At 68.8% G+C, this 54,840-nt stretch carries 59 protein-coding genes (2 of these 59 cut by a window edge); 26 read left to right on the top strand and 33 right to left on the bottom strand.

The window, feature by feature from the left end; all coding sequences use genetic code 11:
* Positions 1-797, bottom strand: the 5' portion of a protein-coding gene (locus ACP699_RS13520) for an ABC transporter substrate-binding protein (RefSeq protein WP_426171790.1). 514 nt of this gene lie to the left of the window's left edge; 797 of the gene's 1,311 nt are visible here — the first part of the coding sequence; the start codon lies at positions 795-797; the stop codon falls past the left edge of the window.
* Positions 798-932: 135 nt separating this feature from the next.
* Between ACP699_RS13520 and ACP699_RS13515 the strand changes: the two genes are divergently transcribed.
* The 3 genes from ACP699_RS13515 (at position 933) to purQ (ending at position 2,521) form a co-directional block, all read left to right on the top strand.
* A complete protein-coding gene (locus ACP699_RS13515; protein ID WP_017831296.1) occupies positions 933-1,466 on the top strand; it encodes an adenine phosphoribosyltransferase in 534 nt (177 codons plus the stop codon).
* A gap of 102 nt (positions 1,467-1,568) precedes the next feature.
* Entirely contained in the window at positions 1,569-1,817 is a 249-nt protein-coding gene (purS, locus tag ACP699_RS13510; protein WP_017831295.1) for a phosphoribosylformylglycinamidine synthase subunit PurS, read from the top strand.
* Positions 1,814-2,521 carry a phosphoribosylformylglycinamidine synthase subunit PurQ gene (purQ, locus tag ACP699_RS13505; protein ID WP_055869328.1) on the top strand — a complete coding sequence of 236 codons (708 nt, stop codon included), beginning with the start codon at positions 1,814-1,816 and terminating at the stop codon, positions 2,519-2,521. Before purS ends, purQ begins: the two co-directional genes overlap by 4 nt.
* Positions 2,522-2,528: 7 nt before the next feature.
* On the opposite strand, the gene ACP699_RS13500 is transcribed toward purQ, so the two are convergent.
* Entirely contained in the window at positions 2,529-3,794 is a 1,266-nt protein-coding gene (locus ACP699_RS13500) for a hypothetical protein (RefSeq protein ID WP_426171787.1), read from the bottom strand.
* Between the two features lie 187 nt (positions 3,795-3,981).
* Positions 3,982-4,410 (bottom strand): DUF1761 domain-containing protein, encoded by a 429-nt coding sequence (locus ACP699_RS13495; RefSeq protein ID WP_426171785.1) that lies wholly within the window; start codon positions 4,408-4,410, stop codon positions 3,982-3,984.
* A gap of 226 nt (positions 4,411-4,636) precedes the next feature.
* On the opposite strand from ACP699_RS13495, the gene ACP699_RS13490 reads away from it, so the two are divergent.
* Together ACP699_RS13490 and ACP699_RS13485 are read left to right on the top strand one after the other, a co-directional pair.
* Positions 4,637-6,307 carry a glycoside hydrolase family 13 protein gene (locus tag ACP699_RS13490; RefSeq protein WP_055869325.1) on the top strand — a complete coding sequence of 557 codons (1,671 nt, stop codon included), beginning with the start codon at positions 4,637-4,639 and terminating at the stop codon, positions 6,305-6,307.
* An 86-nt stretch (positions 6,308-6,393) separates the two neighbouring features.
* Complete coding sequence (locus ACP699_RS13485; protein ID WP_017831290.1) at positions 6,394-7,401, top strand: LacI family DNA-binding transcriptional regulator; 1,008 nt, start codon at positions 6,394-6,396, stop codon at positions 7,399-7,401.
* Here the strand turns inward: ACP699_RS13485 and ACP699_RS13480 are convergent.
* Positions 7,398-9,044 carry an FAD-dependent oxidoreductase gene (locus ACP699_RS13480; RefSeq protein WP_426171782.1) on the bottom strand — a complete coding sequence of 549 codons (1,647 nt, stop codon included), beginning with the start codon at positions 9,042-9,044 and terminating at the stop codon, positions 7,398-7,400. The genes ACP699_RS13485 and ACP699_RS13480 overlap by 4 nt on opposite strands.
* A 258-nt stretch (positions 9,045-9,302) precedes the next feature.
* Between ACP699_RS13480 and ACP699_RS13475 the strand changes: the two genes are divergently transcribed.
* On the top strand, positions 9,303-9,596 hold the full coding sequence (locus ACP699_RS13475) for a metal-sensitive transcriptional regulator (protein WP_055869323.1): 294 nt from the start codon (positions 9,303-9,305) through the stop codon (positions 9,594-9,596).
* Positions 9,597-9,647: 51 nt separating this feature from the next.
* Here ACP699_RS13475 and ACP699_RS13470 read toward each other — a convergent pair whose 3' ends face one another.
* From ACP699_RS13470 to fdxA, 4 genes are read right to left on the bottom strand one after another with little or no spacing between them, the layout of a single operon-like run.
* Entirely contained in the window at positions 9,648-10,277 is a 630-nt protein-coding gene (locus tag ACP699_RS13470) for a superoxide dismutase (protein WP_055876472.1), read from the bottom strand.
* Positions 10,278-10,289: 12 nt separating this feature from the next.
* A complete protein-coding gene (locus ACP699_RS13465) occupies positions 10,290-10,799 on the bottom strand; it encodes a flavin reductase family protein (protein ID WP_055869321.1) in 510 nt (169 codons plus the stop codon).
* Positions 10,796-12,154, bottom strand: coding sequence for an FAD-dependent oxidoreductase (locus ACP699_RS13460; protein ID WP_426171779.1), 1,359 nt, complete (start codon positions 12,152-12,154; stop codon positions 10,796-10,798). The genes ACP699_RS13465 and ACP699_RS13460 overlap by 4 nt, the downstream gene beginning before the upstream one ends.
* On the bottom strand, positions 12,151-12,477 hold the full coding sequence (fdxA, locus tag ACP699_RS13455) for a ferredoxin (RefSeq protein ID WP_091032694.1): 327 nt from the start codon (positions 12,475-12,477) through the stop codon (positions 12,151-12,153). Before fdxA ends, ACP699_RS13460 begins: the two co-directional genes overlap by 4 nt.
* A gap of 117 nt (positions 12,478-12,594) precedes the next feature.
* Here fdxA and soxR point away from each other — a divergent pair, with 117 nt between their 5' ends.
* Positions 12,595-13,044 carry a redox-sensitive transcriptional activator SoxR gene (soxR, locus tag ACP699_RS13450; RefSeq protein ID WP_055869318.1) on the top strand — a complete coding sequence of 150 codons (450 nt, stop codon included), beginning with the start codon at positions 12,595-12,597 and terminating at the stop codon, positions 13,042-13,044.
* Positions 13,045-13,170: 126 nt separating this feature from the next.
* Here the strand turns inward: soxR and ACP699_RS13445 are convergent, their stop codons facing one another.
* The 6 genes from ACP699_RS13445 to ACP699_RS13420 form a co-directional block, all read right to left on the bottom strand.
* Complete coding sequence (locus ACP699_RS13445) at positions 13,171-15,417, bottom strand: glycoside hydrolase family 3 N-terminal domain-containing protein (protein ID WP_127481672.1); 2,247 nt, start codon at positions 15,415-15,417, stop codon at positions 13,171-13,173.
* Positions 15,417-16,544: an ABC transporter permease gene (locus ACP699_RS13440; RefSeq protein ID WP_426171776.1), complete on the bottom strand. Its 1,128-nt coding sequence runs from the start codon at positions 16,542-16,544 to the stop codon at positions 15,417-15,419. The genes ACP699_RS13445 and ACP699_RS13440 overlap by 1 nt, the downstream gene beginning before the upstream one ends.
* A 1-nt stretch (position 16,545) precedes the next feature.
* A complete protein-coding gene (locus ACP699_RS13435; protein ID WP_055869315.1) occupies positions 16,546-17,634 on the bottom strand; it encodes an ABC transporter permease in 1,089 nt (362 codons plus the stop codon).
* On the bottom strand, positions 17,631-18,437 hold the full coding sequence (locus ACP699_RS13430) for an ABC transporter ATP-binding protein (RefSeq protein WP_426171773.1): 807 nt from the start codon (positions 18,435-18,437) through the stop codon (positions 17,631-17,633). The genes ACP699_RS13435 and ACP699_RS13430 overlap by 4 nt, the downstream gene beginning before the upstream one ends.
* Positions 18,434-19,258: an ABC transporter ATP-binding protein gene (locus tag ACP699_RS13425; protein ID WP_055869313.1), complete on the bottom strand. Its 825-nt coding sequence runs from the start codon at positions 19,256-19,258 to the stop codon at positions 18,434-18,436. Before ACP699_RS13425 ends, ACP699_RS13430 begins: the two co-directional genes overlap by 4 nt.
* Before the next feature lie 71 nt (positions 19,259-19,329).
* Positions 19,330-20,991 (bottom strand): ABC transporter substrate-binding protein, encoded by a 1,662-nt coding sequence (locus tag ACP699_RS13420; RefSeq protein ID WP_055869312.1) that lies wholly within the window; start codon positions 20,989-20,991, stop codon positions 19,330-19,332.
* Positions 20,992-21,151: 160 nt separating this feature from the next.
* On the opposite strand from ACP699_RS13420, the gene ACP699_RS13415 reads away from it, so the two are divergent.
* Positions 21,152-21,799: a TetR/AcrR family transcriptional regulator gene (locus ACP699_RS13415; RefSeq protein ID WP_055869311.1), complete on the top strand. Its 648-nt coding sequence runs from the start codon at positions 21,152-21,154 to the stop codon at positions 21,797-21,799.
* 53 nt (positions 21,800-21,852) lie between these two features.
* Entirely contained in the window at positions 21,853-23,067 is a 1,215-nt protein-coding gene (locus ACP699_RS13410; protein ID WP_127481670.1) for an amidohydrolase, read from the top strand.
* An 18-nt stretch (positions 23,068-23,085) separates the two neighbouring features.
* On the opposite strand, the gene ACP699_RS13405 is transcribed toward ACP699_RS13410, so the two are convergent.
* From ACP699_RS13405 to ACP699_RS13365, 9 genes are all read right to left on the bottom strand, one after another.
* Complete coding sequence (locus ACP699_RS13405) at positions 23,086-23,277, bottom strand: toxin (protein ID WP_426171770.1); 192 nt, start codon at positions 23,275-23,277, stop codon at positions 23,086-23,088.
* 54 nt (positions 23,278-23,331) lie between these two features.
* Positions 23,332-23,601: a ribbon-helix-helix domain-containing protein gene (locus ACP699_RS13400; protein ID WP_055869308.1), complete on the bottom strand. Its 270-nt coding sequence runs from the start codon at positions 23,599-23,601 to the stop codon at positions 23,332-23,334.
* Positions 23,602-23,672: 71 nt separating this feature from the next.
* Positions 23,673-24,251 carry a hypothetical protein gene (locus tag ACP699_RS13395; RefSeq protein WP_426171767.1) on the bottom strand — a complete coding sequence of 193 codons (579 nt, stop codon included), beginning with the start codon at positions 24,249-24,251 and terminating at the stop codon, positions 23,673-23,675.
* Entirely contained in the window at positions 24,223-24,924 is a 702-nt protein-coding gene (locus ACP699_RS13390; RefSeq protein WP_426171765.1) for a uridine kinase, read from the bottom strand. Before ACP699_RS13390 ends, ACP699_RS13395 begins: the two co-directional genes overlap by 29 nt.
* Before the next feature lie 6 nt (positions 24,925-24,930).
* A complete protein-coding gene (moaA, locus tag ACP699_RS13385; RefSeq protein ID WP_302794436.1) occupies positions 24,931-26,022 on the bottom strand; it encodes a GTP 3',8-cyclase MoaA in 1,092 nt (363 codons plus the stop codon).
* A gap of 116 nt (positions 26,023-26,138) precedes the next feature.
* The gene (locus tag ACP699_RS13380; protein ID WP_426171763.1) at positions 26,139-27,218 is read right to left on the bottom strand and encodes a sulfate/molybdate ABC transporter ATP-binding protein; all 1,080 of its coding nucleotides are present in this window, start codon (positions 27,216-27,218) and stop codon (positions 26,139-26,141) included.
* Complete coding sequence (modB, locus tag ACP699_RS13375) at positions 27,215-28,003, bottom strand: molybdate ABC transporter permease subunit (protein ID WP_426171761.1); 789 nt, start codon at positions 28,001-28,003, stop codon at positions 27,215-27,217. Before modB ends, ACP699_RS13380 begins: the two co-directional genes overlap by 4 nt.
* A complete protein-coding gene (gene modA, locus ACP699_RS13370) occupies positions 28,000-28,776 on the bottom strand; it encodes a molybdate ABC transporter substrate-binding protein (protein WP_426171759.1) in 777 nt (258 codons plus the stop codon). The genes modB and modA overlap by 4 nt, the downstream gene beginning before the upstream one ends.
* Before the next feature lies 1 nt (position 28,777).
* A complete protein-coding gene (locus ACP699_RS13365) occupies positions 28,778-29,170 on the bottom strand; it encodes a TOBE domain-containing protein (RefSeq protein ID WP_055876426.1) in 393 nt (130 codons plus the stop codon).
* 139 nt (positions 29,171-29,309) lie between these two features.
* On the opposite strand from ACP699_RS13365, the gene ACP699_RS13360 reads away from it, so the two are divergent.
* The 6 genes from ACP699_RS13360 (at position 29,310) to ACP699_RS13335 (ending at position 34,441) form a co-directional block, all read left to right on the top strand.
* A complete protein-coding gene (locus ACP699_RS13360; protein WP_426171756.1) occupies positions 29,310-30,698 on the top strand; it encodes a D-alanyl-D-alanine carboxypeptidase family protein in 1,389 nt (462 codons plus the stop codon).
* A gap of 85 nt (positions 30,699-30,783) precedes the next feature.
* Positions 30,784-31,698: an esterase/lipase family protein gene (locus ACP699_RS13355; RefSeq protein WP_426171754.1), complete on the top strand. Its 915-nt coding sequence runs from the start codon at positions 30,784-30,786 to the stop codon at positions 31,696-31,698.
* Positions 31,699-31,702: 4 nt separating this feature from the next.
* Complete coding sequence (locus tag ACP699_RS13350) at positions 31,703-32,488, top strand: HesA/MoeB/ThiF family protein (protein WP_426171752.1); 786 nt, start codon at positions 31,703-31,705, stop codon at positions 32,486-32,488.
* Entirely contained in the window at positions 32,485-33,720 is a 1,236-nt protein-coding gene (glp, locus tag ACP699_RS13345; protein WP_151486780.1) for a molybdopterin molybdotransferase MoeA, read from the top strand. The genes ACP699_RS13350 and glp overlap by 4 nt, the downstream gene beginning before the upstream one ends.
* Positions 33,717-34,211 (top strand): cyclic pyranopterin monophosphate synthase MoaC, encoded by a 495-nt coding sequence (moaC, locus tag ACP699_RS13340; RefSeq protein ID WP_055876414.1) that lies wholly within the window; start codon positions 33,717-33,719, stop codon positions 34,209-34,211. The genes glp and moaC overlap by 4 nt, the downstream gene beginning before the upstream one ends.
* Positions 34,208-34,441 (top strand): MoaD/ThiS family protein, encoded by a 234-nt coding sequence (locus ACP699_RS13335; RefSeq protein ID WP_055869296.1) that lies wholly within the window; start codon positions 34,208-34,210, stop codon positions 34,439-34,441. The genes moaC and ACP699_RS13335 overlap by 4 nt, the downstream gene beginning before the upstream one ends.
* A gap of 117 nt (positions 34,442-34,558) precedes the next feature.
* Here the strand turns inward: ACP699_RS13335 and ACP699_RS13330 are convergent, their stop codons facing one another.
* The 6 genes from ACP699_RS13330 to ACP699_RS13305 form a co-directional block, all read right to left on the bottom strand.
* Positions 34,559-34,993: a molybdenum cofactor biosynthesis protein MoaE gene (locus tag ACP699_RS13330; protein WP_426171748.1), complete on the bottom strand. Its 435-nt coding sequence runs from the start codon at positions 34,991-34,993 to the stop codon at positions 34,559-34,561.
* The gene (locus ACP699_RS13325) at positions 34,990-35,478 is read right to left on the bottom strand and encodes a MogA/MoaB family molybdenum cofactor biosynthesis protein (protein WP_055869295.1); all 489 of its coding nucleotides are present in this window, start codon (positions 35,476-35,478) and stop codon (positions 34,990-34,992) included. Before ACP699_RS13325 ends, ACP699_RS13330 begins: the two co-directional genes overlap by 4 nt.
* Positions 35,479-35,519: 41 nt before the next feature.
* Positions 35,520-37,145, bottom strand: coding sequence for a molybdopterin-dependent oxidoreductase (locus ACP699_RS13320; protein ID WP_426171746.1), 1,626 nt, complete (start codon positions 37,143-37,145; stop codon positions 35,520-35,522).
* 96 nt (positions 37,146-37,241) lie between these two features.
* Complete coding sequence (locus ACP699_RS13315) at positions 37,242-37,529, bottom strand: hypothetical protein (protein WP_055876405.1); 288 nt, start codon at positions 37,527-37,529, stop codon at positions 37,242-37,244.
* Between the two features lie 62 nt (positions 37,530-37,591).
* Positions 37,592-38,326 (bottom strand): GTP pyrophosphokinase, encoded by a 735-nt coding sequence (locus tag ACP699_RS13310; protein WP_055869293.1) that lies wholly within the window; start codon positions 38,324-38,326, stop codon positions 37,592-37,594.
* Between the two features lie 10 nt (positions 38,327-38,336).
* A complete protein-coding gene (locus tag ACP699_RS13305; RefSeq protein WP_426171743.1) occupies positions 38,337-39,425 on the bottom strand; it encodes a VanZ family protein in 1,089 nt (362 codons plus the stop codon).
* An 83-nt stretch (positions 39,426-39,508) separates the two neighbouring features.
* On the opposite strand from ACP699_RS13305, the gene ACP699_RS13300 reads away from it, so the two are divergent.
* Together ACP699_RS13300 and ACP699_RS13295 are read left to right on the top strand one after the other, a co-directional pair.
* Complete coding sequence (locus ACP699_RS13300; protein ID WP_426171741.1) at positions 39,509-41,629, top strand: APC family permease; 2,121 nt, start codon at positions 39,509-39,511, stop codon at positions 41,627-41,629.
* A gap of 80 nt (positions 41,630-41,709) precedes the next feature.
* Positions 41,710-41,838, top strand: coding sequence for a hypothetical protein (locus ACP699_RS13295; RefSeq protein ID WP_017831252.1), 129 nt, complete (start codon positions 41,710-41,712; stop codon positions 41,836-41,838).
* A 9-nt stretch (positions 41,839-41,847) separates the two neighbouring features.
* Here ACP699_RS13295 and ACP699_RS13290 read toward each other — a convergent pair whose 3' ends face one another.
* A complete protein-coding gene (locus ACP699_RS13290; RefSeq protein WP_167497475.1) occupies positions 41,848-42,552 on the bottom strand; it encodes a DUF1361 domain-containing protein in 705 nt (234 codons plus the stop codon).
* A gap of 88 nt (positions 42,553-42,640) precedes the next feature.
* Here ACP699_RS13290 and ACP699_RS13285 point away from each other — a divergent pair, with 88 nt between their 5' ends.
* Together ACP699_RS13285 and ACP699_RS13280 are read left to right on the top strand one after the other, a co-directional pair.
* Positions 42,641-43,288: a DsbA family oxidoreductase gene (locus tag ACP699_RS13285; RefSeq protein WP_426171738.1), complete on the top strand. Its 648-nt coding sequence runs from the start codon at positions 42,641-42,643 to the stop codon at positions 43,286-43,288.
* Between the two features lie 161 nt (positions 43,289-43,449).
* Positions 43,450-44,325, top strand: coding sequence for an NmrA family NAD(P)-binding protein (locus ACP699_RS13280; protein WP_426171736.1), 876 nt, complete (start codon positions 43,450-43,452; stop codon positions 44,323-44,325).
* Positions 44,326-44,403: 78 nt separating this feature from the next.
* On the opposite strand, the gene ACP699_RS13275 is transcribed toward ACP699_RS13280, so the two are convergent.
* Together ACP699_RS13275 and ACP699_RS13270 are read right to left on the bottom strand one after the other, a co-directional pair.
* Positions 44,404-45,429: an NADP-dependent oxidoreductase gene (locus ACP699_RS13275; protein ID WP_426171734.1), complete on the bottom strand. Its 1,026-nt coding sequence runs from the start codon at positions 45,427-45,429 to the stop codon at positions 44,404-44,406.
* 74 nt (positions 45,430-45,503) lie between these two features.
* Positions 45,504-45,905 (bottom strand): nuclear transport factor 2 family protein, encoded by a 402-nt coding sequence (locus ACP699_RS13270; RefSeq protein WP_400643880.1) that lies wholly within the window; start codon positions 45,903-45,905, stop codon positions 45,504-45,506.
* A gap of 336 nt (positions 45,906-46,241) precedes the next feature.
* Here ACP699_RS13270 and ACP699_RS13265 point away from each other — a divergent pair, with 336 nt between their 5' ends.
* A complete protein-coding gene (locus ACP699_RS13265; RefSeq protein ID WP_164743624.1) occupies positions 46,242-46,745 on the top strand; it encodes a MarR family winged helix-turn-helix transcriptional regulator in 504 nt (167 codons plus the stop codon).
* 306 nt (positions 46,746-47,051) lie between these two features.
* Complete coding sequence (locus tag ACP699_RS13260; RefSeq protein ID WP_426171731.1) at positions 47,052-47,567, top strand: hypothetical protein; 516 nt, start codon at positions 47,052-47,054, stop codon at positions 47,565-47,567.
* An 88-nt stretch (positions 47,568-47,655) separates the two neighbouring features.
* Here ACP699_RS13260 and ACP699_RS13255 read toward each other — a convergent pair whose 3' ends face one another.
* Positions 47,656-48,819 carry an SLC13 family permease gene (locus ACP699_RS13255; RefSeq protein ID WP_426171729.1) on the bottom strand — a complete coding sequence of 388 codons (1,164 nt, stop codon included), beginning with the start codon at positions 48,817-48,819 and terminating at the stop codon, positions 47,656-47,658.
* Between the two features lie 206 nt (positions 48,820-49,025).
* Between ACP699_RS13255 and ACP699_RS13250 the strand changes: the two genes are divergently transcribed.
* The 5 genes in view from ACP699_RS13250 to ACP699_RS13230 are tightly spaced (at most 25 nt apart) and all read left to right on the top strand, a layout consistent with a single transcriptional unit that may run on beyond the window.
* The gene (locus tag ACP699_RS13250; RefSeq protein ID WP_017201862.1) at positions 49,026-49,115 is read left to right on the top strand and encodes a potassium-transporting ATPase subunit F; all 90 of its coding nucleotides are present in this window, start codon (positions 49,026-49,028) and stop codon (positions 49,113-49,115) included.
* Positions 49,115-50,794 (top strand): potassium-transporting ATPase subunit KdpA, encoded by a 1,680-nt coding sequence (gene kdpA / locus ACP699_RS13245; protein ID WP_426171727.1) that lies wholly within the window; start codon positions 49,115-49,117, stop codon positions 50,792-50,794. Before ACP699_RS13250 ends, kdpA begins: the two co-directional genes overlap by 1 nt.
* A gap of 2 nt (positions 50,795-50,796) precedes the next feature.
* Positions 50,797-52,938, top strand: coding sequence for a potassium-transporting ATPase subunit KdpB (gene kdpB, locus ACP699_RS13240; protein ID WP_426171724.1), 2,142 nt, complete (start codon positions 50,797-50,799; stop codon positions 52,936-52,938).
* A 25-nt stretch (positions 52,939-52,963) separates the two neighbouring features.
* Positions 52,964-53,566, top strand: coding sequence for a potassium-transporting ATPase subunit KdpC (gene kdpC / locus ACP699_RS13235; RefSeq protein WP_055869280.1), 603 nt, complete (start codon positions 52,964-52,966; stop codon positions 53,564-53,566).
* Positions 53,563-54,840: the start of an ATP-binding protein gene (locus ACP699_RS13230; RefSeq protein WP_055876373.1), read on the top strand. The gene runs 1,281 nt beyond the window's last position; the window shows 1,278 of its 2,559 coding nt (coding positions 1-1,278); the start codon lies at positions 53,563-53,565; its stop codon lies beyond the right edge, outside the window. Before kdpC ends, ACP699_RS13230 begins: the two co-directional genes overlap by 4 nt.

The following is a 54,840-nucleotide window of genomic DNA, read 5'->3' as shown; positions in this document are numbered from 1 at the left end:
GACTTGCCGCCGTTCCAGTCCCACGCCGTCTGCGCGGCGGACTGCCCGCCCTCGGTCGCGGCGCCCAGGAGCTCGAAGCGCTCCTTGAGCTCGGCGTTGTCCTCGACGTTCAACGTGCCGTCGGCGGCGTAGTACCCCTCGTCCAGCTGGTTGACCATGGCGTTCCAGACGAAGCCGGAGTGGTCGTACCAGGCCTTGCCGGTCTTCGCGGTGTAGTCGGCGCCGACCGCGAAGTAGTTCTCCCAGTCGCCGTTCAGCAGCTCGGCCACCGACTCGCGGTCGCTCGGGAGCCCCGCCGCCTCGAAAGCAGCGCCGTTGTAGCAGATGCCGCTCGGGCCGATGTCGGTGCCGTATCCGATGACGCGACCCTCGGCGTCGGTCGCCTGACCGTACTTCCAGTCGACCCAGTCGTCCTTGCGGTCTTCGATGCCGTAGTCGCGCAGATCGACGAAGGTGTCAGAGACGTCCATGATGGCGCCGAGCCAGCCCTCTTCGATCGCGACCACGTCGCTGAGGCCGGAACCGGCGGCGATCTTGGTGAACGCATCGGTGCGGGCGTTGCCGCCGGTGTCGATGTTGGTCGCCTCGATCTTGACGTTCGGGTGCGCCTTCTCGTACTCCTTGTAGAGGTCTTCGTAGCCGAAGGTGCCGAACGTGGTGACGGTCAGTGTGACCTGTTCGTCGGCGCTTCCTTCCCCGGAATCTCCCGTGTTTCCGGAGCAGCCGGCGAAGGCGAGGGCAGAGACGGATGCCACGGCGGCAGTCACGAGGATCCGGTGGCGGGCACGTGTGTTCACAGTTCACTCCTTTGTGGTGGTCGTGCGGTGTGTGGTGCTTCGGGGTGCCGTGGGAGCGCTCCCACGAACTGACCAGTCACTCTATGGGAGCGCTCCCACGGTGTCAACCCGACCGACGCGGGGTACCCTTGGGCAGTGCCCGAAGCCACCCTGTCCCCCGCCCTCGTCCGCGCCGAAGCCCTGATCCGCAATGTGCCGGACTACCCGCAGCCGGGCATCATCTTCCGCGACATCACGCCGCTCCTCGCCGACGCCGAGGCCCTCCGCGTGACGACCGAGGCGATCATCGAGCCCTTCGCCGGGCAGTTCGACGTGATCGCGGGCATCGAGGCGCGAGGGTTCATCCTCGCCAGCGCCGCCGCCATCGCCGCAGGCGTCGGACTCATCCCGATCCGCAAGGCCGGCAAACTCCCCCGGCCCGCGGCATCCGTCGACTACGCCCTCGAATACGGCACCGCCACGATCGAGATGCACGACGATCTGCCGGCCGGATCCCGCGTGCTGCTCATCGACGACGTGCTCGCCACCGGAGGAACCCTCGCCGCGGGGCGCGAGCTCGTCGAGCGCCTCGGAAGCCACGTCGTCGGCATCTCGGTGCTCTTCGAGATCGACGGTCTCGGCGGCCGCGAGGCAGTCGGCGACCTGCACACCGTCTTCCACTCCGCGTAGTCGGTCGTCCGCTCCGCGGTCGCACACACGCGCCGGGAAAGAGCGCGGGCCCGGGGCAGTAGACTGGGTGCGCCCGTCCGCCCGCGACTCCCGGAGCCGTTCATGCCCACCATCGTCGTCGACGTCATGCCCAAGCCCGAACTGCTCGACCCGCAGGGGAAGGCCGTCTCCGGCGCCTTCGCCCGCCTCGGCGTCGAGGGCTTCACCGACGTGCGCATCGGCAAGCGCTTCGAGCTCACCGTCGAGGGCGAGGTCACCGACGAGGTTCTCGCCGAGGCCAAGCGCATCGCCGACGAGGTGCTCTCCAACTCCGTGATCGAGGATGTCGTCGGCATCGAGGTCGCCGAGTGACCGTCCGCATCGGCGTCATCACCTTCCCCGGCTCGCTCGACGACCGCGACGCGCAGCGCGCCGTGCGCATCGCCGGTGCCGAGCCCGTCGCGCTGTGGCACGGCTCGCATGACCTCGAGGGCGTCGACGCCCTCGTCCTCCCCGGCGGCTTCAGCTACGGCGACTACCTGCGCGCCGGTGCGATCGCCGCACTCTCGCCGATCATGAGCGAGGTCAAGGACGCCGCGGCGAAGGGCATGCCCGTGCTCGGCATCTGCAACGGCTTCCAGATGCTCGTCGAGGCGCATCTGCTCCCCGGCGGCCTGATCCGCAACAACCACCAGCACTTCGTGCGCCGCGACCAGCGGCTCACGGTGGAGAACTCCGACACCGCCTGGACCAATGCGTTCCGCAACGGCCAGGAGATCGTGATCCCCCTCAAGAACGCCGACGGCGGCTACATCGCCGACGAGCAGACCCTCGACCGCATCGAGGGCGAGGGGCTCGTGGCCTTCCGCTACGCCGGAGTCAACCCGAACGGGTCGCTGCGCGACATCGCCGGCCTCACCAACGAAGCCGGAAATGTGGTCGGCCTGATGCCGCACCCCGAGCACGCCACCGAGGCGGGATTCGGCCCCGACACCTCCGTCGCCATGCGCAGCGGTGTTGACGGACTCGACTTCTTCACCAGCGCCATCGCCGCGGTCGCCCGCGTCGCCGCGTAGCCCCGGGTCACTCGACCGGCAGAGCGAAGGGGTTGTCCCCGGCTGCCGCGAGCAGGTACCACGCGGTCGCACCGGTGTGCAGGCTGGCGTAGTAGAGGTCGCCGAATCCGGAGTCGAGGCCGTCGTTCGACGTCGCGACGATGCCCTTGCCGTCGCCGTTGGGCGCGTCGCGCTGCGCCAGACGGATGCTGCTCAGCAGCGACTCGGCGCGATCGGCGTCGCCCGCTCCGTCGCGCAGCTTGAGGGCGAGAGCCAGGTGCCCGCCGCCCTCGAACCATGCCTTGGACACGTCGACCTCGCTGATCGACGGCCCCGTGTACGGGCCATCGGTCGCGATCAGGTTCGCGAGTGTCCAGTCCAGAGCGGCGCCGTAGCGCGGATCGCCGGTGGCGAGTGAGCTCCACGTCTGGGCATCCAGGGGGATCGGGCGGGTGTTGACGGTCGAGCCGTCGAGTCCCGTGCCGGTGTTCACGTGGCCGTCGGCGCTCTGCATCGCCGCGACGAAGTCGGCCGCCACGGCCGCTCTGTCCGACCACACCGCGTCCCCCGTGAGCTGTGCCAGCTGCGTGAAGAACCCCGACACATCGCTGTTGTGCTCGGTGGACTTCCAGCTCAGCGACGTGCCGTCCTCGAGCTGACCGCCGGTGTAGCCGTACGGGGCCCTGACCATGTCGGCCGTGTTGTCCTGGATCCACTGCCCCACACGCAGCGCCCCGTCGAGGTACCGCTGATCCCCGGTGGCGTGTGCGAGACGCGTGAGGGCCAGCCCGACCCATGCCTGATTCCCGGTGAACGAACCGGGACCGGTGATCTCCACTCGCCCCTGACGGATTCCGTGCGGCTCGTACGACGCCCGGGTGCGCCCGTCGCCGATCGGGTCGTTGTCCTGCACCAAGAGGAGCGTGTCGCCGATCGCCCGCGCGCGACGGAGATCATCCGGAAGGCCGCGCGCGGTGTAGGCGATGATCACGAGCGCGTCGTCGTAGACGAACGAGGGTGTGAAGTCCCAGCTCGGAGTGGTGAAGAACCCGCCCTCGTAGCTGCGCGGCAGACAGTGACCGGCCCCGTCGCAGAACTGATCGACACGCGCATCCAGGAACTCGTACGCCAGCGCGACGGACTGCGCGGCATCCGGGTCGCCCACCCCGGAGCCCTGGTCGTCCGCCGGCCGGATGGCACCCCAGGCGGCAGGAGCCGCTCCCACGAGCACGGCCGCGGCGACGAGCGCTGCGGCGATCGCCCACGGCGCCGATCGGCGCGAAGAACCGGACATCGGGACCCCTCGGTCAGAACCGCGCGCCGTCAGGACCACGCGGGCGGCCCGGAGGCCACGAGACCCACACTGACAGCCCCGTCGAGACCGCAGAAGCGGCGAAAGTCTAAGGATGCCTCTCCCATCGGCGAATCCGATGCGCGCCGATCCGCTGACAGCCCCCGATCCCCGGAGTCCGGGCGGTGCTCTAGGCGAGCGCCGGCGGCCAGACGCCGATGATGAGCGCCATGACGACGACGGTCACCAGCTCGTGAGCGATGTTCAGGGTGGTGAGCCTGGTCGAGCGCCCCTCGAACGCGTCATGCGTGATGAAACGGGCGGCCGTGAAGCCCGCCCACAGCGTCACCGCGGTGACGATGGCACCCCAGAAGTACGATCCGCCGTAGAAGTGCCAGGCGATCGAGGAGGCTCCGGCGAGCACCCATGCCGTGATGAAGCTGACGATCACGGTGGTGATGATGGGCCAGACCGCCGTCGCCGCCGGACGGTCCATGTCGACGTTCGCGAGCTTCGACCACCGCGTGCCGAACACCTTCGGGGCGTACCAGATCGAGCCGACGATCATGCTCGACGCGGTGGCCAGCAGGACCGCCCAGTAGTTGATCTCGGGATCCATGACAGCCTCCACTCATCGGATGCCTCACCCTACTCCCCGGTTGCGATCGGGCCGCCGGCGACACCGGCATGATCGCGTGACGGATGCATGACCCCCGCGGGCGAAGAGCTCATGCATCCGGCGAATCCTCCTGCAAACGCCCGCACGCCCGCGCACAGCTCCCGTCACCGAACCGATTCGATCCCCGCTCTGGCATGAATGTAAGCGTTTGCACTAGCCTGTTCCCATGGCACAGCTTGAGCAGATCGCAGCCCCCGGTTCCGAGTGGTGGCGCAGCGCCGTCATCTACCAGATCTACCCCCGCTCCTTCGCGGATGCCTCGGGTGACGGCATCGGCGACCTGCCGGGCATCACCAGCCGGCTCGACGCCCTGCAGGAGCTCGGCGTCGACGCGATCTGGTTGAGCCCGTTCATGACCAGCCCGCAGCGTGACGCCGGCTACGACGTGGCCGACTACCGCGACGTCGACCCGCTGTTCGGCACGCTCGCCGACTTCGACGACATGCTCGAAGCGGCCCACGCACGCAACATCCGCGTGGTCGTCGACCTGGTGCCGAACCACTCCTCCGACCAGCACGTCTGGTTCCAGCAGGCGCTGAAGGCCGCGCCGGGAAGCCCCGAGCGCGCGCGCTACATCTTCCGCGACGGCAAGGGCGAGAACGGCGAGCTTCCGCCGAACAACTGGGAGTCGGTGTTCGGCGGCGGCATGTGGGAGCGCGTCGTCGAGGCCGACGGCACCCCCGGCCAGTGGTACCTGCACATCTTCGACGCCACCCAGCCCGACTTCGACTGGACCAATGAAGAGGTGCGCGAGGAGTTCCGCTCCATCCTGCGCTTCTGGCTCGACCGCGGTGTCGACGGCTTCCGCGTCGACGTGGCGCACGGCATGATCAAGGCCGACGGTCTGCCGGACTACACGCCCCCGAGCGATGCCGACTCCATGGGCGGCGGCGAGTCGAACGTGCCGTACTGGGGCCAGGACGGCGTGCACGACATCTACCGCGACTGGCACAAGGTGCTCGCCGAGTACGACGGCGACCGCGCGCTGTGCGGCGAGGCCTGGATGCCGACGCTCAAGCAGACCGCTCTCTGGGTGCGTCCGGACGAGATGCACCAGACCTTCAACTTCCCGTATCTGATGACGCCGTGGGATGCGAAGGCGCTGGGCGATGTCATCCGCGAATCCCTCGACGACTTCGGCGCGGTGGGTGCCCCGAGCACCTGGGTGCTGTCGAACCACGACGTCGTGCGCCACGCCTCGCGCCTCGCGCTGACCGCCGAGAACCCCCAGGGCGAGGGCATCGGCCCGAACACCCCGAGCAAGCCGGACACCGCGATCGGCCTGGCACGCGCCCGCGCCGCGACCACGCTCATGCTGGCACTGCCCGGTTCCTCGTACCTGTACCAGGGCGAGGAGCTCGGGCTGCCCGAAGCCATGGAGATCCCGGACGAGTACCGTCAGGACCCGACCTGGTTCCGCACGAACGGCGAGCGCTACGGACGCGACGGATGCCGCGTGCCACTGCCCTGGGAGGCGGAGGCTCCGGCGTTCGGCTTCAACGACACCGGTCTCTCGTGGCTCCCGCAGCCCGCCGACTGGTCGGCCTACGCCCGCGACGTCGAGGAGGTCGACCCCTCGTCGACGCTCGCGCTGTACAAGCGTCTGCTGGCCGCTCGTCGTGAGCACGGCTTCGGCAGCGGCTCGCTGGTGTGGGAGGACGCCGGTCCCGACGCGGTCGCCTTCCGCCGCGGTGACGTGCACGTGGTCGCGAACCTCGGCACCGCGCCGATCGACCTGCCGGCCGATGCCCTCGTGATCCTGCAGAGCCAGCCGTTCGAAGGCGCATCGATCCCGGTCGACACCGCCGTCTGGTACACCACCGCAATCCAGGCCTGACAGGCCCTTCCGGTCGCGATTCCTGCCGCTCACTCCCCCGTGAGACGACAGGAATCGCGACCGGAGCACTTTTCGAGAAGGAACACATGGCCAGCATCGATGAGGTCGCCCGGCTCGCCGGAGTCTCCACCGCGACCGTCTCGCGCGCACTGAGCGGACGCGGCCATGTGTCCGAGTCCGCGAAGGAGAGGGTGCAGGCCGCGGCGCAGTCGCTCGGCTACGTCGTCTCGTCGCGCGCGTCGAGCTTGGCCTCCGGTCGCACCCGCAACGTCGGCGTCATCGTCCCGTTCCTCGACCGGTGGTTCTTCAGCACGGTGCTCTCCGGCGTCTCCGCCGCTCTCATGCGCGCGGGCTACGACATCACGCTGTACAACATCACCGCCGACAAGGACGTGCGCCGCCACGTGTTCGACACGTTCCTGCGTCGGCAGCGCGTGGATGCCGTGATCGCGGTGTCGATCGAGCTCGACGAGGACGAGACCCAGTACCTGCTCGACCTCGGGCTTCCCGTGATCGCGATCGGCGGTCCGAACCCGAAGCTCGACACCCTCACGGTCGACGACGTCGCGGTCGCGCAGCTGGCGACCGAGCACCTGATCAGCCTCGGGCACACCGACATCGCGCACATCGGGGCGAACCCCGAGTTCGACATCGACTTCCACATCCCGACCAACCGCCGCCTGGGCTTCGAGAAGGCTCTGGCGAAGGCCGGCCTCCCCCTGAACCATGCCTTCCTCGAACCAGCCGACTTCACGGTCGAGGGCGGATACCGGGCGGCCAAGCAGCTGCTCGGACGCCCGGGACCCCGCCCGACCGCGGTGTTCGCGGCGTCGGATGAGATGGCCATCGGCGCCCTGCTCGCGGCTCGCGACCTCGGCTTCAGCGTGCCGGAGGAGCTGTCGATCGTCGGCATCGACGGGCACGAGCTCGGCGAGTTCTTCCGCCTGACCACAGTCGATCAGTTCCCGCTCGGACAGGGAGAGCGGGCAGCGGATGCGGTGCTTGCGAAGCTCGCCACCCCGGATGCCGTGCACATCCCCTCGGCGCTGCCCTACGAGCTGAACGTGCGTGGGACGACCGCGCGCCTGCTCTAGCCGCGAAGCAGGGTGGCGTCGCGCCAGGTGCGATAGCCGCCGTCGAGGTTGCGCGCGTCGACACCGTGCTGCCGGAGGATCCGGGTGGCGATGTGCCCGCGCAATCCGACCTGACAGTGGACCACGACGGGCCCGTCCGGCAGTTCGTCCCGCCGATCCCTGAGCTCATCGACCGGCACGTTGAGGGCACCGGGAATCGCCCCGGCCGCGAACTCCGCGGGCGAGCGCACGTCGATCAAGGTCGCTCCCGCCGTCTGCGCGGCCTCGAGCTCATGCCACTGGATCGTCGGAGTGGTGCCGGTGCGGGTGTTCTCCGCGACGTAGCCGAGGATGTTCACCGCATCCTTCGCCGAGCCGAACTGCGGCGCGTATGCGAGCTCGAGATGCGCGAGCTCAGCCGCGGGCATGCCGGCCTGCATGGCCGTCGCCACCACGTCGATCCGCTTGTCCACACCGTCCCGCCCGACGATCTGCGCCCCGAGGATGGCGTCGGATCCAGGGTCGGCGAGCAGCTTCATCGACAGCGTCTCGGCACCGGGGTAGTACCCCGCATGGGATCCGGGGTGCACGTGCACGACGTAGAACTCGCGCCCCGCCGCCCGGAGCTGCCGTTCACTCCACCCCACCTTCGCCGCGGCGATCCCGAACACGCGGACGATCCCGGTGCCGAGTGCGGGTCGCACCGTCTCGGTCCGCCCCGCGATGAGATCGGCCACCATGCGGCCGTGCCGGTTCGCGAGGCCGGCCATGGTGATGAGAGCCGTGTCACCGCCCACGAGCTCGAGCTTCTCGACGCCGTCTCCCACAGCGAACACGTCGGGCGCGCTCGTGCGGCACATCGAATCGACCGCGATGCCGCCGGTCTCACCGAGGCGGATGCCGGCGCCCTCCGCCAGCGCCGTCTCCGGTACGACACCGGAGGCATCGATAACCAGTTCTGCGGCGACCGACGACCCGTCGCTGAGCGTGACGGCGCCGCTCCCCGCCGTGGCGACCTCGACCCCGAGGCGCACGTCGACACCGCGCGCACGGATCTCGGCGGCGATCGGGGCGGCCATCTCCGCATCGAGAGGAGAGAGCAGGTGGGGCCCCCGCTGCACGAGGGTGACCGACGCTCCCCGTGCGACGAGGTTCTCGACCGCTTCCAGGCCCGTGTAGCCACCGCCGACGACCACCACCGGCACTCCGGGGCGCGAGAGCGACGCATCGATCACGTCCGCGTCTTCGACAGTCCGCAGACTGCGGACGGGGACGTCGGAGAGGGGCTCATCCCGCCGCGGGCGCGCACCGGTGGCGAGGATCAGCGTGTCATAGCGCTGCGTGAAGCGGCGCCCGGTGTCGATGTCCATGACCTCGACCACCTTCTGGGCGGTGTCCACGCGCACGACATCGTGACGCACGCGGACGTCGAGTCGGAAGCGGCTGCGCAGCGACGCGGGCGTCTGCAGGAGCAGCGACTCGCGTTCTGCGATCGCGCCTCCCACGTAATAGGGCAGCCCGCAGTTCGCGTAGGAGACCTCGGGTCCGCGTTCGAAGACCACGATCTGCGCGTGCTCGTCGAGCCGGCGCAGGCGCGCAGCCGCGGACATCCCCCCGGCGACACCGCCGACGATGACGACCGTGAGCGGTTCGGCGGACGTCATCGCTGGAACATCCGCGAGAAGAAGCCGCGCTGCGTCTGCTCCTTCGGGTGCCCGGAACACCACTGCGATGCGGGAACCGTTCGCCGCACAGCGTCGACGTGCTCACCGCACCCCGCCCAGGTCGTCTTGCCACAGGTCTTGCAACGGACTGCTCGGCACATTGTTCTCGACTCCTCACCGATACCCCCACGGGTATCTGGGTCTCACTATACCCCAGGGGGTATAGTGAGAAGTCCAGCCGACACTCAGGGAGCGAACATGTCATCCGCAGACGCCGAGACTCAGCGCAAGATCGTCAATCGACTCAAGCGCGCGCAGGGACAGCTCGGGGCCGTGATCGCCGCCGTCGAAAGCGGAGGCGACTGCCGTGCGGTGGTCACACAGCTCGCCGCCGTCACCTCGGCGCTCGACAAGGCGGGCTTCCAGATCATCGCCTCCGCCATGAAGGAGTGCCTGACCGACCCGGAGGCGGAGACGGAGACGGAGACGGCCACCGACACCGGTGGGGTGTCGATGGCCGAACTGGAGAGGCTCTTCCTCTCTCTCGCGTGACCGCGAGCACGGCCGGTCGCGCAGATACTCACGGCCGGCCGCACATCACGGTCAGCTCGCGACGATGAGACCCTTCGTCGCCGTGCGGGCTGCCTCGAAGCGACGCTGCACGTCGGGCCAGTTCACCAGCTCCCAGAACGCCTTGACGTAGTCGGCGCGCACGTTGAGGTAGTCGAGGTAGTACGCGTGCTCCCAGACGTCCAGCTGCAGCAGCGGGGTGACGCCGAGTGGGGCATTGCCCTGCTGGTCGAACAGCTGGAAGATCACGGGGCGCGCTCCGACGCTGTCCCACGCCAGCACGGCCCAGCCCGATCCCTGCACGCCGAGCGCGGTCGCGGTGAAGTGCGCGCGGAACGCCTCGATCGACCCGAACGCGTCGACCAGTGCGGCCTCCAGCTCGCCCTCGGGGGCGCCGCCGCCCTCGGGCGAGAGGTTCTGCCAGAACACCGAGTGGTTGATGTGGCCGCCGAGGTTGAACGCGAGGTCCTTCTCGAGCTTGTTGACGTTCGCGAGGTCGCCGGCGCTGCGAGCGGTCGCGAGCTGCTCGAGCGCGGTGTTCGCACCGGTCACGTAGGCCTGGTGGTGCTTGGAGTGGTGCAGCTCCATGATCTTGCCCGAGATGTGCGGCTCGAGGGCCGAGTAGTCGTAGGGCAGCTCAGGGAGCGTGTAGAGAGTGGACATGACGTCTTCCTTTCAGTGGTGGGTGTCGTTCGGAAGGGCGTGGAAGCGGCGGTCGAGGTAGACGAGCGGGCGGCCGGTCGGCCCTGCCAGCACGTCGATGACCTCGGCGATGACGACGGTCGACGAGCCGACCGCCACGGTCTGGATCGTCCGACAGCGCAGCGCCGCCCTGGCCTCGGGGAGATGAGGCTCTCCGGTCGGCAGTGCGGCCCACCCCTGCTCGGGCGTGAATCGCTCGGAGCCGCTCACGGCGAAGCTCTGCGCGAGGTCGGCATGCTCGTCGTCGATCAGGTGCACCACGAAGGTCGCAGCCCCCAGGATCGCCCCGGCGGAACCGGTGGCACGGGTCACGGAGAACACGATCGCGGCAGGGTCGACCGCCACAGAGGCGACGCTCGACGCCGTGAGACCGACCGGGCCCTCGGGTGTGCTCGCGGTGATGATCGCGACGCCGGCGGGGTGCGTGCGGAACGCGGCCTTGAGCGCCTCGCCGATCGGGGTGGGTACGGGTGTCGCGGTCATCGGCCGGCCTCCATCATCTGTTCCTGCTTGGCATGCATCAGCATCTCCTCACGCTCGACGAGCTTGGTCCGCTCGCGACCGCGGTCCGCGCCGGCGCTGCGCTCGGCCGCATCGATGCGCAGCCACCCGTCGAAGTCGACGGCGTGGGTGAGATGCACGATCGGGTCGTCGTCGCGGGCCTCGCGCTCCAGGGCGTCGAGGTCGTCCACGAGATGTCCGATGGTCTGTGCGGCGTCCGATTTGGTCGAGCCGATCAGCCCGACCGGACCGCGCTTGATCCAGCCGGTCGCGTACAGCCGCGGGATCGGTGCGCCCTCCGCGTCCACGACGCGTCCCTCGACGTGCGGCACGACGCCGAGATCGCCGTCGAACGGCATCCCGGGAACAGGGGTGGAGCGATAGCCCACGGCACGATAGACCGCCCCGACCTCATAGCGCAACAGGTGCCCGGTACCGACCATCCGGCCCAGCTCGTCGGAGGCGGTGCGCTCCATCTCGATGCCCGTCACGGCGTCGGAGCCGAGCAGTCGCACCGGGCGCTGCCGCAGGTGCAGGTGGATGCGGCGCGAGGCGGTGCGGCTCGCCGGATCGAGGGCCGCCCACTCGGTCATGGTGCGCACGATGATGCGGCGCTGCGAGAACTGGGCGACCATCCGCTCGGCGTGCTCGTCGAGAGCGAGCTCCTCCGGGTCGACGATCACGTCGACGTCGTCCCGCTCGGCGAGCTCTCGCAGCTCCATGGCCGAGAACCGCACGTCGGCGGGGCCCCGACGGGCGAACAGGTGCACGTCGCGCAGCGGGCTGGCCGCGAGCTGATCGAGCACGGCATCCGGAGTGTCGGTGTGGGTCAGCGCCGAGGCGTGCGTGGCGAGGATCCTCGTCACGTCGAGCGCCACGTTGCCCGCACCGAGCACGGCCACCGTCTCCGCCGTGAGAGGCCAGGTGCGCGGCGCATCAGGGTGCCCGTCGTACCAGGCGACGAAATCGGCCGCGCCGAAGGATCCGGGCAGATCGATGCCGGGGATGTCGAGGGCGACGTCGAGGTCGGCCCCCGTCGCCACGATCACCCCGTCGTACGCCGCACGCAGCTCGTCGATCCCGACGTCGACGCCGATCTCGACGTTGCACCGCAGCCGGATGCGCGGGTTCACGAGCACCTCGTGCAGCGCATCGGTGATCTTGCGGATGCGCGGATGGTCGGGGGCGACGCCGTAGCGGACCAGGCCGTAGGGCGCCGGCAGCTTCTCGAACAGGTCGATCGCCGCGTTCGGCACGCGGCCGAGCAGGATGTCGGCGGCGTAGATGCCCGCAGGGCCCGCCCCGACGATGGCGATGCGGGGTTCGGCGACGGTCATGCGTGTTCTCCCTGGGGCGCGAGTGCGGCGATGATCGGGTGGTCGAAGGCGAGCATCCCCGTCTTCGCGGCGCCTCCGGGAGATCCGATCTCGTCGAAGAACTCGACGTTGGCCTTGTAGTAGTCCTGCCACTCGTCGGGCAGATCGTCTTCGTAGTAGATGGCCTCGACGGGGCAGACCGGCTCGCAGGCACCGCAGTCCACGCACTCATCCGGGTGGATGTAGAGCGACCGCTCGCCCTCGTAGATGCAGTCGACGGGACACTCGTCGATGCAGGCCTTGTCCTTCACATCGACGCACGGCAGAGCGATCACATAGGTCATCGCGGGGTCTTCGTTCGGGTCACGCTGTCCTCGTTCGGTCGTTCGGCCCGTATCGGGGCCACCTGACAACCGTAAAACCTCAAGTATACTTGAGGTCAAATCGAGGAAGGCACCGGGATGAGTCCGCACGCACCCGACGAGCCGCTGACGATCGGCGAGATGACCAGGCGCACCGGAGTCGCCGCTTCCGCTCTGCACTTCTACGAGTCGCTCGGCCTCATCGCCTCGACCCGCACTCCCGGGAACCAGCGCCGCTACGCCCGGCACATGCTGCGCCGCGTCTCGCTCATCACGGTCGCCAAACGCCTCGGCATCCCGCTGTCCGACGTGCAGACGGCTTTCGCCGACGTGCCCCTGACCGAGACTCCGAGCCACGCCGACTGGCAGCGGGCCTCGAGGCGCTGGAAGCGCGAACTCGAGAAGCGCCGTGAGGGCATCGAACGACTCGAACGCGAACTCACCGGATGCATCGGCTGCGGCTGCCTGTCGATGAAGGCGTGCGGCCTGCTCAACCCCGACGACGCCCTGGGCACCCAGGGCGCCGGCCCCCAGCGCTTGCAGGACTGAACCCTCGCGTCGCCGCGTCACTATCGCCGAGACCCACGCTCGCCCGCCAGACCCATCGCCACAGACGTCGGCGGCAGTGGGTCTCGGCGAGGGGCGTGGGTCTCGGCGAGGCAGGGCTACGACAGGTCAGGCGACCTCGAAGTCCGCGGAGAGGAGAGCCTCGTCGCGGGAGCTGGGGCCGACGAGCAGCTCGAAGGCGCCGGCCTCGACGATGCGGTTGCCCGCGGCATCCACGATCGTGCAGTCGGCGACCGGCAGCTCCACCCGCACGCGCGCGGACTCGCCGGGGGCGAGGTCGACCTGACGGAAGGTCTTGAGCTCCTTGTCGGTCCAGCTCACGCTCGTCACGGAGTCGCGCACGTACACCTGCACGGTCTCGCGCACGGACCGCTCCCCGGTGTTCGACACCGTGACATGACCGACGATGGTGTCGGACTCCCGCAGCGAAGTCGCCTCGAGCGTCAGGTCGGAGTACTCCACCGTCGTGTACGAGAGGCCCTCGCCGAATGCCCAGGCGGGCGACTGCGTGAGGTCGGCATAGCGATCGCCGTGCTGTCCGCGGATCTGGTTGTAATAGGTCGGCTGCTGGCCGACGTGGCGCGCGAACGAGATCGGCAGGCGCCCCGACGGTTCGGCCGCGCCGGAGATGATGTCGGCGAGTGCGCGCCCGCCCTGCATGCCGGGGTTCGCCGCCCAGATCACGGCGGCGGCCTTCGACGCGGAGGCCGGGAGCACGAGCGGCTTCGAGGCGAGCAGCACGATCACGACGGGCTTCCCGGTCGCGATGAGCGCATCGATCAGGGCGTTCTGCCCGCCGATGAGCTCGAGCGTCGCGGTGGAGCGCCCTTCGCCGACCAGCTCGATCCGGTCGCCGACGACCGCCACGACGACGTCGGAGTCGGATGCCGCGGCGACGGCCTCCGCGATCAGCGCGGCATCCGGCTCGCAGGCCTTCACCACCGGCGGACGCGGCTGCTTGTCGGGGAAGAACGGCCCCTGCGGGTCTTCTTCGAGCGTGAGGATGTCGGCGCCGCGGGCGTGCGTGATGGTCAAGCCGTCGACCGACTGCAGACCGTCGAGCACGGTCGTGATCATCTCGCGGGGCTGGCCGTCGAGCCAGCCCGCCTGACCGGAGCCGCCTGCCCAGTCGCCGAGCTGTGTCTGGGCATCGTCGGCGAGAGGCCCGGTCACGGCGACCTTCAGCGCCGCCGTGGGATCGAGCGGCAGCACACCGTCGTTCTCGAGCAGCACCAGCGAGCGTCGGGCGACCTCGAGGTTCAGCTCGGCGTGCGCCGCACTGCCCACCACGGCGTCGAGCTCGGTTCCGGGAAGACGCGGGTTCTCGAACAACCCCAACTCGAACTTGAGCGTGAGGATGCGCGCGGCCGCCGCATCGAACGCGTCGTCGGCGAGCATGCCCTCGGCCACCGCGTCCAGTGCTCCTTCGAAGAACGACGGCGTGGTCATGATCATGTCGTTGCCCGCCCGCACGGCTGCCGCGGCCGCGTGCGTGATGTCGGGCTGGATCCGCTGCTCCCACACCATGCGACCGACGTTGTCCCAGTCGGTGATGAGCGTGCCGGTGTAGCCCCACTCACCGCGCAGCACGTCGCTGAGCAGCCAGTCGTTGGTCGTGATCGGCACGCCGTCGGTGGTCTGATAGCCGAGCATGAACGTGCGGCATCCTTCGCGGGCGACGCGCTCGAACGGCGGCAGGAACCACGAGCGCAGCTTGCGCCGTGAGATGTCGGCCTCGCTCGCATCACGCCCGCCCTGCGTCTCGGAATACCCGGCGAAGTGCTTGGCGGTCGCGAGGATCGCGGTCGGATCGTCGAGTCCGTCGCCCTGGTAGCCGCGCACCATCGCCGAGGCCAGCTCGCCGATCAGGAACGGGTCTTCGCCGAAGGTCTCGTCGATGCGACCCCAGCGCAGGTCGCGCGCGATGCACAGCACGGGAGAGAACGTCCAGTGGATGCCGGTCACCGCGACCTCTTCGGCGGTCGCGCGGGCGACGCGCTCGACGAGGTCGGAATCCCACGACGCGGCCATGCCGAGCTGCGTGGGGTAGATCGTCGCTCCCGGCCAGAACGAGTGCCCGTGGATGCAGTCCTCCGCCACCAGCAGCGGGATGCGGAGCCGGGTCTGCGCCGTGAGCTCGTTCGCCCGCAGGATGCGCTCCGGCGAGGTGTGCAGGATCGATCCGGCGTGACGGCGGGCGATGTGGTCGTCGATGTCGTCGCGGGCGTCGAGCTGGAGCATCTGCCCGACCTTCTCCTCCAGCGTCATACGGCTGAGGAGGTCGGCCACGCGTTCGGGGATCGAGAGAGCGGGGTCCTGGTACGGGAGCTGCGTGGTCAGAGTCTGAGAGGTCATCACTTCGTGTTCTGGGTCGAGGTCTTCGAGGAGTCGGCACTGTCGGGTGAGGCCGCCGACGTTACGGGATCGGGAGCCTTCTCGGGCAGGGGCACGCTGCGGACGGCCGTGACGGCGTCGTTCACGTTCAGCCCCTTCTTCTTCATCGCTCTGGCCCGCTCGCCCGCGGAGCGCAGGCGCGGGTTGACGTACTCGTCGATGCCGAAGTTGATGAGCGAGAGGGCGACGCCGATGATCGCGATGCAGAGGCCGGCGGGCACGTACCACCACCACAGACGCGGGAACGCGCCGTTCTGCTGGGCCCAGAACAGGATGGTGCCCCAGTTGAGGTTGCTCACCGGGATCACCCCGATGAACGCCAGCGTGGTGAGACCGAGGATGGCCGCCGTCACGGTCCCGACGAAGCTCGAGGCGATGAGCGCCATCAGGTTCGGCAGCATCTCGACCGTGATGATGCGGCGCAGCGGTTCACCGTTGGCGCGCGCGGCCTGGATGAAGTCGCGGTTGCGCAGCGACATCGTCTGGGCACGCAGCACACGGGCGCCCCAGGCCCATCCCGTGATGCCGAGCACGGCGGCGATCACGATCAGGGGCGGGTTCTCGAACTGGGAGGCGATGATGATGATCAGCGGGATGCCGGGGATCACCAGGAACACGTTGGTCAGCGCCGACAGCGACTCGCTCTTCCAGCCGCGCACGTACCCGGCGATCACACCGATGGTGATCGCGATGATCGTGGCGATGAAGGCGGCGAGGAAGCCGACCACGATGACTCCGCGGGTGCCGTAAATGATCTGGCTCAGCACATCCTCCCCCATGTGCGTCGTGCCCAGCCAGTGCTCCCAGGAGGGGGGCTGGCGCAGGGCGGTGCGGTCCTTCTGCGTCGGACCGTACGGCGAGATCCACGGCGCGAGGATGGCGATGAGCACGAACACCCCGAGGATGATGAGCCCGGCGATCGACTTGGGGTTGCGGAACATCGCGAACGCCTGGGAGAGCTGCGACCAGAACGTCTTGCGCGGCGGGGCGGCGGCGGGCGGGGTGCGCAGCGTGGCGGTCTCCGGCATGCCGGAGACGACGGCCGACCCGTCGGGCGCCGTGCTGTGGGCGGTGGTGGGAACGGTCATGTCAGGACTCCATCTGGCGCGTGCGCGGGTCGAGGTAGGCGTAGACCACATCCGCGAGGATGTTGGCCACGAGCACCGACAGCGTGATCACGAGGAACACGCCCTGCATGAGGGCGAAGTCCTTGGCGTTGGTGGCATCGAGCAGGAGCTTGCCGACGCCCGGATAGCTGAACACCATCTCCATCACGATGGTGCCGCCGACGATGAACCCGATCGACAGCGCGAAGCTCTGCACCTGCGGCAGCACCGCGTTTCGGGCGGCGTAGCCCCAGAGCACCCGCTTGTTGGGCATGCCCTTGGCCTGAGCGACCGTGATGTAGTCGTCGTCGAGCACGGTCAGCATCATGTTGCGCATGCCGAGCACCCAGCCGCCGAGCGAGGCGACCACGATGGTCAGTGCCGGAAGCGTGCCGTGCATGATCACCTGCCCGATGAAGTCGAAGCTCCATTCCGGGGATTGCCCCTTGTCGTAGGCATGCGATGAGGGGAACCACTTCAGGGTGGAGGAGAAGATCGCGATCGCGATGAGGCCCAGCCAGAAGTACGGGATGGTGTTGAAGAACGTCGTCACCGGGATGATCGCGTCGAGCTTGCTGCCGCGCTTCCATCCGACGACAGCTCCGGCGACGGTGCCGATCGTGAACGAGATGATGGTCGCGATGCCGACCAGGCCGAGCGTCCACGGCAGGGCTGACGCGAGCACCTCCGCGACCGGGCGCAGACCGTGCAGCGTCGAGATGCCGAGATCGCCGCGCAGCAGCATCCCCCAGTACTCGATGTACTGCTGCCAGATCGACTTGTCCGTGTCGATACCGAGCAGGATGCGCAGCGACGCCTCGGCCTCGGGGCTCACGCTGCGGTTGCGTGCGAGATACGAGCTGACCGCATCGCCCTTCATGAAGCGCGGCAGGAAGAAGTTGATCGTGATGGCCGCCCAGAGCGTGAACAGGTAGAAGGCCGCGCGACCGGCGAAGAAGCGCCATGGCACGCGCCGTCGTCCGCGTTCTGCCGCGGTCGCGGTGGTGCCCACCTCGAGGGCGTCGCGGGCGACGAGGTCGTCGTCGTCGAGCTGGGGGAACGCGGTGCTCACAGTGCGCCTCCGGTCGATGTTGCCTGTGCGAAGAACTTGTCCGGGTCGGGGGAAGCGGATCGCAGTTCGCGCGTGTACGGGTCCTGCGGGTTGAGGATCACGTCGTCGGCGGCGCCGTACTCCACGACGCGGCCCTGGTTGAGCACCATGATCTCGTCGCTGAAGTGGCGGGCGGTGGCGAGGTCGTGGGTGATGTAGAGCACGCCGAGCCCCTCTTCGCGCTGCAGGTCGGCGAGCAGGTTCAGCACACCGAGGCGGATCGAGACATCGAGCATCGACACGGGCTCGTCGGCGACCAGGAGCGAGGGACGCGAGGCGAGGGCACGCGCGATGGCCACCCGCTGCCGCTGGCCGCCCGACAGCTCGTGCGGGCGGCGGTCGATCACGGCGTCCGCATCCAGGCGCACGCGGTCGAGGAGTCGGCGCACCTCGGCCTCCGTCTCCCGCTTCGGCACGACGTCGTCGAGGCGGATCGGACGCTCCAGGTGGTAGCGGATCGAGTGGTACGGGTTGAGCGAGGCGAACGGGTCCTGGAACACCATGCGCAGCTGCTGCCGGTACTTCCGCAGACCCCTGCCTCGCCGAGGGATGGGTGCGCCGTCGAGCAGCACTTCTCCGGTGGTCGGGGTCTCGAGCTGGGTGAGGATCTTCGCGATCGTGGACTTGCCGCTTCCGGACTGGCCGACCAGCCCGATCGTCTGCCCGGAGGTCAGGGTGAAGCTCACATCGTCGAGGGCTTTGATCTGGCCGGCGCCGCGGACGTTGTAGGCCTTCGTGACGCTTCGGAATTCGAGGGTGGTCATCGCACCAGCACCCCTCTCTCCCCGGTGAGTCGGGGGAACGACGACAGCAGCGTCTTCGTGTATTCGTGCGCGGGCTGCGTCCAGATGCGCTCCGCGGTCGCGAGTTCGATGATCTCGCCCTCGCGCATGATCGCGATCCGGTCGCTGATCTCCAAGAGGAGAGGAAGGTCGTGGGTGATGAAGATCACCGAGAAGCCGAACTCGTGCCGCAGCTGCGAGATCTGCTTGAGGATCTCCCGCTGCACCAGCACGTCGAGGGCGGTCGTGGGTTCGTCCATGACCATCAGCTGCGGGCGCAGGGCGAGGGCCATCGCGATCATCACGCGCTGGCGCATGCCGCCGGAGAGCTCGTGCGGGAAGGAGCGCATGCGCTGGCGTCCGACCTTGACGATCTCCAGCAGCTCCTCGGACTCGGCACGCCGCTGCGCGCGGTTCATGTCGGGACGGTGGACCTCGAAGACGTCCTCCAGCTGCGACCCGATCGTCGCCACCGGATTGAGGGCGTTCATCGCCCCCTGGAACACCATCGACACCTTGTCCCAGCGGAACCGCTGCATCGCGTCGACATCGAGAGCGTTGATGTCGATGTCGACGCCGGTGACGTCATGGAAGGTCACGCTGCCGCCGGTGATGACGGCCGGTGCACGCAGCAGGCGCTGCACGCCGTAGGCGAGGGTGGTCTTTCCGCATCCGCTCTCCCCGGCGAGGCCGAGGATCTCGCCGCGCTGCAGTTCGAGGGTGACGTTCTTCACCGCCTCGACGGGGGGATCGACGTCGTACACGACCGAGAAGTCGCGCACGCTGAGCAGGGGTTCTGGCATGGGGTGTCCTTCGTCGATCTGATCGGGGAGCCCGCACCGCCCTCGGCGCGGGCTCCCCTGCAGGATGGTGCCTACTCGGCGGGCTTCAGCTTCGTGAGGATCTGCACGATGTTCTGCTGCGTCGGGTCGGCCGACGCGTACGGGTCCTCGTCCGAGGGCCACCCGACGTAGTTGCGGGTGTTGAACTCACCCAGCAGCGGGTGCGCGCCCAGCGGGATGGCCGGCACCTGCTCGGAGAAGATCGTCTGCAGCGTGTCGAGGGCCGTCGTGCGCTCTTCGTCCGACGAGGCGTTGGCGTAGGTGTTCAGCGCCGCCGTCGCCACCGGGTCGTCGAAGCGACCGAAGTTGAAGCCGGCCTTGCCCTCGGGCGAGATCCAGCGCGGATCCATGGTCGAGGTGTAGAGGCCGTACGCCGTGCCGCTGTCCTCGAGCCAGTGGATGATCGCCGAGAACGTGCCGTTGTCGCGGGGGTCGGCCCAGCCGCCCCAATCCGGCATGTCGATCTTGACCTCGGCGCCGATGGCCTCGGTGACGTCTTCGGCGATCAGCTCCTGCGCGGTGTTCCAGTCGCTCCATCCGGAGGGGACCGAGAGCGTGAACGACACAGGCTCGCCGTCGGGGTCGATCAGCGCGTCGTCCTTCCAGGTGTAGCCGGCGGTGGTGAGCAGATCGCGCGCCTTCTCGGCGTCCACCGCGTACTCCTTGTCCGTGAACTCGGGCTGGATCTCGTCGTCGAGGATCGAGGAGAGGCCTGTGACCGACCAGACGGGCTCGCTCGCGCCTTCACGCGCGATGTCGACGTAGGCGTCGCGGTCGATCACCCAGGCGAGAGCCTGACGGAATGCGGGGTCGTCGAACGGCTTCTGCTGGAGGTTCATGAACAGCGTCGCGGAACCGGTGGTCGGCGCTGCCCAGAACTTGTTGTGCTCGGGGTCGGCCGAGAGGAACTGCTCCTCGATCTGCGGAATGAACGCCTGAGCCCAGTCGGCGTCGCCGTTGGCGAGTGCCGTGGTGAGCGCGGTGTTGTCGCCGTAGGAGACGTAGTGCAGCTCGGGCACCGCGAGGTCACCGCCCCAGTAGTCGTCGCGGGCTTCGAGGGTGACCGACTCCGTCGACCAGTTCGAGAGCACGTAGGGGCCGGTGCCGACGAGGTCGTCGCCCTTGACGGGGTTCGTGGCCGGGTCGTCGAGGTTCTCCCAGATGTGCTTCGGGACGATCGGCACGTGCAGCACGCGGGCCTGGTTGACGTACTTCGACTCGGCGAAGGTCAGCACGACCGCGTCGCCCTCGACCACGGCGCCCTCGAACTGCAGGCCGGCCGTGTCCAGAGCCGGGGTGGAGACGAGCTCGTATGAGAAGACGATGTCGTCGGCGGTGAAGGGCGTGCCGTCACTCCAGGTGACGTCCTTGCGAGGGACGACCGTGAGAACGGTGTAGTCGTCGTTCCACTCGATGCTCTCGGCGAGCCACGGGGTCACGCCGCGGTCGCCGGTCTGGTTCACGAGGCCGAGGGTCTCGAAGATCACCTTGCCGTAGCCGTACTTCGACGCGGAGGAATCACCGACGAAGGGGTTGTTCGACTCGGTGGTGATCGCGCCGTCTGGCTTGGCGATGGTGAGGGATGCGGAGCCGGCACCCTCGTCGGATCCACCGCCTGTCGAGCAACCGGCGAGGGCCGATACGCCGAGGGCGGTGATCGCGGTCACGGCGATCAGAGACTTTCTGAGCTTCATTGCTTCTCCTAGGGGCACGGGTCTTTGTGCGGCGTCGCCGGAGGACGGGGAGTCCGCCGACTGTCGTGATTTGCTTACTGTCGAGAAAGTAAGCTTCCGTGAGGTTACCGAGTAGTAAGTTTGATCGCAAGCACAATCCGACGATGGAGAGGAGGCCGCGGTGTCAGACAGCGACCAGACCGTGCGCGTGCGCCCGGCGACCCTCGCGAAGCGCGAGCAGATCCTCAAGGCGGCCGTGGAGATCTTCGGCAACAAGGGGTCGACCAACGGCACCCTGGCCGATGTGGCTGAGCAGGTCGGCATCACGCATGCGGGCGTCCTCCACCACTTCGGCTCGAAGCAGAAGCTGCTGCTCGAGGTGCTCGCCTACCGCGACCAGGCCGACGTCGCGGAGCTCGCGGAGAAGCACATCCCCGGCGGACCCGAGCTGTTCCTGCACCTGGTGCGCACGGCATTCGCGAACGAGAAACGGCCCGGCATCGTGCAGGCGTACACGGTGCTCTCCGCCGAGTCCGTGACCGACGACCACCCCGCCAGGGACTACTTCGAGGAGCGGTACACGACCCTGCGTCGAGAAGTCACCGCCGCATTCCACGAGCTGTGCGCCCAGGAGGGCGTGCGCGATCCGGACACCATCGCCGCAGCCTCCGCCGCGATCCTCGCGGTGATGGACGGCCTGCAGCTGCAGTGGCTCCTGCACCCCGGGACCGTCGAGCTCGGGGAGACGAGCGAGTTCGCGATCCAGGCGATCGTGAACGCCGTGCTGCGCCCGGGGCCGCAACTGCCGACCTACGTGCACCCCGCCTGATCCGTCGATCGCGCACCCTCGGCACGAGCCGCTCGCAGGGCTAGGCTCGGGCCATGACGATCGATCTCGAAGCGCTCTACATCGACCTGCACCAGCACCCCGAGCTCTCGTTCCAGGAGACGCGCACCGCCGGCATCGCCGCCCAGCATCTGCGCGACCTTGGCCTCGAGGTCGAAGAGGGCGTCGGAGTCACCGGCGTCGTCGGCGTGCTGCGAAACGGCGAAGGTCCGGTCGTGTGGGTTCGAGCCGACATGGACGCGCTCCCGGTCGAGGAGCAGACCGGCCTGTCGTACGCGAGCACCGCCAAGGGCATCGACCCGGCGGGCACGACCGTTCCCGTCATGCACGCCTGCGGTCACGACATGCACGTCACCGCCATGATCGGCGCGGTCGAGAAGCTCGTCTCCGAGCGCTCCGACTGGTCGGGAACCCTCGTCGTGCTGATCCAGCCCGCCGAGGAGTACGGCGCCGGGGCGCGCGCGATGCTGGACGACGGCATCCTCGACCGTTATCCGAAGCCCGACGTGGTGCTCGGCCAGCACGTCACGCCGCTTCCCGCCGGCGTGATCGGCGTGCGCAGCGGCACGCAGATGGCGGCCTCCGACGGGCTCACCGTCACCCTGCACGGGCGCGGCGGACACGGCTCGCGCCCGCACGCCACGATCGACCCCGTCGTGATGGCGGCAGCCACCGTGATGCGGCTGCAGACCATCGCCTCCCGCGAGATCGATCCGCAGGGCGTCGCGGTCGTGACGGTCGGCTCGATCCACGCCGGCCTCAAGAACAACATCATCCCCGCCGAGGCGAAGCTCGAACTGAGCCTGCGCTACCCGAACGAGGAGACGCGCGAGAAGGTGCTCGCGAGCGTGGAGCGCATCGTGCGGGCCGAGGCCACGGCCTCGGGCGCCGAGCGCGAACCCGAGATCCGCACCGATCACACGCTGCCGGCCACGATCAACGACGAGCACGCCACCGCACGCGTCACCGCAGCGCTGCAGCGCGCGCTGGGCGAGGCGGCCGTCATCGACCCCGGCATGTTCACCGGCAGCGAGGACGTCTCATGGTTCGCCCGCGACGCCGGAGTGCCTCTCGTGTTCTGGTTCTGGGGCGGCATCGACCCCACGCGGTTCGCCGAGGCGGTCGCCGCCGGTCGCCTGGGAGAGGACATCCCCACCAACCACTCGCCGTTCTTCGCGCCGGAGATCCACCCGACGATCGAGGTCGGCGTGACCGCCCTCTCGGCCGCGGCCCGGGAGTTCCTCGCCTAGAGGCGGAAGAGAATCGATCTACAGCTCGTCGAGGTACTGAGCTCGGGCCTTCATCGCGTGGATGATCAGCTCGTAACTGTCGTCGTAGATCAGCACGACGAGCTCGAGGAGGCGGCCTGAAGGGTCGGCGGCGATCATAGGCCAGCGGCGCGGGTCGTCTTCGTCGTCGAGCGGGCGCGAGTGCAGGACATGCTCGACGGCATAAAGCACGGAAGAGTCGTCGAGCTGGTCCGCCGGTAGTGTTTGCGGGCTGATCGGTGCAGGTCAGGCAACGTGCGCCCACTCGCGCACTGCGGCGCGAATCGCCTCAGAACGCGTGGCGATACCCTCGGCATCAGCGCGCGCTGTCAGCGCTGCGATCGTGGTCGCATCGAGCCGCACAGGGATCACCGCGCCGGGGCCATCGCCCACCGTCGGTCGACCTCGACGCGGTTTCGGGAGTTTCGACAAGTCGTAGCCGGCCTCGGCCTCGTCCGCCCACGCCTGAATCTGCTCGTCAGTGACGGGCTTTCCGTTCACCAGGTGCTCACTCATGCACTTACTGTATACGAAAATCACGGAATTGTGTATACGAAAATAAAGCCCCTCGTTGCCGGCTGCCGCGCTCACGCGGCGGCGTGCAGTTTCCGCAGGAAGACGTGCAGGCCGAGGGCGTCTCTCCTGCTCGGCTGTTCAACAGAAAGATGGCGGTGCAGCAGGTCGGCGACCTCTCCCGGAATCGGGTCGATCGCGTGGGCCTTCTTCACGTCTTGGGAGCCGAATCCGGCCAAGAGCGTCACGGACTCGCCGCCCGTGCCCCTCACCTCGACGCGGGCGTAGTCCGTGTCGAGGCGGATCAGCACACGAGCGATGGAGGCCCAGGGGAGCGCTCGCTCCACCCCGGCACCCATGATCCGGATCCCCCCGTCATCCCACTCGATGACGTAGCGCTTCCTTCGCCAGGCGAAGATCCACAACAGGGCGAGCACGATGACGACAGCCACGCCACCGGCGACCGCGACGACACCGGACCTGCCGAGGATGGAATCGGTCTCGAGGGAGATCGCGATCAACGCCGCCGTGGCAGCGGACCCTCCCACAGCCACGCAGCCGACGATGATCGCCACGAGCTGGCGCATGGAGACTCGCGTCGCCCGGATCGTCAGGCGGTACCCGTCACGCCCCTGCCCGATCGGCTCCCACATCCGTGCACCCCCTGTTCCGTCGATACGTCGGCTGCTCGAGGATCGTGTTGTCCCAGACCCACGTCGCCCGCCCCTGCGGCCGGGCCGCTGAGAGGTACAGCCGCTGACCGCCGACGTATCTCCGGTTCGACGGAGCCTCCGGGTCCGGGTCATGGTTCCCCGGGAATCGAGCGTTGCCTCGGGGGACGCTGACCTCGAAGGGCGCGTGGACCCAGACCGTCGCGTCCCACACCTTCGCAAGCTCGGGACGCTGGAGGAAGATCCCGTCGACGAGCACGACCCCCGCCGGAGGAACGGCTATCGGAGCGGGGTTGACAGCTTCGTCGCGATCGACGTCCCAGACGCCCGGTGTGATCGAGCCGTGCACACGCAGGCCGTCGACCACGCACGCGTGGAAGGCATCGTATCTGTACGAACCGGAGTAGAACCCTTCTGGACCTGCACCCGCGGCGACGCGCTCCGCCTTCGGGCGGTGGAATCCGTCGATGCTCACACGGACGACAGGTCTGCTCGCACGCCGCCGCGCGTGATCCACGAGTTCGCGGGAGAGGTGCGATTTGCCTGCCCCATCGAAGCCGTCCAGGGCCACCAGGATGCGATTCTCAGGACGAAGGCTCTCGATCTCAGCCCACAGCTGCGTCAGCACGGCCGCGCGCGAGTCGGCGATGCGCACGCCGGCTCAGCCGCCGATCGCGTTCATGCCGCGCGCCGGTTGCAGGAACGAGGGGTCGTTGATCGCGTGGCCCGGGAGCTTGCCGTGCACGCAGGAACGCAGCATCGCGGCGATCCCCCCGGCACGCGCGCCCGGTACGGCGTCGGCGCCGCGAAGCACGTCGACCAGGTCGTACTCGACGTTCGAGAACAGACAGTTGCGCAGCTGACCGTCGGCGGTCAGGCGCAGACGGTCGCAGGCGCCGCAGAACGGGGCGGTGACCGAGGCGATCACACCCACCTCGTGCGGTCCGCCGTCGATACGCCATTTCTCGGCCGGCGCGCCCCCACGACCCTCGACCGGGTCGAGACGCCAACGCTCGCCCAGGGATGCGAGGATCTCCTCGCGCGTGACCATCGAGGCCCGGTCCCAGGTGTGTCCGGCATCCAGCGGCATCTGCTCGATGAAGCGCAGCTGCGCGCCCATCCTCATCGCGAACTCCACGAGGTCGACCAGCTCGTCGTCGTTGACGCCGCGCATGGCGACCGCGTTCAGCTTGAGAGGGCGGAGGGACGAGGCCGCGGCCGCGGCGATGCCCTCGAACACGTCGTCTAGTCGGTCGCGCCGGGTGAGATCGGCGAAGCGCTGACGGTCGACCGTGTCGATGCTGATGTTGAGGCGCGTGAGTCCGGCATCGATCAGGTCGGGGAGCTTCGGGGCGAGGCTGATGCCGTTGGTGGTCATCGCGACCTCGACGGGGCCGTCCTCCCCCTCGATGCGGGCGATGCGCCGCACGACCTCGACGATGTCGCCTCGCAGCAGCGGCTCGCCGCCGGTGAGGCGGAACGTGCGGATGCCGAGAGCGGCGGCCACCTCGGCGACCTCGACGATCTCGTCGGTGGAGAGGATGCTCGTGCGGGCGAGCCATTCGTTGCCCTGCTCGGGCATGCAGTAGGTGCAGCGCAGCGAGCAGCGGTCGGTGAGCGAGATGCGCAGATCACGATGCACACGGCCATGCGTGTCGACGAGACCGCCACCGGGGGCCTCGTGGCCGGCCGCCTGCGGCGCCGATGCGGCGTGCGGCGGGCGCACACCGATCACGACCGGTACGGCCGTCATGGCGCTCCCCCGCTCCCCGTCATCGTTCGAGACTAACCCGCCGAGACTCGGTCGGGGCCGCCTCGGCGACGGCGAGCGGGAGATTGTCAGCGTTTCGACGGCCTCCGCGGGGCTGCTCAGACCACGGATACGAAGCGCACGCGCTCGGGGTCTATCCGCAGGCGGACCTGATCCCCCGGCGCGAGCCCGTCCGCTTCGGCGAGCGAGACGTCGACCGCGCACGCCCGGGTCTGCACCCGCACCCCGGCGAGCGTGGATTCGAGTCGTGTGACCTCGGTCTCCCAGGCATCCGATTCCGCATCACCGACGACCTGCACATGCTCGGGACGGAACACTGCGGCGAGCGGCGAGCCCACGACCGCGGCGAGCGCGAGCGAGGCGGCATCCGTGCTCGCGAGACGCCGGTGACCGCTGCGCCACCCGCCGTCCGCCGCGACGCCCACCAGCCGATTGACGCCCGCGATCGAGGCGACGAAGTCCGAGGCGGGCGCCGACAGCACGTCGCGCACGGGTCCGGTCTGCGTGACACGCCCCGACTCGATGACCACGAGACGGTCAGCCAGCGCGACGGCGTCCGCGGCGTCGTGCGTGACCGCGATCGTGGTGATCCCGGTGAGCTGATCGCGCAGCATCTGTCGGATGTCGCCCGCCGTCGCCGGATCGAGCGCCACCAGCGGTTCGTCGAGCAGCACCGCGCGCGGAGATGCGGCGAGCGCTCTGGCGACCGCGACGCGCTGCCCTTCGCCGCCGGAGAGCTCGCGCGGCATGCGATCCCCCGCGCCGGGGAGTCCGACGCGTGCAAGCCACTCATCGGCCGAGTCGCGCGCGGTGCGGGCGTCCTCTCCTGCCGCGCGAGGGCCGAAGGCGACGTTCTCGCGCACCGACAGGTGAGGGAACAGCCGCGCATCCTGGCCGAGCAGCACGATGCCCCGGTTCATGGGTGCGGTCCGCACGCGCGGAGCGGCGACGCGGTCGACCACGCGTCCGTCGACCTCGATCTCCCCTGCAGTCAGCGGCTCGAGCCCTGCGAGCGCCTGCAGGAGGGTCGATTTGCCCGCACCACTGGGCCCCATGATGGCGACGGTCTCACCGACCGCGACCTGCACCGCGACCTCGACGGCGAAGTGCTCGCGTTCGACGATCACCTGTGCCCGCAGCCCCGGCGCTGCGCCGGCGTGGTGCTCCGACGGACTCATCGTGTCACCCCCGGTCGCCACCCGCGCACCAGCAGCAGTACGACGATCGCGGTGGCGAGCAGCAGCAGCGCGAGGGCGACCGCCGTGCCCTGCGACACTCCCGCTCCGTTGAACGCCGTGTAGATCGCCAGCGGCATGGTCTGCGTGACCCCAGGCCGATTTCCGGCGAACAGCGCCGTCGCCCCGAACTCGCCGATGGCCCGCGCGAAGCACAGCACGACGCCGGCGACGATGCCCGGAGCCGCGAGCGGCAGGGTGATGCGGCGCAGGATCGTCCATCGGCCGGCTCCGAGCGCCGCCGCCGTGCGTTCGTAGTCCACACCCGAGGTGCGTACGGCACCCTCCACGGCCAGCACCAGGAACGGCAGCGCGACGAACGTCTGCGCCAGCACCACCGCCGGGGTGCTGAAGGACAGACCGAGTCCGCCGAGCCACCCTGCACGCCCGAACAGGTACAGCAGCGCGACACCGCCCACCATCGGCGGCAGCACCAGTGGCACCGTGACGACGGCGCGCAGCACCGCTGCCAGTCGAGGGCCGGAGCGGGCGATGTACAGCGCGAGTGGCACGCCCACGATGATGCACACGACGGTGGCCACGAGGCCGGTGCCGAGCGAGAGCAGGAGTGCCGAGAGCGCAGCCTGCGATGTCACATCCGCAAGGAAGGTCGACCACTGCACCCGCGCGACGAGAGCGGTGAGCGGCAGGACCAGGAAGAGCAGTCCGACGAGGGCGGGAACTGCGAGAGCGCGCGGAGCGTATCCGTGCGCAGGTGCCGCGCTCACGGGGCTCCGAAGCCGAAGTCCGCCAGGATCCTCTGACCCTCCGCCGACAGCACGAAGGCCACGAACGCCTCGGCCGCCTCGACGTTCGGCGCGTCGGAGAGCGCGGTGATCGGGTAGTGGTTGACGACCTCGTCGGCGCCGTCGGGCACGATCACCTCGACATCGTCACGACCGATCACGTCGGTGGCGTACACGAGTCCGGCGTCGGCTTCGGAGGCGGCGACCTTCGTGAGCACGGCCGTCACGTTCTGCTCGAGACTCGCGGCGTCGACCGTCACGCCCGCCGTGGAGAGCAGCTTCGCGGAGGCCGCACCGCAGGGCACCTCCGGCGCGCACAGCACCGTGGTCACGTCGGCCAGATCGGCCAGTGCCCCGACCCCGCCCGGGTTGCCGGTCGGCACGGCGATCACGAGGGTGTTGGAGGCGAACAACGCAGGATCCACCGCAGCATCGGCCGCCTTGTCCATGTTGGCCTCGTCGGCGGATGCGAACACGTCGGCCGGCGCGCCTTCGAGGATCTGCGTGACCAGGGTCGACGAGCCGTCGTACACAGGGCTGAACCGCACGCCCGGGTTCTCGGCGGTGAAGGCCTCTCCGATCGCGTCGAAGGCCCCGCTGAGGGAGGCGGCGGCGTAGACCGTGAGGTCTCCGCTCAGGCCGCCCTCCGCCGTCGTCGGTGTGGCCGTGCTCCCGTCGGCGGTCGCACAGCCCGTGAGGGCGAGCGCGACGGCGGCGAGGACGGCGACGGCGGAACGGCGGAACGTGCGGTTCATGTCAGCCCTTCGGGACCTCGACGACGACCTGGGTCGCCTTGACGGATGCGGTGGCGAGCGAACCGACCTCGAGCTGGAGTTCGCGCACCGCTTCGGACGAGATCAGCGAGACGACCCGATGCGGTCCGGATTGGATGTCGATCTGTGCCATCAACCCGTCGACCTGCACCCGGGTGACGATGCCGACGAAGCGATTGCGGGCACTGGAGAGCACGTCTCCGGCCTTCTTCGCCTCGTCCGCGAGGGCGACGGCTCGCGCCGCGACGGCATCCCCGGGGATCTCGGCCGGAACCGCATCGGTGACCGGCAGCAGCCCCTGCTCGATCCATCGACGGACCGTGTCGTCGCTCACCCCGAGCAGCTGCGCGGCACGGGCGATCCGGTAGGTCTGCATGAAGAGAATCTACCGCAGATACGGAGATATCTACTGATAATCTCCGTTCCTGCGACGACGCGGCCGAACACCCCACCCTCAAGCGCCGCGATCCCCGTGTCCCCCGAATGGCCGATACCGCGTGCGTCGGATGTCCGACATGATGACTATCACCATGACGGCACCGAATCCACCGGCGGACGACCTGTCCGACTTCGCCGAGCTGATGACGCACGAGCAGGAGTTCCTCTCCCCTCGTGATCTCGTCGATCCGGTAGTCCGCCGAAGGCGCAGGCGCCGCGGTCTCATCATCACGGCGGTCTGCGTCGTCCTGTTGCTGGCCGCGACCGGCGGTTACGTCGGGTGGGCTCTCACCGCTCCCGTCGGTGCGCCCACTATGACCACACAGACACCGCAGGCCCCGACCGTCGATGCGGCGGCGGTCGCCACGCCCCCGGTCGGCGCATCGGCGATCAGCGTCTCCGGCGCGGACGCCTACCTGGGCGAGTCGGCGAGTGGAATCTGGACGTCGAGCGGCACCGGCGAGCCGCTCCCCATCGCGAGCATCACGAAGCTCATCACCGCGTTGGTCATCCTCGAGGCCTCCCCGCTCGCCTCCGCAGAAGACCCCGGACCGACGATCACGTTCGACAAATCCGATCACGACCTCTACGACAGGTACTACGTGATGGGGGCGACCATCGCCCCCATGCCCACCGGCACCTCGATGTCGCTGCGCGATGCCCTGGCCGCCATGCTGATCCCCTCGGCGAGCAACTACGCCGAGGCGCTGTCATCCCGGATCTTCGGATCGCAGAGCGCGTTCCTCGGCGCGACGCGCGACTGGCTCGCCGCCCATGGGCTGACGGGCACGACGATCACCGAGCCCACGGGGATCAGCCCCCGCAACACGAGCACGCCCGCCGACCTCCTGGCGATCGGGAAGCTCGCCGCCGCGAATCCGGTGATCGCTCAGATCGTCGCGACCCCATCGATCTCACTCCCCGGCGCCGGCCCGCTCAACAACACCAACGGACTTCTCGGAACCAGCGGCATCACGGGGTTGAAGACCGGCAGCCTCGGCGAGGGCACCTACAGCCTGCTGTACACCGCGACCCTCGTCGTGGGCACCACCGACCCTCTCGCGGTGACCGGTGTCGTGCTCGGAGGACCCTCGCGCGAGTCGGTGAACGCCAGCGTGATCGCCACTCTGGACAGCGTCCGCGCCGGTTTCCACCAGGTGCCGGTCGCGACCTCAGGACAGGAGATCGGCACGATCTCGACGCCGTGGGGCGACACCGCGCGACTGGTCATCGGAGAGGCGGCATCGATCTTCACCTGGTCGGACACGCCGATCACCGTGACGATGGACATCGAGACTCCGCCGACCTATCGGGACGGCTCGGTCGTGGGGAGCGTCACCTGGACCGCGGGCCCGAACACCGTCACCGCCCGGGTCCAGATCAAAGGCAGCATCGACTCGCCGTCCGAGTGGTGGCGACTCACCCACCCGTCCGAGCTCGGCTCGATGACGGATGCCGCGCGCTGAGGCGACACGGGCGATCCGATCGACCGTCGTCAGAGCACCCGCGTTCTGCCCTATCCTGACCGCGTAGGTCTTCGGAAGGAACACCATGGCGGATGCTGTCGTTCTCGTATCGGGCGGTGCTGCAGTGACACCGTTCACGGATCCCGACCGCGCCAGCGGGTCGGGCCTCGCCGCCGGCAACACGCTCACCGCCCTTCGCGCTCATCTTCTCGAGCGTGGCGCTGCGGTCTTCACCGCACCCGCCCGCATCGGAGACGGCGAGGTCAGGGAAGACGCCGGGTGGCAGGGTTTCGCTGATGCGCCCGTCGTGCTGCCCGCAGAGATGACCGTCAACGCGGTCGGCGGGATCGACGAGGGCGGTGCCCGCTTGGCCGCATTCCTGCGGTGGCTCGGCGAGGAACACGGCTTCACCGACGTCGACCTCGTCGCGCACTCGATGGGCGGGCTGTTCTCCCGCGCGGCGATCCGCCATCTGCAGGGGGCCGGACCGTCGGTGCATCGACTCCTCACCCTCGGGACCCCGTGGGAGGGTTCGCTGCTCGGCGATGTGCTCACCGGCGAGATCTCCGCGAACGACGCCGCCGGCGACGAGGGGACCGCCCAGATCCTGGAGAGATCGCGCAGCTACGCCGCCGAGAACTCGCAGGGCGCTGCCGACCAGGTCTCGCGCCGGTTCCTTCGGGAGTGGAATGCGACGCAGGTCGGAGTGCTCGACACGATCACCGTCACCGCGATCGGCGCCGGGCACTTCCACGCGGCATCCGAACCGCTCCAGCTGTGGCCGCACGACGGGCTCGTGTCGCAGCGGAGCGCTCGGGCGGACGACGTGCCGAGCGAGGTCCTCCCCCGCGCTGTCCGTCACAGCTTCGACGACGACGTGCACAGCATCTTCTTCGCCGACGCCTTCGGCCTGCCGTGGGAGCGGGCGCTCACCTGGGATCCTGAGGTGTTCGCGGTCGTCGACGATGCGCTCCAGGCCAGAACCGGGGGCATACGCTGAACCCATGCAGCCCCTCGTCGCCCCCGTCGCCGCGCTGGACCCCGAAGAACTCGTCCGCACGGCCCGGCACGCGGTGCTCTCCGGCATCGGCGAAGAAGGTCAGCGCCGCCTCAACGCCGCGCATGTCACGATCATCGGCGCGGGAGGACTCGGCTCCCCTGTGCTGCTCGCCCTGGCCGCCGCGGGAATCGGCACCATCACGGTGATCGACGACGACATCGTCGAGCTCACCAACCTGCAGCGCCAGCTGGCGCACCGGGTGGAGGACATCGGAGCGTTGAAGACCGCATCCGCCGCGCGCGCCATCACCGCCCTCGCTCCGCAGACCGTGGTGACCCAGGTGCCCGAACGCCTCGACGCTGTCAACGCCGAACGCCTGCTCGCCGGCGCCGATGTGGTGGTCGACACGAGCGATTCGTTCTCGACCCGCCGCGATGTGGCCGCAGCGGCCGAAGCGCTCGGGCTCCCCCTCGTGTGGGGTGCCGTGCAGGAGTGGCATGCGCAGGCCACGGTGTTCTGGTCGGACCCGCCGGAGGGGGAGCCGGTGGTGCTCGCCGACCTCTTCCCTCTGGGCACCGAGGGCGAGCCGCCCAGCTGCGCTCAGGTCGGTGTTCTCGGAGCCCTGTGTGTGCAGGTCGGCGGGCTGCTGGCGGGCGAGGTGATCAAGCTCCTGAGCGGTGCCGGCGAACCGCTGCTCGGTCGGCTCGCGGTGATCGATGCGCTCACCTCCCGCCAGCACGAGATACCGATCCGTCCGGCGTCCACGGCGACGAGGGCGGTGCGCGCATGACCGGCCGCCGCACGGTCGAGGAGCAGCTCGCCCGTGTGCTCGATGCCGTCCGCCTGATCGAGAGCGAGGCGCGTCCGGTGGCTGATGCCGCAGGACGCACCCTCGCCGCTCCCGCAGCCGCCGCCCACGACATCCCCCTGTTCGACAACTCCGCGATGGACGGCTTCGCCGTGCGCGGCGGCGATGTCGCTGAGGCCTCCGAGGAGAACCCGGTCACTCTGCGCGTGGTCGCCGACCTCCCCGCGGGCGTCGACCTCGACCCCCCGCTCGGCGTGGGCGAAGCCGCCCGCATCATGACCGGATCCCCCACCCCCACCGACGCCGACGTGATCGTGCCGTTCGAGGACACGGCCGGTGGCCTCGCCGACTCGCTCGACGAGGTGAGGGTGTTGCGCGCTCCGGCGAAGCCAGGGGTGTTCGTGCGCCGACGCGGGGCCGACCTGCACGCAGGCGACGAGGTCGTGCACGCCGGCGAGCGCCTGGGTCCTTTCCAGCTGGCCGCCGCGGTCGCCGCCGGGGTCGCCGAGGTCTCGGTGACGCGAGCTCCGCGCGTGGCGGTGGTGTCGACCGGGAGCGAACTGCTCGCACCGGGGGAATCCCCCACCCGCGGGCGCATCCCCGACTCCAACGGACCGCTGCTCGAACAACTGGTCTCCGAGGCCGATGCCGAGGTGGTGCTGGTCGCGCGCGTTCCGGACGAGGCGGGCGCCGTCAGGGCGGTGACCGCCGAAGCCCTCGCCCTCGGCGCCGATGTGATCGTGTTCACCGGCGGGGTGAGCGCGGGGGCCTACGAGCCCGTGCGCGGGGCCTTCGACGGCGGCGGACAGGTCGAGTTCAGCGCGGTCGCCATGCAGCCCGGCAAGCCGCAGGCCTTCGGAGTGCTCGATGACGGGTGCCTGGTGTTCGGCCTGCCGGGGAACCCCGTGAGCGTGGCGGTGTCGTTCGAGGTGTTCGTGCGCCCCGCCCTGCTCGCGATGCAGGGGCGTGCCCTGATCCACCGCCCTCGTGCGCCGTTCACCGCCGACGCATCGTGGACGCCGCCCCCGGGACGTCGCCAGTACCTGCCGGCCGTGGTCGACCTCGCCGCGCGCACGGTGCGTCCTGCGACCGCCGGCGGATCTGGATCCCATCTCGCCGGCGGACTCGCACGTGCGCACGCGTTCGCGATCGTGCCGGCAGAGGTCGAGACCGTCGCCGTGGGCGATGTGATCGATGTCATGCTGGTCGGATGAGCTTTCCCCACCTTGACGCCGGCGGCCGCGCGCACATGGTCGATGTGACCGCGAAGCAGCCGACCGTCCGCACCGCGACCGCCCGCGGTTTCGTGCGCTGCAGCACCGACGTGATCGCCGCCCTCCGCGACGGCACCGTACCGAAGGGCGACGTGCTCGCCGTGGCGCGCATCGCCGGTATCCAGGCGGCCAAGTCCACGCCTTCGCTGCTGCCGCTCGCGCACGTGATCGGGGTGCACCGCGCGAGCGTCGAGCTCGACATCGTCGACGACGGCGTTCGCATCGAGGCGACCGTGGGCACCGCAGATCGCACCGGGGTGGAGATGGAGGCTCTCACCGCCGTCTCGGTCACCGCTCTGGCGGTCGTCGACATGATCAAGGGCGTCGACCGCGCGGTCGTGATCGAAGACGTGCGCATCGTGGCGAAGTCGGGTGGGCGCTCGGGCGACTGGGTGCGCCCCGGAGAAGCCGCCCCCGGAGAAGCCCGATGACGCGGGTGCGCTACTTCGCCGCCGCCGCAGAGGCCGCGGGGACGGGCGAGGAGGAGCGCGGCGAACGTTCCCTCCTGGCTCTGCGGACCGCCGTCGTGGCTGAGCATCCGGCTCTCGCCGACATCCTGCCGCGCTGCGCGGTGCTCGTCGACGGGGTGCGCACCGACGGCGACATCGCCCTCGACGACGCCGAGCTCATCGACGTGCTCCCGCCCTTCGCGGGCGGCTGACAGCGCACCACGTGCATGACCGCCGGCCAGCTGCATGATCGCCGGCCGGCGTTTCCTCCTGCATACGGCAAAACCTCATGCAGGTGACGCGTCGAGAACGGCGATGGTGCGCGGGGATCAGCCGCCGATGCCCTTCCACGACGACGACCCGTCGACCTCGAGCTGACGCTTCCACACCGGCAGGTCTGCCTTGATCGCCTCGATGACGGCCCGGCACACCTCGAACGCCTCGGCGCGGTGCTCGGAGGCGACCGCGATCACGACGGCCGCATCGCCGACGTCGAGGTGTCCGATGCGATGGCTCACGGCCACCACGGTTGGGGCCTCCGCTCCGGCACCGGCCTCCTGGGCGATCCTTCGCAGTGCCGCCTCCGCATCGGGGTGAGCGCTGTACTCCAGTCCGACCACGGGCGTCTCGGCGTCCGGGTCGTTGTCGCGAACGCGACCGACGAAGGTCGTCACCGCTCCCAGCCGGGGATCTTCGACCGCCGCCAGGTGTGCATCCAGATCGAGTCGCGCTTCCGATACCGCTGCGATTCGCACGTCGTTCATGAGTGGTCTCCGCCCTCCACTTGATCCAGGATGTGCGCGGCGACGCCGAGCACCACGGGTACGCCGGAGGCGACAGCGCGGGTCGAGCCGGGCAGGTTCACCACGAGCATGCCCGCCGGGTCGACGATGCCGGCGAGCCCGCGCGACAGCACGGACAGCGGGGTGTCGGCGAGGCCGCGACGACGCAGCTCCTCGGCGATGCCGGGAAGCTCGCGGGTGATCACACGCCGCGTCCCCTCGGGTGTCAGATCACGTGGGCCGACGCCCGTCCCACCGGTGGTCACGACCAGGCGGATGCCACGTGCGGCGGCTCGGCGCAGGGCATCCGCCACCGACCCCGCACCGTCGGCGATGACCTCCGCGTCGGGGCAGTGCCACCCTGCCTCACGCAGCAGCCCCACGGCGATCGGGCCTCCCCGATCCTCGCGTTCTCCGGAGAACGAGCGGTCCGAGACGGTGATCACGAGTGCGGGGAACGGGCCCATGGCTCCCACCATAGGCCCGAGCGGGTGACCGCGCACGGGTCTCAGTTGACCCGGATGAGCGAACGCTGCCAGCCCGACGATCCGTTCGGCGCGATGGGTGCCCGCTCCTGGATCTGCAGGTCGCCGTTCTTGTTCACCGCGCGCACCGCGACATAGTGCGTGCCCGGTGTGGCATCCCACTCCATGAACCACTGCACCCAGGTGTCGTCGTTGATCGGCGCCGACAGGGTGGCCTGAACCCAGTCGCCGTCGTCGATGCTCACCTCCACGCGCTCGATGCCGACCGACTGCGCCCAGGCGACTCCGGCGATCGGGATCTTCCCGGCCGCGACCGCCTCGCCGATCTTGGGGGTGTCGACGCGAGAGGCGAACTTGATCGGCGCCTCGGCGCTGTAGCCACGCGGCGTCCAGTACGCCTCATCCTGAGCGAACGTCGTCACCTTGAGCTCCGTGAGCCACTTGGTCGCCGACACGTACCCGTAGAGTCCGGGAACCACCATCCGCACAGGGAAACCGTGCTCGAGCGGGAGCGGTTCACCGTTCATCCCGACGGCGAGGATCGCATCGAGGTTGTCATCGGTGAGTGCCGACAGCGGCGTGCTCGCGGTGTAGCCGTCGACGCTGCGCGAGAGCACCATGTCGGCGCCGGACTTCACACCCGCCTTCTTGAGCACGTCTCGCAACGGCACCCCGAGCCACTTCGCGTTCCCGACGAGCTCGCCGCCGACCTCGTTCGACACGCACGTGAGCGTGATGGCGTACTCGTCGAGGCCCATGTCGAGGATGTCCTGGAAGCTCATCTCCACACGCTGGTCGACCATGCCGTCGATCACCAGACGCCAGGTGTCCGGATCGATCGAGGGAACCGTGAGGGCCGTGTCGACGCGGTAGAAGTCCTTGTTCGGGGTGAACAGCTTGCTGAGCCCGGGGATGTCGAGCTCGGCGCCGTCCGGCACCGTGACCGTCGTGCGGGGAGAGGGCAGCTTGAGCGCGCTCCTGATCGCCTCCACCGATGACACGGCCATGCTCACCGTGCGAGCCGTGATGCCCACCACCAGCGCGGATGCTCCGGCGAGAGCGGCGAGGACGAAGAAGCGGCGCCTGTCGATCCCCGGCCGCGCAGGTTCCGCAGCGGCGAGGTCGGCACCGGTCTCAGCGGCGTCCGCGGACACCGTGTCGTCGTTCTCGTCCCCCGGCGTTCCGACCACGGATGCCCTCCACCCGCGCAGGCGCCGGCACAGGAGAACGAGGACGAACGACCCCGCGACGGTTCCGAGCACCGGCGGAAGGAAGGCGAGCGGGGTCACCGCGGCGCGGGTCACGATCGCCGCGGTCGAGAGCACGCCCGCGATCACCAGAGCGATCACGCCGAGCGGCGGACGCACCAGCTGCAGGATGCCGGCGATCGCCGAGGCGATGAACACCGCGAGACCGAGGCCGGCCAGCAGCGCGATCTTGTCGTATTCGCCGAAGGTGGCGATCGCGAACTCCTTGAAGGGCTGCGGCACGATGTCGATCACGAACCCGCCGACCGCGAGGATCGGACTGGCCGCGCGCGCGAAGAGCAGCGCGAACAGCTCGGCCGTCGCGAGGAAGACGCCACCGCCGATCACGCCCGCGAGGGCGGCCCAGACGAGGAATCTCTTGCCACTGCGGCGCTGCACCATGATCGTCTCCTGTTCCACCGGGTCCGGTGTGATCCCCCGTTGTTCGGAGCCGAGGCGCGATCGGATGTGAGGATCGGCGGAAGACGCTCCCGCAGGTCAGAGACGCCGCACGGTGATGGCCTCGCGTCCCTGGAACTGCCGCAGCGTGCGCATGCAACGGGAGCACAGGATCTCGACCCGACGCGGGTGGCCCTCGCCGCACACGCAGTCGACCGTGACGCGCCACTTCGCCTTGCGCCCGCACGGCTGGTAGCCGTCGTCGTCGCCGTGGTCGCACTCGCACCGCTGCCGTTCACGGTCGACTCCCGCGAGTTGGTCGATCTTCGCGACTTCGTCGACGTCGGTGTCGGCCTCGACGGCCTCGGCTTCCTGCGTTCTCCCCACCAGCCGATGCTCCCAGGACCGCGGCTGCGCGCGCAACACGCTCGCGCGCGGGCGCGCCCCGATCAGACCCCGACCACCCGTGGATCGGTGGGAGCGTCCGGGATCGCCGGCGGCGCGGGAGGGGGAGCCGGGGCGAGCTGGCGCTGCGGCACCCCGTGCGCCTCGCGGTGCAGTCGCTCCATGCGGCTGTCGAGTTCGGCGGCGGCATCCGCGGCATCCGAGAGGCTGTCGACGAGGTGCGAGGGCACCTGGTTCGAGAACTTGTAGTAGATCTTGTGCTCGAGGCTCGCCCAGAAGTCCATCGCTATCGTGCGGAACTGCACTTCCACCGGCACCGAGAGCGCACCGGTCGACAGGAACACGGGCACCTCGATGATCGCGTGCAGGCTCTTGTAGCCGTTGGCCTTGGGGTGGGCGATGTAGTCCTTGACCGTGCGCACGGTGACGTCGTCCTGCGCGGTGAGCAGGTCGAACAGTCGGTAGACGTCGGCGACGAAGCTGCAGGTCACGCGCACACCGGCGATGTCGGTGATCTCTGCGCGGATGCGGTCGAAGTCGGGCTCGTCGATACCCTTGCGGGCGATCTTCTCGACGATGCTGTCGGGCGACTTCAGCCGACTCTTCACGTGCTCGATGGGGTTGTACGCGTGGTCGTGCGTGAACTCGTCGCGCAGGATCGAGATCTTCGTCTCGACCTCGCGCATCCCGAACTCGTACTCGCGCAGGAACCGCTGCAGCTCGTCTCGCAGCACGCGGGCCTGGTTGATCGTGTCCTCGGTGACGTGAACAGTCGTCATGCCCTCGACGTTACGGCTTCGTGATCGGAAACCGCTGTGGATCCCTGATGTCCGCGCGGGCGTCGACGAGATGCTGACCGGAGAGGACGCCGGGAAGCCCGCGCCCGAAGCGGGTGGTGAACAGCATCACGATCGCGACGAGGATCAGGAGCGACGAGGCGAGATCGAAGAGTCCCCCCAGCAGTGCGAGCGCGCTGAGCCCGCCGATGCCGCCCGTCCACCGCAGGAGCCGGGCGAACGGCGCCGGCAGGGGTGAGCCCGTGTACCGCAGCTGCACGGCGATGTCACCGATCGAGCGCCCGCTGATCAGGATCAGCGCCAGGAAGAGGGCCGAAGGGGCGATGGTTCCCGCGGCGGACGCGAGGCCGCCGTCGAGCACCGCTGCGCGGTCGTCGGCCACGAACTGCAGCCACAGCTGCACGGTCACACTGACGCCCACGCTCAGGAACCCGAAGGCGAGGCCATCGCACAGCATCGCGAGGGCCCGGCGACCGCGGGTGACGGGACGCGGGAGGTCAGCGTCGGGGCTCGCCTTCGCGCCGCGCAGCGCCCTCGGGACGAGGAGGGCCACTGTGCACCCGACGACGGCGCCCAGCGTGTTCGTCATGAGGTCGCCCACGTCGAAGAAGCGGTACGCGCACGGGTAGACGCCCCACACACCGGTCAGCTGCGTGGTCTCGACCAGCAACGACAGACCGAAGCCTGCGGCCAGCGCCGTCAGGATGCCGCGGCCGGCGAGCACGCGGACGAAGAAGCCGAGCGGCACGAACAGCACCACGTTGAACACCAGCTGTAGCAGGGCCGGGTGCCGCAGCGGGTTCCCCGGCGCCGCGAGGGCCTTCTGCACGTCGCGCACGACCGACATCGGATCGGTGATCGCCCCCACGCAGCGGATCGTGTCGGGGTCGGGCAGCGGAAGCAGGGTGTAGGTCCAGATGGCCCAGAAGTAGATGAGAGCCGCGAGCCAGAGCAGCGTGCGCCCGAAGCCGAGTCGCCCGCGCCGCCGGTAGCTGACCGCTACGAACGGCACGAACAGAAGGATGCCGAAAGCCACCCCCACCGCGATCGCGATGAATCCGAGCAACACTTGATCTTCCACCGCGTGCCAGTGTAGCCGCGCCCGTAAGGATTGCGTGAGGACCGCACATCCCACCGTAGGGATTCCGTGAGGATCGCGTGAGGATGCCATCAGGAGGCGTAGTGTCGCCCGACGTGCCAGACGAAATCAGGGAGGCCGCGGACGCACCGCCGCGCGCCAAGCGCATCCTCATCGGAGAACCGCTGACGAGTCAGCAGGTCGACGACCAGCTGCTCCCGAAGCGCATGGCTCTGCCGATCTTCGCATCCGATGCCCTCAGCTCGGTGGCCTACGCCCCGCAGGAGCTGGTGATGATCCTGCTGATCGGCGGGCTCACCTTCCTGTCGTTCACGCCACTCGTCGCGATCGCCGTCGTCGTGCTGCTTGTCGTGGTCGTGCTCAGCTACCGCCAGCTCATCAAGGCGTACCCGTCGGGCGGTGGCGACTACGAGGTCGCGTCGAAGAACCTCGGCGAGATCCCCGGTGTGATCGTGGCCGCGGCGCTCCTGGTCGACTACGTGCTGACCGTGGCCGTGTCGGTCGCCTCCGGTGTCGACAACATCATCTCGGCCGTGCCGGGCCTCGACCCCTTCCGCATCGAGCTCGCCGTCGGCTTCGTGGTGCTCATCATCGTCGTGAACCTGCGCGGGGTGCGCGAGGCCTCCTTGGTCTTCGCGATCCCGACGTACGTGTTCATCGGCTCGGTCGGCGTCATGATCGTGACCGGCCTGATCCGCACCTTCCTGGGCGACGCCCCCGTGGCCTCGAGCGCCGAGTTCTCGGTGCAGGCCGAGAGCCTCGGGCAGGCGGCCGTGATCCTGCTGATCCTGCGCGCGTTCTCGAGCGGATGCTCCGCCCTCACCGGCGTCGAGGCCGTGTCGAACGGGGTCCCCGCGTTCCGCGCCCCGAAGGTGCGCAACGCCCAGTCGACCCTCGTGCTGATGGGCTCGATCGCCATCTGCCTCTTCGCCGGGCTCACCGCCCTCGCCCTCATCACCGGCGTGCACTACGCCGAGAACCCCTGCGACCTCGTCGGGTTCGACTGCACGAATCCGCAGCCCTCCCTGATGGCCCAGATCGCCGCAGCGACCTTCGGCGGCGGCAGCATCGCGTTCTTCATCGTGCAGGCGGCGACCGCGTGCGTGCTCCTGCTCGCCGCGAACACCGCGTTCAACGGCTTCCCGCTGCTGGGGGCCGTGCTCGCCCGCGACGGCTACGCTCCGAAGTCGCTCAACACCCGCGGCGACCGCCTCGTGTTCTCGAACGGCATGATCCTGCTGGGCATCGCGGCGATCGCGGTGCTCGTGATCTTCCAGGCGAAGCTGACCACACTGATCCAGCTGTACATCATCGGTGTGTTCGTCTCGTTCTCGCTCGGACAGATCGGCATGGTGCGGCACTGGCGACGCGTGCTTCGCGGACCGGTCGAGGACACGAAGGACTCGGGAGTCGACGGAGCCACGGCATCCGATCGCCGCTCGGCGAAGGTCGGGCTCATCATCAACTCGGCCGGCGCTGTGATGACCGTGCTCGTGCTGGTCATCGTGACGATCACCAAGTTCACGCACGGCGCGTATCTGGTGTTCTTCGCGATCCCGATCCTCGCCTTCCTGATGTTGGGCGTGAAGCGGTACTACCGCGACGTCGAGCACGAGATCGCGATCGACGACACCACCCGGTTCGGTGCGACGGGCGACCTCGCCATCGTTCTCGTCAATCGACTGCAGAAGCCGGTCGTGAAGGCCATCGACTACGCGATCGCGGCCAAGCACGGCAAGACCCTGGCGGTGCACGTGGCCGTGGCCTCCGACGATGCGGCGCAGCTGCAGAAGGACTGGGCCGACCACCTCGTGCCGATCCCGCTCGTGATCGTCGAATCCCCGTACCGCTCGTTCGCGCAACCGGTCACGCAGTTCATCAAGCAGTACCGCGAGAAGCACGGCTCGTCCGTCGTCACCGTGTACCTGCCGCAGTACATCGTGGGTCACTGGTGGGAGTCGTTCCTGCACAACCGTCGCGCCCGGCGTCTCGCCAACCAGCTGATGCTCGTGCATGGGGTGTCGATCACCCTCGTGCCGTGGCTGCTCGACTCTTCGGAGCTCATCTACGGCCGCCGCTCACGCCCGTTGCCCGGGCAGGAGCGCGCCGGTCGTCCAGTGGTCGTGAACGGCCGACGCGCGCATCGTCCTGCCGGTCCGCCGCAGGACGGCGCCCCCGAGGCCTGAGTCCGCGTCGTCCCCGCCCCTTCCGGATCTCGCGTTCGAATCTCCGTGAACCCGATGGTCGTTATCGCGCAATACAGAGTGTGAGCATCCACGACGAATCGATCTTCCGCCCCGCCCTCGACCCGGCGTCCGTCTCGCTGCCGCCGACCGTCCAGGTCGATCTCACCTGGCTGTGGACCGACCTCGGAGCGAAGCCCGACCGGCATTGAGCGAGGCGGTCAGCGCTGAGCCTCGACGTTGAGGAGGTTCTCGACGATGGGCCCCGCGACCACGGTGTAGATCAACGCGAGGAAGATCGCGTATGTCGCGGTGAAACCGATCGCTGCGCCTCGCGTCGTGCGGGTGAGGAAGTGCTCACCGACGCGTCTCAGCAGTGCGCCCGGGTGCCGGATGTCCCAACTGTTCACGCGGATGTAGCGCCCCAGGTACATGCCGAACGCGATCGCCACCAGGACGCCCCCGACGGCGACGAGCGATGGCCATCTCGTGAAGGCACCGGCCTGATCTCCGAAGAACTGCAGGGCGAAGATCGTGTGCGCGAGGAACACGTTGACCACGGTGTTGATGACCCCCGACATCGCGAGCGAGATGACGAGAATGATGTCGTACCACAGCGGCACGGGGTCGTCGGCCTTGCGATGAGACTGGTTGAGCTCTGTGATCAGGTAGCTGGCGTTGGGCAGCATGAGCAGCCAGGCCACACCTCCCACGACCAGCGCTGCCACGCTGAGCGGCGGAGCCACCACGACAAGCGCGACAGAGACCGCCATCACCACCGCGAGGATCAGAACGGGGACGATCGACAAGAAGATGTTCCAGAGCATCGGCCGGTACAGCCGGGTGCCGTAGACCCGCGCCCTGAGCACCACGAGCACCGTCGCGTAGATGTTCAGCCCCAGAGAACCCACGAAGAGAATGACCACCTGACGGAGCGTACCCGAAAAGCCCTTATCGTCCGAGTTCAGATAGTATGGATCCATACAATCCGCGGATGAAGAGAGCGATGGTGTGATGAAGGTCGAGATGTGGGCAGATGTCGTCTGCTCGTGGTGCGGTATCGCCAACGAGCGGATCAACGCGGCGATCGAGCAGTTCGAGCACGGTCGCGATACCGAGCTCCAGCACCGGTCGTTCCGGCTTCTCCCCGAGCTGCCCGAGGGCACCGGGTGGGAGTTCACCGAGTACATGTCGAGGCAACGAGGCGCAACGGAACAAGAGGCGACGGAGATGGCCCGCCGCATCGAGGACATCGCGCACGCCGACGGCATCGAGGCCTATCACGTGGCCGGCAACACCATCGGCAACACGACGCTCGCGCATGAGTTCCTGGCATGGGCGACATCGAAGGGAAAGCACCGAGAGGCGTGGGACCTCGTCTTCCGCGAGAAGTTCGGCAGCAGGGTGGAGATCTGGACGAGCGAGGAGCTCGCGACATTCGCTGAACCCCTGGGTCTCGATGCGCAGGAAGCCCGGGCGGCGCTGGATGAGCGTCGGTTCCGCAGCAGCGTCGAAGCCGATCATGCGGAACTGACCGCGCTCGGCTCCGGGGGCGTTCCGTTCGTGGTGATCGACCGCACCTACGCACTCTCCGGCGCGAAACCCGTGAGCACGATCGTCGCGGCCCTCGAAAAGGCATGGAACGAAAGGGCATCCGCATGAGCGCATCGCAGAGACCACTCCTGCGGCCTTTCGACGGTGAAGATGAAGCCGGCGGCGAGGAGATGTGCACCCCGCAGGGTTGTGTGCTTCCCGTGCTCGGAACCGTGTCGAACCCCTCAGAGCCTCGCCTCACCGAGTCCGCCGCCCGAGAGGAGGCCTAGATGCTGATGGTCACGGGTGCCACCGGCCAGCTCGGGCGGGGCGTCGTCTCACACCTGCGCCGATCGAACCTCGAGGGGAACTTCACGATCCTGGCGCGCGATGCCGCGAAGGCTGCACGGTTCGTCGACGTGCCCGTTCGGCTGGCCGACTTCGACGACCCCGCCTCGCTCCCTCCCGCCTTCGCTGGCGTCAGCACTCTCCTGCTCATCTCGACGATGTCGATGAATCGAGCGCACCAGCAACGCCAGGTGGTCGATGCGGCCGTCGCGGCAGGCGTCGAGCACATCGTCTACACCGGCCTCGCCATCCGCGACATCGCGTCCTCCGGAGTGCGGGACATCATGAGCAGTCACTTCGAGACCGAAGATCACATCACGGCGAGCGGGGTGGGGTACACCTTCCTGCGCAACACCATGTATGCCGAGGCGATCCGGGATATCGTCAGCCCGGCTCTGCGAGACGGTTCGTTCTCGTTGCCCGGCGGGGCGGGACGCGTGCCGTACGTGCTGCGTGCCGAGCTGGCTGAGGCAGCCGCGAACGTCCTCATCGACGGCGGCCACGAGAACAGGACCTACACTCTCACCGCCGACCGCTCCTGGTCGTACGCCGAGGTGGCATCGGCCCTCTCAGAACTCGTGAGCACCCCTGTCGAGTATCGCGACGTCTCCGCGGACGAGTTCACCTCGATGCTCGCGGGAACCGGCATGCCCGAGTTCGCGAGACACCTCACCGCAGGGACGGTGGCCGATATCAAGGACGGCCAGTACGAGGTCGTGTCATCCGACCTGACCGCACTGCTCGGGCGCCGCCCTCGTGGGCTCCCGGCGATGCTGTCCGAGCTCTACCAGGGTGCTCTCGCCGAGAGCGGCGTCTGAGAAGCGCGGGAGAAGCACACCAGAAGGGCCGAGCCTCTGACGTGGTCAGCAGCTCGGCCCTTCTCCTGTGAGCAGGTGTCACACCCGAACGACCATCTTCCCGGTGTTCTCTCCGCGCATCATCGCCAGGAATGCATCGAACATCCCGTCGAAGCCCTCTCGAATCGTCTCGCGGTGCCGAAGCGTGCCCTCGGCGATCCAGCCTGAGGCCTCCCTCAGGAAGCGCTCCCGCAGATCCATCTCCTCCGACACCATGAACGCGAGAATCCGCGAACGCGTGATGGAGAGGTGCCAGAGGTTTCGAGGTCCGACCACGGCTTCGTCGTTGTACTGCGAGAGCATGCCGGCGAGCACGAAACGCGCATGCACGCGCAACGCCCCGATCCCGGCTTCCATCGCCTCGCCTCCGACGTTGTCGAACACGACATCCACCCCGTCGGGCGCCAGCTTGGCGAGCTGATCCGCGATCGGCGCAGTCTTGTAGTTGAAGGCGGCGTCGAAACCGAAGACCTCGACGAGCTCTCGCACCTTCTCATCGCTGCCGGCGCTTCCGATCACGCGCTCTGCACCGCGAATCTTCGCGATCTGGCCTGCGACGCTGCCCACCGCGCCGGCGGCTCCCGACACGTAGACGGTCTCGCCGCCCGAGATCTCGGCGAACCGTTCGATCCCCACGTAGGCGGTCAGCCCCGGAATTCCGAGAACCCCCAGGTATGCGGGCAGGGGAGCCGCGTCCGGGTCCACCGGAAAAGCCGTGTCGGCATCGAGCACGGCATGCTCGCGCCATCCGAGCACATGGAAGACGTGGTCTCCCACGACGAAGTCGTCCGATCGCGATGCGAGCACTCTGCCGATGGCAGGTCCGTCCATCGGCGCGCCCACGTCGAACGGAGGCATATACGACTTCTTGTCGCTCATGCGTCCGCGCATGTAGGGGTCCACCGACAGGTATTCGTTCTCCACGAGGATCTGCCCGTCCTGGAGGTCGGGGAGCGCGAGGACCTGAAGGGCGACGTCGTCCGTCGTGGGTCGCCCCTCCGGGCGGCTCACCAGGGACCATGCCCTGGTCGAGGTGGGCAGGGGTTCGGCAGCGTTGTTGCTCATGGCTTCTTCCGTCACGGATGTCTGGATCATCATCAGAGGAGAGGTGGTGGGCCGCAGCCCACCACCGAGATCATCTATTCCGTGATGACGTTGTAGTCGCTCTCCGGAGCGGAGGTCGCGTACTCCTCCATGCGGGCGATCAGACCGTCACGGAAGGTGTAGACCTGCACCCACTTCTGGGTGAAGTCGCCCTCGGCGTTGCTCATCGTGAACTTCTCGCGGCCGAACACGGCGACGACATCGCCCTCCTGCACCATGCTGAGCACTTCGAACTGCTCGACCGACATGGTCGTGAAGTTGATCTCGAAGAACTTGGTGACCGCGGCCTTGCCCTCGAAACGCATGGACGGCAGCTTCTGGGTGCCGTGGTGGATCCAGACCGAGTCATCGGTGACGGTCGCTGCCGCGGCGTGCGCGTCCTGCGCTGCGAAGGCTGCGAACATGCGATCCAGTACGGACTTCTCTGGGGTGCTCATGATGAATTCCTTCCTGGACGACGACTGTCGGATCCCGACCGCCGCCCACTTATTGAACGATATGAGATGATCTTATCTCGGATAATCTGCAGGAGGCTCGGCCCGGGAAGGACGGGAAGTGGGCCTGAAATCAGGCGATGCCTCTCTCCTGCGCGCGCAACGGAGCGCGGAAGGGTCCGCGGAATGCGCTCACCGTCACGGCGCCCGAAGGGATCCGCGGTCACGTCGGCAGGGTTTCTCCGGCCCCCACATGGGAGGAACCCTGCGGCCCGACGCAGGATGACACTTTGCACGGGCCAAGATCATCTTACAACAGATGATCCTGGGAGGTCTGATATGCCTGAGTACAATGAGGACGTGCTCCCCGACATCGATCTCTCCACACCCTCGATCGCGCCGTGCGCGACCATCGAGGGTCCGGAGGGCGCGGCGCTCGTCTGGATGTTGCGTCAGTCCGAACGCGCCCTGACGGCGACGTTCGATGAAGCCTGTCGCTCGGTCGGGCTTCGAGATGTGCGCGACACCCTCGTCCTCTCTGTCGCAGGAGACGGAGCAGGACATACCCAGACGGAGATCGCTCAGATCGTCGGTCTGGACAAGACCACCCTCGGCGGCATCATCGATCGCCTCGAGAACGACGGCCTCCTCGTGCGCACCGCGCACCCTTCGAACCGCAAGGTGCGCATCCCCACCACCACGCCGGCCGGAGCCGAGGTCCTGGCCGAGGCGAATCAGCTCGGACAGGAAGCGGTGGAGACTCTCATGTCGAGCTTCAGCGCCCCGGAGATCGCGGACCTCCGCTCCTTCCTCTGGCGCATCTCGTCCTCGCCGACCCCGTAGCCGACCGATCAGCCGCGTGCGAGATCTCAGCGCAGGCTGACATATCGGACCAGACAAGATCATCCGCAGTAAGATGATCCTCACCGCTGCACACGCTTCATCGCGCAGTCGGCACTCCTGTGTGGAGACAGGGATCCCCGTTGACCGTCCCGCTCAGACTCGACAGGCCATCGGGAGAATGGGCGAACTCACCGAAACCGAACGGCAGGTAGTTGTGGTGCTCGATCTCGCAAGACCGGTGGTGCTGTGTCGATGGGGGTCACCCGAGGGGATCATGGCTCTTCGAGCTCGCCGGGGGACATGCGCATGAACGACTGGTTGCAGACCTGGATGGATGCCGGGGAGAGCGGTGATGCGGAGCGCGCCCGCGGTGCTCTCGCCGACGACGTGGTCCTCGTGTCGCCGGTCACCGATCAGTTCGTCTTCGAGGGCGCGGAGAGCGTGGTCGATCTGCTTCGTGACGTGTTCGACGTCATCACCGAGATCACCTACACCAGAGTGGAGCGAATCCCGTCCGGCGCGATCCTGTTCGCTGAGGCGCAGATAGGCGACGTCCGACTCAACGAAGCGCAGTTCATCGACCTGGATGCCGAAACCGGGCGCATATCGAAGCTCACGCTGTTCTTCCGCCCCCTGCCCGCGGCGACGAAGTTCCTTCGTCGGCTCGGACCCGCCGTCGCGAGACGACAGGGACACGACGGGACCGCGCGACTGCTCAGGGCGACCGGCGCATTTCTCGACTCCGTGGCTGCGACAGGAGACCGCACCTTCGTCCCGATGGCGGCACCGGGCCGAAGCGGAGACGCGAAAGACGGGGACTAGCGCCGAAGCGCTCCGGGACACGACGGCATCGGATGGGCTCGAGCCTGTCGGATGCGAGAGCCAGGCCCGCTCGAACTCCGCCGCGTCGCTAGCCCGAGACCAGCATCAGCACGAGCACGGCGGCGAGCACGGTCGGCACCGCGGCCACCGCGCCCCACAGCATGAAGCGGCTCCATCGGATCGTCACGCCCAGCGCCACGACCCGGTGGTGCCAGAGCAAGGTCGCCAGCGAGGCCCAGGGCGTGATGAGCGGGCCGAGGTTCACCCCGATCAGCAACGCCATCAGGGCGACGGGATCGCCTGCTGCGGGCTCGAGCACGAGATAAGCCGGAAGATTGTTGATCGCGTTGGCGCTCACGGCCCCGAGTGCGGCGAGCCGGAACAGGTCGCCGGCAGAATCGCCGTTCGCGGTCGGCGAGGTCAGGAAGTCGAGGAGCCCCTGCGCGTGCGCGGCCTCCACGAGCACGAACAGTGATGCGGCGAGCGCGAGCGCCTGCCACGGGACCAGCGAGAGCCGCAGGGCACGCCGCCTCCGCACCGCGAACAGGCCGATCAGCGCGAGGGCGGCGACCGTGGCCGGGATCCAGACGTCATGGGTGAGGGCGAGCAGTGGCATCAGCACAAGGAGGATGCCGGTGGCGCTCCAGAACAGCGTCGGATCGGCGGGTCTGCGCGGCACCGGCGTCTCGTACGCACCGAAGACGGTACGCCGATGCATGATCGTGAGGATCGCGACGGGAACGAGGATGCCGACCAGCGTGGGCGCCCAGCTGAGAGCGATGAACGCCCCCGGCCCGTCGCCGATCGCGGGGGCGGCGAGCAGGTTGGTGAGGTTCGACACCGGGAGCGCGAGGGATGCCGTGTTGGCGAGCCAGACGGTCGCCAACGCGAACGGGAGGGGTGAGACGCCGATGCTCTGCGCCAGGACGACCACGACCGGGGTGACGATCACCGCTGTCGTGTCGAGCGACAGGAACACCGTGCTCACCACGGCGAGCGCGACCACCAGCGCCCACAGAGCCAGCACCCGCCCCCGGCCCCAGCGGGCGAGCCGCTGCGAGACCACGTCGAAGACCGCCGCGTCGCGGGCGAGCTCGGCGACGATCGTGATGGCGACGACGAACCCCAGCACGGGGGCTATCCGTGCGCCGAGAGCCCCGGCATCGGCGTGCGGCAGGAGCCCGCTGACCACGCAGACGAGCGCGACGACGACCAGTCCGGCGACGATCCACGTCCCGGCCCCGATCCTCATCCTTCTGATTCCCACCTCGTGAGCATAGGGCTCGATCGTGAGCAACCCGCATGCATCTGCTCGGAGGGCGTAGGGGAAGCGTGAGGATCGCCGTGACGGGAGCCGTGCGGGAGTTGTATCGGATCCGTGCTCGACATCATCTACATCGCGCTGACTCTTGCGCTGTTCGCCCTCGTGTCCCTGGTGGCCAAGGGGGTGGAGCGGCTGTGATCGTCTTCGAGATCCTCGCCGCCGCCCTCGCGGTCGCCGCCGTCGTCTACCTCGTGGTCGCGCTCGTCGCGCCGGAGAGGTTCTGATGGACGCGTCGATCTGGTTCGGCATCCTGCAGCTCACGGCCGTCGTGGTCGTGCTCGTGCTCCTCTACCGCCCTCTCGGCGACTACATCGCCCATGTCTTCACCTCGGCGCGCGACCTGCGGGTCGAGCGCGGCGTGTACCGACTCATCGGCGTCGACTCCTCATCCGAGCAGACCTGGCGTGCCTACGCCCGCGGCGTGCTCGCGTTCTCGGTGGTCGGCGTCCTCCTCGTCTACGGCCTGCAGAGGCTGCAGGCGTTCCTACCGCAGTCCCTCGGACTCCCGGCGGTGCCGGAGGGCCTGTCGTTCAACACCGCCGCCTCGTTCGTGGCGAACACCAACTGGCAGTCCTACTCCCCCGAGCAGACCGTGGGCTACACCGTGCAGCTCGCGGGCCTCACGGTGCAGAACTTCGTCTCGGCCGCAGTCGGCCTCGCGATCGCCATCGCGCTGATCCGCGGTCTCGCCCGTCGCGGTTCGACCACCATCGGCAACTTCTGGGTCGACCTGATCCGCGGCCTCGGACGCATCCTGCTGCCGATCGCCCTGATCGGGGCGGTAGCGCTGCTCGCCGGCGGCGTGATCCAGAACTTCGCCGGTTTCACCGACATCACCACCGTCTCCGGTGGCACCCAGACCATCCCCGGCGGTCCGGTCGCCTCGCAGGAGGCGATCAAGCTCCTCGGCACGAACGGAGGCGGCTTCTTCAACGCCAACTCCGCGCATCCCTTCGAGAACCCGACCGGCTTCACGAACCTGCTGCAGGTGCTCCTGATCCTCGTGATCCCGTTCTCCCTGCCCCGCGCCTTCGGGCGCATGGTCGGCGACCACCGCCAGGGCTACGCGATCGCCGCCGTGATGGGCACGATCTTCCTGGTGTCGACCTTCACGCTCTCGGCGCTCGAACTCGCCGGCCGCGGCACCGCACCCGAACTCGCCGGAGCGGCGATGGAGGGCAAGGAGGTGCGCTTCGGCATCCTGGGCTCGACGCTGTTCGGAAGCGCCAGCACCCTCACATCGACGGGTGCCGTCAACTCGATGCACGATTCGTACACAGCGCTCGGCGGGATGATGCCGATGCTGAACATGATGCTCGGCGAGGTCGCCCCCGGCGGCGTCGGCTCGGGCCTGTACGGCATGCTCGTGCTCGCGATCATCGCGGTGTTCGTCGGCGGACTGCTCGTCGGCCGCACCCCGGAGTACCTCGGCAAGCGGATCGGTCCGCGGGAGATCAAGCTCGCGAGCCTGTACATCCTGGTGACCCCGACACTCGTGCTGGTCGGCACCGCGCTGAGCTTCGCCGTTCCCGGCATCCGCGAAGACGTGGAGTCCACGAGCATCCTGAACCCGGGCGTGCACGGCATGAGCGAGGTGCTCTACGCGTTCACCTCGGCGTCGAACAACAACGGCTCCGCGTTCGCCGGACTCACCGCGAACACCCCGTGGTTCAACACCGCGCTCGGTATCGCGATGCTGCTCGGACGCTTCCTGCCGATCGTGCTCGTGCTGGCCCTGGCCGGCTCGTTCGCCGCACAGGAGCGCATCCCTGCCACATCCGGCACCCTGCCCACGCACCGACCGCAGTTCGTCGGCCTGCTCCTCGCCGTGACCGTCATCGTCACCGCGCTCACCTACTTCCCCGTGCTCGCACTGGGACCCCTCGCTGAAGGACTCGTCTGACCATGACCCTCATCACCACTCCCTCCGAACAGCAGGATGCCCCGGCATCCACCCCCGCAGAACCGCCACGCTCCTTCGGCTGGTCGCAGCTCGTGCAGGCCCTTCCCGGAGCCCTGCGCAAGCTCAACCCGGCAGCCCTGGTCCGAAACCCTGTCATGCTCCTGGTCTGGGTCGGCGCCGCCTTCACCACGGTGCTCGCGATCGCCGAGCCGTTCCTGGGCGGCCCGGCCGACTCGGGCGGCACCCCGGTTCCGGCGCCCTTCACCTGGGGCATCGCGATCTGGCTGTGGCTCACCGTGCTGTTCGCGAACGTCGCCGAATCCGTCGCCGAGGGCCGCGGAAGGGCCCAGGCGGCGAGCCTGCGCAAGACCCGCACCAGCACGATGGCCCGTCGGGTGGTCGGCTACGACAAGGCCGCAGACGCCGCAGCCGAGCGCACCGCGACCGCCCAGGTCTCGTCCGCCGAACTCCAGCGCGACGACATCGTGATCGTCACCGCGGGCGAGCTGATCCCCGGAGACGGCGACATCGTCGCGGGTATCGCCACGGTCGACGAATCCGCCATCACGGGCGAGAGCGCCCCGGTGATCCGCGAATCCGGCGGCGACCGCAGTGCCGTGACCGGCGGCACCCGCGTGCTGTCTGACCGCATCGTGGTGCGCATCACCTCGAAGCCGGGCGAGACCTTCGTCGACCGCATGATCGCGCTCGTCGAGGGCGCGAGTCGTCAGCGCACCCCCAACGAGATCGCCCTCAACATCCTGCTCGCGAGCCTGTCGATCATCTTCGTGGTCGTGGTGCTGGCCCTGAACCCGATCGCCTCGTACGCTGCATCCCCCGTCAGCATCCCGGTGCTCATCGCCCTGCTCGTCTGCCTGATCCCGACCACCATCGGGGCGCTGCTGTCGGCGATCGGCATCGCGGGCATGGACCGTCTGGTACAGCGAAACGTGCTCGCGATGTCAGGCCGGGCGGTCGAAGCGGCAGGAGACGTCACCACGCTGCTGCTCGACAAGACCGGAACCATCACCTACGGCAACCGTCGTGCGCACGAGGTGCTGCCCCTTCCCGGCATCGATGCGGACGAGCTCCTCCGCGTCGCGGCGCTGTCCTCCCTCGCGGACCCGACTCCCGAAGGCGCCTCGATCGTCGAGCTCGCCGCGGGACAGGGCATCCAGGTGACAGCACCGGATGATGCGGTGGTCGTCCCCTTCACGGCGCAGACGCGCATGTCGGGCCTCGACCTCAGCGACGGCACGCAGATCCGCAAGGGTGCCGGCTCCGCGGTGCGGGCCTGGCTCGGACTCGACGGCGACGACGTCGAGCTCACGAAGCGCACGGACTCGGTGGCCGAGAGCGGCGGCACCCCGCTCGTGGTCGCGGTGACGACGCCCGGTGCCCCCGGCCGTGTCCTCGGGGTGGTGCACCTCAAGGACATCGTCAAGGACGGCCTGCGCGAGCGCTTCGAGGAGCTGCGCGCGATGGGCATCCGCACGGTCATGATCACGGGTGACAACCCGCTCACGGCGAAGGCGATCGCCGCCGAGGCCGGTGTCGACGACTTCCTCGCCGAGGCGACTCCCGAGGACAAGCTCGAGCTGATCCGCCACGAGCAGCAGGGCGGTCGGCTGGTCGCGATGACCGGCGACGGCACCAACGATGCCCCCGCTCTCGCGCAGGCCGACGTCGGCGTGGCGATGAACACCGGCACGTCGGCGGCGAAGGAGGCCGGCAACATGGTCGACCTCGACTCCGATCCGACCAAGCTGATCGACATCGTGCGCATCGGCAAGCAGCTGCTCATCACCCGAGGAGCTCTCACCACGTTCTCGCTCGCGAACGACATCGCGAAGTACTTCGCGATCATCCCCGCGATGTTCATGGGGGTCTTCCCCGGACTGGCGGCGCTCAACATCATGCAGCTGCATTCGCCGGCTTCCGCGGTGACCAGCGCGATCATCTTCAACGCGATCGTGATCGTCTTCCTGATCCCGCTCGCCCTGCGCGGAGTGAAGTACCGGCCGGCGAGCGCCTCGCAGATCCTGCAGCGCAACCTGCTGATCTACGGCCTCGGCGGCGTGATCGCCCCGTTCATCGGCATCAAGCTCATCGACCTCGTGATCAGCCTCATCCCGGGCTTCTGACCCGGCTCTGAAAAGGAATCCAGACATGTCCTCCACACGCACCGCGGCCCGCACCACCGGTGTCGCCGTCCGCGCGATGCTCGTCCTCACCCTCGTGCTCGGCGTCGGCTACACGCTGCTGGTCACCGGCATCGGCCAGCTGCTGCTCCCCTGGCAGGCGAACGGCTCCCCCCTCCCTGATGAGCGGGGCAGCTCGCTGATCGGCCAGTCCTTCACGGATGCCGACGGCGAAGCGCTCCCGCAGTACTTCCAGTCGCGTCCGTCCGCTGCGGGCGACGGCTACGACGGCGCCGGCTCCAGCGGCAGCAACCTCGGCCCGGAGAACGCCGACCTGGTGGCCTCGATCGAGGAGCGCAAGGCCGCGATCGCGGACCGCGAGGGCGTCGACCCGTCGCAGGTGCCGGCCGATGCGGTCACCGCCTCGGCCTCGGGCCTGGACCCGCACATCAGCGTGGCGTACGCGCTGCTCCAGGTGCCGCGCGTGGCCGAGGCCCGCGGACTGTCCGCACAGGAGGTGCGCGACATCGTGGAGTCTAGGATTCAAGGGCGGGATCTGGGATTCCTCGGCGCGGAACGCATCAACGTCGCCGAGCTCAATCTCGCGCTCGATGAACGGGAGGGCGAATGACCGCAGCGCCGCTTCGTCGATCTCACGGCCACTCACGCCGGGGGCGGCTCCGAGTACTCCTCGGAGCCGCCCCCGGCGTGGGCAAGACCTATGAGATGCTCGCCGAGGGGCGTCGCATGCTCGACGAGGGTCACGACGTCGTGATCGCGATCGTGGAGACGCACGAGCGCGCCGCCACGCAGGCGCAGACCGCCGGGCTCCCCGAGGTGCCGCGGCGGGTCGATCTGCACCGGGGCATCGCCCTGACCGAGCTCGATGTCGACGCCGTGCTGGATCGGGCGCCCGAGATCGCCCTCGTGGACGAGCTGGCTCACACCAACGCCCCCGGATCGCGCAACGCGAAGCGCTGGCAGGACGTCGACGAGCTGCTGGACGCGGGCATCGACGTGATGACCACCGTCAACGTCCAGCACATCGAGTCGCTGAACGCCGTGGTCGAGAAGATCACCGGCATCGCGCAGCAGGAGACCATCCCGGACGCCGTGGTCCGCGCCGCCGACGAGATCGAGGTCGTCGACCTCGCCCCGCAGACCCTGCGCGATCGGCTCTCCGCCGGGTTCGTCTACCCGGCCGAGCGGATCGACGCCGCCCTGTCGAACTACTTCCGCCTCGGCAACCTCACCGCGCTGCGCGAGCTCGCCCTGCTCTGGCTCGCCGATGAGGTCGACAGCGCCCTGCGCAGCTACCGCGCCGAGCAGGGCATCGAGGGCACCTGGCAGGCCAGAGAACGCGTGGTCGTCGCCCTGACCGGCGGCCCCGAGGGCGAGACGCTGCTGCGCCGCGGCGCCAGGATCGCCGCGCGCTCCGCCGGCGGCGAGCTGCTCGCCGTGCACATCTCGGCACAGGACGGCCTGCGCGACGAGACTCCTGGCGCCCTCGCCGCGCAGCGCACGCTCGTGGAGTCGCTCGGCGGCACCTACCACCAGGTCGTCGGCGACGACATCCCGGCCACACTGGTCGAGTTCGCGCAGGGCGCCGATGCCACGCAACTCGTGATCGGCGTCAGCAGGCGCAGTCGGCTCACCGCCGCACTGACCGGCCCCGGCATCGGCTCGGAGGTCATCCGCCGCTCCGGCGACATCGACGTGCACATCGTCACCCACGCCGCGGCGGGTGGGCGGATGGTGCTCCCGCGCATCACCGGCGGCGCCCTGGGCTGGCGGCGGCAGCTGCTCGGCTTCGGCGTCGCCCTCCTCTTCGGGCCGATCCTCTCGTGGATCATGTTCACGTTCCGCAGCCCCGAGTCGATCACCGCCGAGGTTCTCGCGTATCAG

Source organism: Microbacterium sp. DWRC1-3 (assembly GCF_049896645.1).
GTDB lineage: Bacteria > Actinomycetota > Actinomycetes > Actinomycetales > Microbacteriaceae > Microbacterium > Microbacterium maritypicum.
Note: the sequence above shows the minus strand (reverse complement) of the source record. Positions and strands in the feature narration are given on the sequence as shown.

What these genes read in the sequence shown, in the direction of transcription:
- ACP699_RS13360 (WP_426171756.1), top strand. Translation starts at nt 29,310, where the DNA reads ATGATGACTATCACCATGACGGCACCGAATCCACCGGCGGACGACCTG.
- ACP699_RS13395 (WP_426171767.1), bottom strand. Translation starts at nt 24,251, where the DNA reads ATGTGGGAGCCGATCGGGCAGGGGCGTGACGGGTACCGCCTGACGATC.
- moaA (WP_302794436.1), bottom strand. Translation starts at nt 26,022, where the DNA reads ATGACGGCCGTACCGGTCGTGATCGGTGTGCGCCCGCCGCACGCCGCA.
- ACP699_RS13410 (WP_127481670.1), top strand. Translation starts at nt 21,853, where the DNA reads ATGACGATCGATCTCGAAGCGCTCTACATCGACCTGCACCAGCACCCC.
- ACP699_RS13480 (WP_426171782.1), bottom strand. Translation starts at nt 9,044, where the DNA reads ATGACGTCCGCCGAACCGCTCACGGTCGTCATCGTCGGCGGTGTCGCC.
- ACP699_RS13460 (WP_426171779.1), bottom strand. Translation starts at nt 12,154, where the DNA reads ATGACCGTCGCCGAACCCCGCATCGCCATCGTCGGGGCGGGCCCTGCG.
- kdpA (WP_426171727.1), top strand. Translation starts at nt 49,115, where the DNA reads ATGGACGCGTCGATCTGGTTCGGCATCCTGCAGCTCACGGCCGTCGTG.
- moaC (WP_055876414.1), top strand. Translation starts at nt 33,717, where the DNA reads ATGAGCTTTCCCCACCTTGACGCCGGCGGCCGCGCGCACATGGTCGAT.
- ACP699_RS13300 (WP_426171741.1), top strand. Translation starts at nt 39,509, where the DNA reads ATGCCATCAGGAGGCGTAGTGTCGCCCGACGTGCCAGACGAAATCAGG.
- ACP699_RS13270 (WP_400643880.1), bottom strand. Translation starts at nt 45,905, where the DNA reads ATGAGCACCCCAGAGAAGTCCGTACTGGATCGCATGTTCGCAGCCTTC.
- purS (WP_017831295.1), top strand. Translation starts at nt 1,569, where the DNA reads ATGCCCACCATCGTCGTCGACGTCATGCCCAAGCCCGAACTGCTCGAC.
- ACP699_RS13310 (WP_055869293.1), bottom strand. Translation starts at nt 38,326, where the DNA reads ATGACGACTGTTCACGTCACCGAGGACACGATCAACCAGGCCCGCGTG.
- kdpC (WP_055869280.1), top strand. Translation starts at nt 52,964, where the DNA reads ATGTCCTCCACACGCACCGCGGCCCGCACCACCGGTGTCGCCGTCCGC.
- ACP699_RS13365 (WP_055876426.1), bottom strand. Translation starts at nt 29,170, where the DNA reads ATGCAGACCTACCGGATCGCCCGTGCCGCGCAGCTGCTCGGGGTGAGC.
- soxR (WP_055869318.1), top strand. Translation starts at nt 12,595, where the DNA reads ATGAGTCCGCACGCACCCGACGAGCCGCTGACGATCGGCGAGATGACC.
- ACP699_RS13420 (WP_055869312.1), bottom strand. Translation starts at nt 20,991, where the DNA reads ATGAAGCTCAGAAAGTCTCTGATCGCCGTGACCGCGATCACCGCCCTC.
- ACP699_RS13335 (WP_055869296.1), top strand. Translation starts at nt 34,208, where the DNA reads ATGACGCGGGTGCGCTACTTCGCCGCCGCCGCAGAGGCCGCGGGGACG.
- fdxA (WP_091032694.1), bottom strand. Translation starts at nt 12,477, where the DNA reads ATGACCTATGTGATCGCTCTGCCGTGCGTCGATGTGAAGGACAAGGCC.
- kdpB (WP_426171724.1), top strand. Translation starts at nt 50,797, where the DNA reads ATGACCCTCATCACCACTCCCTCCGAACAGCAGGATGCCCCGGCATCC.
- ACP699_RS13280 (WP_426171736.1), top strand. Translation starts at nt 43,450, where the DNA reads ATGCTGATGGTCACGGGTGCCACCGGCCAGCTCGGGCGGGGCGTCGTC.
- ACP699_RS13490 (WP_055869325.1), top strand. Translation starts at nt 4,637, where the DNA reads ATGGCACAGCTTGAGCAGATCGCAGCCCCCGGTTCCGAGTGGTGGCGC.
- ACP699_RS13485 (WP_017831290.1), top strand. Translation starts at nt 6,394, where the DNA reads ATGGCCAGCATCGATGAGGTCGCCCGGCTCGCCGGAGTCTCCACCGCG.
- ACP699_RS13475 (WP_055869323.1), top strand. Translation starts at nt 9,303, where the DNA reads ATGTCATCCGCAGACGCCGAGACTCAGCGCAAGATCGTCAATCGACTC.
- ACP699_RS13285 (WP_426171738.1), top strand. Translation starts at nt 42,641, where the DNA reads ATGAAGGTCGAGATGTGGGCAGATGTCGTCTGCTCGTGGTGCGGTATC.
- ACP699_RS13425 (WP_055869313.1), bottom strand. Translation starts at nt 19,258, where the DNA reads ATGCCAGAACCCCTGCTCAGCGTGCGCGACTTCTCGGTCGTGTACGAC.
- ACP699_RS13320 (WP_426171746.1), bottom strand. Translation starts at nt 37,145, where the DNA reads ATGGTGCAGCGCCGCAGTGGCAAGAGATTCCTCGTCTGGGCCGCCCTC.
- ACP699_RS13440 (WP_426171776.1), bottom strand. Translation starts at nt 16,544, where the DNA reads ATGACCGTTCCCACCACCGCCCACAGCACGGCGCCCGACGGGTCGGCC.
- ACP699_RS13430 (WP_426171773.1), bottom strand. Translation starts at nt 18,437, where the DNA reads ATGACCACCCTCGAATTCCGAAGCGTCACGAAGGCCTACAACGTCCGC.
- ACP699_RS13445 (WP_127481672.1), bottom strand. Translation starts at nt 15,417, where the DNA reads ATGACCTCTCAGACTCTGACCACGCAGCTCCCGTACCAGGACCCCGCT.
- modA (WP_426171759.1), bottom strand. Translation starts at nt 28,776, where the DNA reads ATGAACCGCACGTTCCGCCGTTCCGCCGTCGCCGTCCTCGCCGCCGTC.
- ACP699_RS13380 (WP_426171763.1), bottom strand. Translation starts at nt 27,218, where the DNA reads ATGAGTCCGTCGGAGCACCACGCCGGCGCAGCGCCGGGGCTGCGGGCA.
- ACP699_RS13465 (WP_055869321.1), bottom strand. Translation starts at nt 10,799, where the DNA reads ATGACCGCGACACCCGTACCCACCCCGATCGGCGAGGCGCTCAAGGCC.
- ACP699_RS13325 (WP_055869295.1), bottom strand. Translation starts at nt 35,478, where the DNA reads ATGGGCCCGTTCCCCGCACTCGTGATCACCGTCTCGGACCGCTCGTTC.
- ACP699_RS13470 (WP_055876472.1), bottom strand. Translation starts at nt 10,277, where the DNA reads ATGTCCACTCTCTACACGCTCCCTGAGCTGCCCTACGACTACTCGGCC.
- glp (WP_151486780.1), top strand. Translation starts at nt 32,485, where the DNA reads ATGACCGGCCGCCGCACGGTCGAGGAGCAGCTCGCCCGTGTGCTCGAT.
- ACP699_RS13255 (WP_426171729.1), bottom strand. Translation starts at nt 48,819, where the DNA reads ATGAGGATCGGGGCCGGGACGTGGATCGTCGCCGGACTGGTCGTCGTC.
- ACP699_RS13355 (WP_426171754.1), top strand. Translation starts at nt 30,784, where the DNA reads ATGGCGGATGCTGTCGTTCTCGTATCGGGCGGTGCTGCAGTGACACCG.
- ACP699_RS13495 (WP_426171785.1), bottom strand. Translation starts at nt 4,410, where the DNA reads ATGGATCCCGAGATCAACTACTGGGCGGTCCTGCTGGCCACCGCGTCG.
- ACP699_RS13260 (WP_426171731.1), top strand. Translation starts at nt 47,052, where the DNA reads ATGAACGACTGGTTGCAGACCTGGATGGATGCCGGGGAGAGCGGTGAT.
- ACP699_RS13500 (WP_426171787.1), bottom strand. Translation starts at nt 3,794, where the DNA reads ATGTCCGGTTCTTCGCGCCGATCGGCGCCGTGGGCGATCGCCGCAGCG.
- ACP699_RS13350 (WP_426171752.1), top strand. Translation starts at nt 31,703, where the DNA reads ATGCAGCCCCTCGTCGCCCCCGTCGCCGCGCTGGACCCCGAAGAACTC.
- ACP699_RS13400 (WP_055869308.1), bottom strand. Translation starts at nt 23,601, where the DNA reads ATGAGTGAGCACCTGGTGAACGGAAAGCCCGTCACTGACGAGCAGATT.
- ACP699_RS13265 (WP_164743624.1), top strand. Translation starts at nt 46,242, where the DNA reads ATGCCTGAGTACAATGAGGACGTGCTCCCCGACATCGATCTCTCCACA.
- ACP699_RS13330 (WP_426171748.1), bottom strand. Translation starts at nt 34,993, where the DNA reads ATGAACGACGTGCGAATCGCAGCGGTATCGGAAGCGCGACTCGATCTG.
- ACP699_RS13275 (WP_426171734.1), bottom strand. Translation starts at nt 45,429, where the DNA reads ATGAGCAACAACGCTGCCGAACCCCTGCCCACCTCGACCAGGGCATGG.